Genomic DNA, 56397 nt, shown 5'->3' on the forward strand with positions numbered 1-56397 from the left:
CTCTGCCGCCAATCCCGGCCCGGCCGCAGGTAGCCCCACCGGGCCTGGGGCGACCCCTGGCCCTGCCGCAGACATCACCGACGGCTCTGCTGCTGACACTGCCGGTGGTCACGTCGATGCCGACGGGGCCGCGGAGTCTGGAGGTGGCGCGGGCTCTCANGGCTGGNGNGCCGGTAACGAGCCGTGGGACAACCACGCCGACGATGCCGCCGCCGCTGACCGGGAGCCGCCGGATCCCGGTGACCCAATGGGCGACCGGCCACACGACCCGTGGGCACCCCGCGATCCCAGGGGCACCCCCGACGCCAGGCCGGCCGAGCCTGAGCCAACCTGGGCGGCCGAGCCGGCCGACGCGGCCGACGCGGCCGAGCCGGTGCTGGATGATGCCGTGCGGCTGGAACTGCGCCGCAAGCTGGCCGCGATCCGCCAGGACGCCTACCGCAGCGGCCTCGGGTCCACCGGGCGCCGCCCGGCTCCCACCACGATGTATGTGCACATCACCGACCAGACCCTGCTCGACGGTGAAGGCGTCGCCCGCGTCGAGCGGTTCGGGCCGGTCCTGGCCGCCCGGCTGGAAGAGCTGCTCGGCCACGACCAGATCGTCATCAAGCCGGTGATCGACCTCAACGACAACCGGATCAACGTCAACGCCTACGAGGTGCCGCGGGAACTGCGCGAACGCCTCAAGCTCACCTACCCGGTCGAGCAGTTCCCCTACGGAGCCGCCGAGACCACCGAGAGCACCGACCTCGACCACATCACGCCGTACGACTTCTCCGACACCGGGCCGCCGGGCCAGACCAGCATCGCGAACCTCGCCCCGCTGCGGCGCTACAGCCACCGGGTGAAGACGCTTGGCGGGTGGGCTTCCGAACGCCTCGACGACGGCGCCCTGGAATGGACCACCCCCCACGGCTTCAAATTCCGCGTCGACCACACCGGGACGCACGCACTGGAACCCTAGATGACCGAATCCAAGGGGTGTTGGCCGGCGTGGGGCTGTCCGGTGACGTGGAGGGTGCCCAGGATCGGCGTTGCTTACCCAACGTCGACCTCGTGGAGACCTACGTGGACGCTGATCTGGACACCCTCGCGACAGCACTGTCGTGGGCGCCGATGATCTGCTGAAGGCCCGCCGCTGCGATCTGGACGGCTGGGCCGAATACGGCTACTGCGCCAGTCATTCGCGCTCGCAAGGGCGAGAGCCGGGGTCTGGGTCCGCGTCGTACAACGCATCCTGGCCCTGACCGCCGCGATCTGGCACAACGACCGCACCGGCCAACCCAGCAAGCGATCACCCTTGGCCTACGACCACTGACCCCTTGGAATCGATCATCTAGGGTGGGAGCGTGACTGATGTTGCTGGTGGACGACGTGTGCTGGTGCTGAACGGGCCGAATCTTGGGCGGCTCGGGTCGCGGGAACCTGATGTGTACGGCGCGATGACGTTCGCGGATCTTGTCGCGGAGTGCGAGAAGACTGGCGCCGAGCTCGGGCTCGAGGTCGAGGTCCGGCAGACCGACGACGAGGCGGAGTTGGTCGGCTGGCTGCACGAGGCTGCCGACGCGAAGACCCCGGTGGTGCTCAACCCGGCGGCCTTCACACATTACTCGTACGCCCTCCGCGACGCCTGCGCCCAGCGAACCGCCCCGCTGGTCGAGATCCACATCAGCAACCCGGCGGCGCGTGAAGAGTTCCGCCACACGAGCGTCGTCGCGGCGGTCGCGAACGGCACGATCGCCGGCTTCGGCGTCGACTCCTACCGCCTCGCCCTCCGCGCCATCACCACCCTGACCTGACGGGTCAGTCGGTGACGGCGATGGCGTCTACCTCTATGAGGTAGCCCGGGGCCCAGAGGGACTCGACGCCTAGCAGGACGTCGGCTGGTTTGTGGTTGCCGAAGAGGGTGACTCGGGCCGCCTCGATGTCTGCCAGGTACTCGCGGCGGTGGCCGACTACGTAGATCGTGATCTTGACGACGTCGCTCGGCTTGGCGTCGGCTGCGGCCAGCGCGCGGCCGAGGTTGGCGAAGACCTGCCGGGCTTGGGCCGCCAGGTCGTTGAGGCCGACCAGTTCGCCCGACTCGTCCTCGGCCAGTTGGCCGGCCACGTACACCTGCCGGCTCCCGGTGGCCGTCACGACGTGCGTGTAGGTCTGCGGCGTCGGCAGATCCTCGGGGTTGATCAGTTCGAGCGTCATGGTCGTCAGGATAGGCAGCCGGAAGGGGCGCCGGCGGGGGTCGCGAAGGCGTCGTTTCCTGGCGCCGATCGGACAAGAGATCGGCGTGAGACGCCGGTGAAATGTGGTCAGGTCACCCTTAGCTTGAGTCGGGATACCGCCTGCGGCTGATTCTGAAGGCTGGCTGAAGGTCGGGCATCACGATCGGGATTGACGATATTGGGGGTTCGCTCGTGACTGCGGATTCGATCCGTTCCGTTCCACAACGCTCTGGGGGAGTGACGCACATGACGCAACAACGCATACCTGTCTGGGTGAGGGCTCTCGACCCGCTCTCGCAGTTCGGGTTGGTGCACTCGCTCAGGCAGCGTCCGGAGATCCTGCTCATCGGTGAGGCCGAACTGGCCGAGTCGCAGCAGGCGAAGACCGACCAGCGCACCACCCCGCCAGTGGTGGCTCTGGTAGCGGTCGACTCTCTGGACGCGGGCGCAGTGCAGGTACTGCGCTCGGCGACCCAGCGGGGTTGTCGCCGGACCGTGCTGATCGCCAGCACGATCGACGACGAGGCGCTGATGACCGCGGTCGAGCTCGGGGTGTCGGGCGTGCTTCGGCGTACCGATGCCACGGCCGACCGGATCGTGCACCTGATCCAGGCAGCCGCTGCCGGCGACGGTAGCCTGCCGCCTGATCTGCTGGGCCGGTTGCTCGGGCAGGTGTCGCGCATGCAGCGGCACGTGCTCGCACCTCGGGGCCTGTCGCACACCGGGCTGTCCGACCGGGAGACGCAGGTACTGCGCCTCGTGGCGGACGGCAAGGACACGCAGGAGATCGCTCGCGAGCTGTCCTACTCCGAGCGGACGGTGAAGAACGTCCTGCACGACGTGACGAGCCGCCTGCAGCTGAAGAACCGTTCGCACGCCGTCGCCTACGCACTGCGCGAGGGCCTGATCTAGCAGTTCCACCCACCACCACCGCCGGACCGGGCTCAGCCCGGTCCGGCTTTTCAGTAGCCGACCGTGAACCGCGTGCAGTGGTGCTGCGGGCGCTCTGCTTCGTCGAGGAGGGCGATGGCGAAGTCCTCCATCGAGATGTACGACGTACCGTCGGCGGCGGTGAGCAACTCATCCCGGCCGAGGCGGTAAGTGCCGGTCCGGACGCCTGGTTCGAGAAGGGCAGGCGGGCTCAGGTAGGTCCACTCCAGGTCGGCGCTGCTGCGGATCACCTCCAGTTGCTCGTTGCAAGCCAGCGCGATCGGCCGCAGCGCCGCCGGGAAGCCGGGCCCATCAACGACCGTCGTACTGCGATCGCCGGGCAACGTGAGACTCGCGGCACCGCCGACGATCAACAGCCGAACCCCGGTCCCCGCCAGCCCAGACACCAACCCCTTGGCGGCAATCGCCAGCTCATCCTCCCGCCCAGGAACCGGACGGGTCGCGCTGATCACCAGATCCTGACCACGACTCAACCGAGTGACCTCAGTGGGATCCGACGCATCACCCCGCCGAACCCGCAGCCCGCCGGCCGCGTCGTCCTTGGATGATCGGAGGGCTTGGCGGCTGACCGCTGTGACCTCATGGCCGCGAGAGAGCGCTTCCTGAACTACTCGGCTGCCGACCGCGCCGGTGGCTCCGAAGACTGTGATGCGCATGGGTCAGACCCTTTCGGTGACGGGGACGGGCGTGCTGGACGCCTGAGGAGTGGGCTTCTTCCTGGTCTGTGCGGTGATCAGCGCGGCGAGCACGATCAGTCCGCCGACGAGCTGCAGCGGGCTGAGCCGCTGGTCGAGCACGAGCCAGCCGAGGAGGGTCGCCACAACCGGACTGAGCAGACCGAGGAACGTCACGTTGGTGGGGGAGAGGCCGCGAAGACCACGGAACCACAATGCATAGGCCACCGCGGATCCAAGGATCGTCAGGTAGGTGTACCCAGCGACATTGCCGAGTGTGAAGGACGCAGGGAGCGATCCCTCGACGATCCATGCGACCGGCAACAACAACAACCCGCCTGCGACCAACTGCCAGCCGGTTGTTGCGAGGAGCGGAGCCGGCGAGGTCCAGCGCTTGCTTAGTACGACGCCAGTGGCCATCACCACGGCACCACCCAGAGCGGCGGTGACGCCCCACGCGTCCAGCCGTGCGTCAGCCCGCAGTACAAGCAGACTCACGCCAGTCACGCCGGCGATCGCGGTCAGCATGGTCTTGACCGTCAATCGCTCGCCGAGCAGACCGGTCGACAGTAGAGCGACCAGCAGCGGCTGCAGCGCCCCCACGGTCGCGGCGACGCCGCCCGGCAGCCGGTAGGCGCCGATGAAGAGCAGCGCGTTGAACGCCCCGATGTTGAGTGCGCCCAGCACGAGCGCCCGCCACCACCAGATCCCCTGCGGCAGCCGCCGGGTGAGCGCGACGAGAAGGAGACCGGCCGGGAGGGCACGGATGAAGGCGGCGAGAAGCGGACGCTGCGGTGGCAACAGTTCCGTTGTGACCAAGTAGGTGGTTCCCCACAGCGCCGGCGCGATCGCCGTGGTGAGGATCAGGGAGGCTCGATTGCTTAGCACTAAGACAATGTATCTCAGCGCTAAGCAACTTTCCAGTGTTTTAGCTCACCACTAAGAGATCCAGCGGTACGCTGAACAGATGGCGGATCATGTCGACCAGATACTCGGCCAATGGCGCGAGCAGCGCCCGGACCTGGATGCGTCCCCCATGGCCGTACTGGGCCGGGTGAGCCGGCTTGCCCTGCTGATCGACGCCGAGCTGCGCCGCAACTTCGCCACCCACGATCTCGACCGGGCGTCGTTCGACGTCCTGGCCACCCTCCGGCGCAGCAACGCGGAACACAGCCTGACCCCGGCCGGGCTGATGCGCTCGTCGATGGTCACCTCCGGCGCGATCACCCAGCGGCTCGACCGGCTGGAGGCCCGCGGCCTGGTCAAGCGCAGCCCGAGCGAGACGGACGGCCGCGGCGTCCTGGTGACGCTCACGCCGCCCGGGCTGGAGCTGATCGACAAAGTGCTGCCGACCCACATCGCGACCGAGAACCGGCTGCTCGAGGGTCTGTCCGGCGCCGAACGGGAAGCGCTGGCCGGCACCCTGCGGACCTTGCTCGAATCCCTCGGCGACAAGACGGACTGACGCAATGGATGCCAGCGGCAACGATTCCCGGTACGCCGGAAGGTTGCGCGCGGCATTGACCGACCTGCTCGTCGCCCAGGGAGCGATCCACGACCAGCGGGTCGAGGCGGCCTTCCGCGCCGTACCGCGGCACCTCTTCGTCCCCCAGGTGCCGCTGGAGATCGCGTACACCGACGACGTCGTCCTGATGAAGCGCAACCAGGCCGGCGTCGCCATCAGTTCCGTCTCGCAGCCGACCGTGGTCGCGCTGATGCTCGAGCAGGCCGATCTCCAGCCCGGTCATCGGGTGCTCGAGATCGGCTCGGGTGGTTACAACGCCGCCATGCTGCACGAGCTGGTCGGGCCCACCGGTCACGTCACCACGATCGACATCGACCAGGACGTGGCCGACCGCGCGCGCCGAGGGCTGGACGCCGCCGGCTATCCAGAAGTCCAGGTACTGCGTACCGACGGCGAGTTCGGCTGCCCGGAGAGCGCTCCCTACGACCGCGTCGTCGTCACGGTCACCGCCTGGGACGTCGCGCCCGCGTGGATGACGCAGCTCGCGCCGGGCGGGCGCATCGTCGTACCGCTGAGGTTGCGGTCGCAGACCCGGTCGATCGCCTTCGACTTGCTCGACGGGTTCCTGGAGAGCCGGTCGATGGCGGTCTGCGGATTCGTCTGCATGCAAGGCGTCGGCGCGAGCTACGAGCGGTACGTGCCGTTGCAAGGTGATCTGGTGAGCCTGACCTTCGACGAGGATCAGGTTGACGAGCAGGAGCCGCCCGAGCGGGTGCTGGACCAGCCGAGGGAGTCGGCCTGGTCGGGCGTTCTGATGAACCGCGAGGAAGCGCTCTCCGACCTCGACCTGTGGCTTGCATCGACACTGCCCGGGTACTGCGTACTGAGCGCCGAGCGCCGCGCGCTGAAGAAGGGGCTGGTCACACCGGTCCCGCGATGGGGGGCCTCTGCGATTGCTTCGGGCAATTCGCTCGGCTACCTGACTGCACGCCCGGCGGCGGATCCGGACTTCGTCGAGCTCGGCGCCAATGCCCACGGATCCGCGGCGCAGGACTTTGCTCAGCTACTCGTCGATCAGGTGAGCCAATGGGACAAGAGCTTTCGCGGCGGTCCCGGGCCGACGCTGCAGATCCATCCGGCGGTGTTCCCGCCCGAGCAGCTACCGCCGGGCTTTCACCTCAACACCCGCCACAGCCAGGTGACCATCAGTTGGCCGTGATTCAGGTCTTCGGGCGGCCTGCGTCACGGACGGTTTGCCAGAGCTCGTCCATGTCGGTGCGGTCCTCGGGCTCGGGCTTCTCGACCCAGCCGCTGGCCCAGACGTTCTCTTCGCGGTCGAGATCGAAAGGCGACTCGGCGAACGCGGCCGAACCGACGTACCGGGTCTCTTCCTCGACCGGCGCCGAGTGCGTGCTGTCCGGGTCGGTGGTCGAGCCCGGCTTGGCGGTCGGTGTGATCAGGCCGCGGGCGTACTCCTGGGCGTCGATGATGCCGAGATCCTGTTCGTCGCAGAGCAGCCGGATGGCCGCGACCTCATGTCCCGTCCTCATCAACTCGCGGACGCGCTTCTCGATGTCGCTGTTCTGCGCCGGCATCGTCGGGTGATGGCCTGGGATCCGCTGCGGCGCCTGCACCTGGGGCGGCGTCGGCCACGGGTTCGGCTGCCCGGCGTACTGCTGCGGCGGCTGGTACTGCCCAGGCGGCGCGTACTGACCAGCCTGCACCACCGGACCAGGCTGCCCCGCGTGGTGGCCCGCCTGCTGACCTGTCTGCAGCAGAGCCTGCAGCATCCCGGCGAGCTGGGCGCTGCTCTGCGCGCGTCCTCCCGCCTGCACAGGGTTGCCAGGCTGCGCGGGGAACCCCGACGCGGGCTGGGTGTACTGCCCCTGGGCCTGCGGATGCTGGTTGGCGGTCTGCTGGGCCCGGATGCGCTCGAGCAACTTCTCTATCGTCGGGCTCGGAGTCGCCCGGTCGGTCTGGCGCTTGGCCGCCTTCCGGCCGAACCCGAAGATGATCATCAGGACCACGAAGATGATGAAGCCCGTCATCGGATGCCTCCCGGGCGCGGTCTGGAAGAGCCTGAAGGCCAGCGTAGAGCCCCCGGAGACCACGAATCGGGAGAACCGCCTGGTGACCGCTACAATCTGGCGTACCGCTGATCACTTTCACTATGACTTTTCACTGGGTCACTTTCTTAAGGGGAATTCCCGCGTGGCATCGACGAACGACCTCAAGAACGGCATGGTGCTCAACCTGGATGGGCAGCTGTGGTCTGTCGTCTGGTTCCAGCACCACAAGCCCGGTAAGGGCGGTGCCGTGATGCGGACCAAGCTGAAGAACGTGCTGAGCGGCAAGGTCGTCGACAAGACCTTCAACGCCGACGTCAAGGTCGAGGTGGCCAACGTCGACAAGCGCGACATGACCTACCTGTACAACGACGGCGGCTCCTACGTCTTCATGGACAGCTCGACCTACGAGCAGGTCCACATCACCCCCGAGGTGGTCGGGGAGGCGTCGCACTTCCTGCTGGAGAACCAGGAGGCCATCGTCGCCGTCCACGAGGACCTACCGCTGTACGTCGAGCTCCCGGCCTCGGTCGAGCTCACGGTGGAGTACACCGAGCCCGGCCTGCAGGGCGACCGCTCGACGGGTGGCACCAAGCCCGCCAAGCTGGAGACCGGCTACACCATCAACGTCCCGTTGTTCCTGACCACTGGCGAGAAGGTCAAGGTGGACACCCGGACCGGGGACTACCTCGGCCGCGTCACGTCCTGATCCCGAGAGCTGACAACAGAACATGTCTGCCCGCAGCAAGGCCCGCAAGCGCGCCCTCGACGTGCTGTACGAGTCGGAGGTCCGGGGGCTGTCCGTCGGCGGCACCCTGGCCGACCGGGTGGCTGACAACGACCCGCCGGTGAACGAGTTCACCGTGGCGCTGGTCGAGGGCGTGTCCGAGCACATCGAGTCGATCGACGACCTGCTCAGCACCCACTCGGTGGGCTGGTCGCTGGACCGGATGCCGGCCGTCGACCGCAACATCTTGCGGATCGGCGTCTACGAGCTGCTCTTCGACGAGCAGGTGCCGGACGTGGTGGCGGTCAGCGAGGCCGTCTCGATGGCGCGCGACCTGTCCACCGACGAGTCGCCGGCCTTCGTCAACGGGCTGCTGGCCCGGCTGTTGCAGCTCAAGCCCACGCTCGGAGTCTGAGCTCCGGCAAGACCTGAAAGCTTCGATAGGCCCGGTACCGCCACGGTGCGGTGCCGGGCCCTCTCAGCGTCCCCGTGCGTCGGCGCGGGGGGAACGGCCCCGGCCTGGTACTGCTCAGCTGGCCCGTCTCCGTGCGGAGAGGCGGGCAGGCGGCCGTGGGCAAGCTGCTACGAGCCCCGACCGTCGTGTCATGCCCGGCCGATCAGGCGCCGGCTGCCTCGGACTCCTCGACGTCGCCCTTCGCCTCCGGGTTCAGCACACCCCAGGAGATGAAACGCTCGGTCAGAGTCGTCGGCGACTCGTCGTAGATCACGGCGAGGGTGCGCATGTCGTCCTGACGGATCGACAGCACCTTGCCGTTGTAGTCCCCGCGCTGAGCCTGGATCGTGGCCGCATACCGCGTCAGCGGACCGGCCTCGCTCGCGTCGAGGTGTTGCAGAGCCTCCAGATCCAGAATCAACCGGGGCGGAGCTGCAGCCGCAGCAGCCGCACTGGCGGATCCAGGAAGCAGCTCACGGATCGGCACGCCGTAGAAATCGGCGAGCTCCGCAAGCTTCTGGACGGTGACGGCCCGATCGCCACGCTCGTAAGAGCCGACGACGACCGCCTTCCAGCGACCCTTGGACTTCTCTTCCACACCATGCAGCGACAAACCTTGCTGCTGGCGGATGGCGCGCAACTTGCCGCCTAGTGTCTTCGCGTATTCGCTAGGCACGCTGGTTCTTCCCTCCGACTTTTGGTCGTTACTCCGGTGGCCCGGACGGTGTTACTTGGGTGGGCCGTTTGGTGAAACCCCCCACGGTTACACAGAGTAACAATATTCTGGTCGCGAGGCCAGCGTCAAGACGGCGTGTCACTTCCGATACCATGTCAAGTGGTCCGAACGTCCTTTAAAGACCCGTCCAGAGAGGCGGGAAAGGAGGAACGGTAGCGATGAGCCCTGCCTCGGTGCCAGAGCCGGCGGCCAGAGAAGCAGAAAATTCTGCCTCCGCGGTCAAGGCTGTACCCCGCACAGTGCTGGATGCTTCCGATATTTCCCGGGCACTGACCCGGATCGCGCACGAGATCCTCGAGCGCAACCGGGGTGCCGACCCCGTCGTCCTGCTCGGTATTCCGACCCGTGGCGTGGGTCTGGCGACCCGCATCTCGGAGCGGATCGCGGCCGTCGAGGGGCGGAGCGTGCCGACAGGGTCACTCGACGTGACGATGTACCGCGACGACATCGGCCTCAAACCGGCGCGTGCGCTCGAGCACACCGATATCCCGTCCGGCGGGATCGACGGCAAGGTCGTCGTCCTGATCGACGACGTGCTGTTCTCCGGCCGCACCATCCGCGCCGCGCTGGACGCGATCGGCGACATCGGCCGGCCCAAGGCGGTCCAGCTGGCCGTCCTGGTCGACCGCGGCCACCGCGAGCTGCCAATCCGCGCGGACTACGTCGGCAAGAACCTGCCCACCTCCCTGGTCGAGCGGGTCACCGTCCACCTCACCGAGTACGACGGCGCCGACGCCGTACTGATCGCCGACAAGACGGTCGCCGACAAGACGGGAGCCTCCGCGTGATGCGGCATCTGCTCAGCGCGGGCGACCTGAGCCGCGACGACGCCAACCTGATCCTGGACACCGCCGAGGAGATGCGCTCGCTCGCGGACCGGCCGATCAAGAAGCTGCCCGCGTTGCGCGGGCGCACGGTGGTGAACCTCTTCTTCGAGGACTCCACCCGGACCAGGATCTCGTTCGAGGCGGCCGCCAAGCGGCTGTCCGCCGATGTGATCAACTTCTCGGCCAAGGGCTCGAGTGTCAGCAAGGGGGAGAGCCTCAAGGACACCGCGCTGACGCTGCAGGCGATGGGTGCCGACGGCGTCGTCTGCCGGCACGGCTCGTCGGGCGCGCCGCACCTGCTGGCCACCTCGGGCTGGCTGAACGGCTCGGTCGTCAACGCCGGCGACGGCACCCACGAGCACCCGACCCAGGCTTTGCTCGACGCCTTCACGATGCGCCGCCACCTCGGTTCGCTCGACGGTCGCCGGATCACCATCGTCGGCGACGTGCTGCACAGCCGGGTGGCCCGGTCGAACGTGCTGCTGCTCTCGACCCTCGGCGCCGAGGTCACCGTGGTCGCGCCGCCGACGCTGCTGCCGGTCGACATGACCAACTGGCCGTGCGCCACGTCGTACGACCTGGACGGGTCGCTGGCCAAGAGCGACGCGGTGATGATGCTGCGGGTGCAGCGTGAGCGGATGAACGACGCGTTCTTCCCCAGCGCCCGCGAGTACACCCGGCGCTACGGCCTGGACGTGCACCGGATGGCCCAGCTGCCCGACGAGGCGATCGTGCTGCACCCCGGCCCGATGAACCGCGGCATGGAGATCAGCGCCGACGTCGCCGACTCGAACCGCTCGGTGATCGTCGAACAGGTCACGAACGGCGTGGCGATCCGGATGGCCGTGCTCTACCTGCTGCTCTCAGGCAGTACCGACAGCAGTACTGACACCAACCCGACAGAGGAGCCCACGGCATGACCGCGTACCTGATCACTGGAGCCAAGGTCGTAGGTGTCGGTCAAAAATCAGACAGAGTGGCGGACCTGCTGATCGACAACGGCGAGATCGTCGCCGTGGGCAACGACCTCGCAAAGCCCGAAGGCGCCGAGGTGATCGACGCGACCGGTCAGATCGCGCTCCCCGGCCTGGTCGACCTGCACACCCACCTGCGCGAGCCCGGCCGCGAGGACGCCGAGACCGTGCTCACCGGGACCCGGTCCGCGGCGATGGGCGGGTTCACCGCCGTGTTCGCGATGGCCAACACCGACCCGGTGGCCGACACCGCCGGCGTCGTCGAGCAGGTGTGGCGCCTCGGCCGCGAAGGCGGGTACGCCGATGTCTACCCGATCGGCGCGGTCACCGTCGGCCGGCAGGGCACCCAACTCGCCGAGCTGGGCGCGATGGCGGACTCGGCGGCCCGGGTGCGGGTGTTCTCCGACGACGGCGACTGTGTCTGGGACGCCGCCCTGATGCGCCGCGCTCTCGAATACGTGAAGGCCTTCGGCGGCACGATCGCCCAGCACGCGCAGGAGCCGCGGCTGACGCAAGGCGCCCAGATGAACGAGGGAGCGCTCTCCGGCGTACTCGGCCTGACCGGCTGGCCGAGCGTCGCGGAGGAGTCGATCATCGCGCGCGACATCCTGCTCAACGCCCACGTCGGCTCGAAGCTGCACATCTGCCACCTGTCCACCAAGGGCTCGGTCGAGATCGTCCGGGCCGCCAAGAAGCGCGGCCTCGAGGTCACCGCCGAGGTGACGCCGCATCACCTGCTGCTGACCGAGGACCTCGCGGCGTCGTACAACCCGGTTTACAAGGTGAACCCGCCGCTGCGCACCAAGGCAGACGTCGAGGCGGTCCGCGAGGGCCTGGCCGACGGCACGATCGACATCGTCGCCACCGACCACGCGCCGCACCCGGTGGAGGACAAGGACTGCGAGTGGAGCGCCGCCGCGTTCGGGATGACCGGGCTGGAGACCGCTCTCTCGGTGGTCCAGCACACGATGGTCGACACCAAGCTGCTGACCTGGGCCGACCTGGCCGACCGGATGAGCTTCCGCCCGGCCGCGATCGGCCAGATCAGCGAGCACGGACGCCCGCTGGAGGTCGGCGCCCCCGCCAACCTGGTCCTGGTCGACCCGGCCGCCGAGCGCACCGTCGTACCGGCCGAGACCGCGTCGCTGTCGCGGAACACGCCGTTCGCCGGGATGACGCTGCCCGGTCGGGTGATGGCGACCTTCCTGCGCGGCGAACCGACTGTTCTGGACGGGAAGCTCACCAAGTGAAAGCCGTTCTAGGCGTCCTCGGCACGCTGCTGGTGATCGGCGGCGGCTGGTTCGGCATGTACCGCGGCTGGCGCAACCGCCAGTCGCGCCAGGCCGACCTTGCCCCGCTGCCGGCCGTGCCCGAGGGCAAGGTGAAGGGCGTCGAAGGCGTGTACGTCGCCACGACGACCGCCGGCGACTGGATGGACCGGATCGCCGTGCACGAACTCGGAGTCCGCAGTACAGCGGACCTGGCCGTCAGTGAGGCCGGCCTGATCTTCCACCGGCAAGGAGCGTCGGACGTCTTCATCCCGGCCGCCCACCTGACCGGAGTCCGGACCGACCGCGGCATCGCGGGCAAGGTGACCGCCGAGGCCTCCGGGCTCGTGGTGGTCACCTGGACGCACGACGGCCGCGAGCTCGACACCGGGTTTCGGCCGCGCCGCAAGGCCGACTCCGCCGGTCTGACCGCATCCATCTCGACCCTGATCGGAGCCGAGCAATGAGCCTGGCCGCCCTGCAACCCGCGCTGCTGGTCCTCGAAGACGGCCGCGCGTTCGCCGGTACGTCGTACGGAGCGACCGGCGAGACCTTCGGCGAGGCGGTGTTCACCACCGGCATGACCGGCTACCAGGAGACACTGACCGACCCGTCGTACCACCGCCAGATCGTCACCCAGACCGCGCCGCACATCGGCAACACCGGCGTCAACGACGAGGACGACGAGTCGCAGCGGATCTGGGTCGCCGGGTACGTCGTCCGCGACCCCGCCCGGGTGCCGTCGAACTGGCGCGCCACCCGCACCCTCGACGACCAGCTGAAGGGCCAGGGCATCGTCGGGATCTCCGGCATCGACACCCGCGCGCTAACCCGGCACCTGCGCGAGCGCGGCGCGATGCGGGCCGGTATCTCCACCGAGATCCTGGAGCCGGAGGCGCTGCTCAGGAAGGTGCTCCAGCAGCCGCCGATGGCCGGCGCCGACCTGGCCGACGAGGTCACCACCGCCGCCGCGTACGTCGTACCGGCCGAGGGGGAGAAGCGGTTCACCGTCGTCGCCCTCGACCTGGGGATCAAGACGATGACGCCGAAGCGGATGGCCGAGCGCGGCATCGAGGTGCACGTGCTGCCGGCCACCGCGTCCCTCGAAGAGGTGCTGGCGGTCAACCCCGACGGCATTTTCATGAGCAACGGCCCGGGCGACCCGGAGACTACCGAGCACCCGACCACGCTGCTGAAGGATCTGCTCGGCCGGAACATCCCGTACTTCGGGATCTGCTTCGGCAACCAGGTCTTCGGCCGGGCCCTCGGGCTGGGCACCTTCAAGCTGAAGTACGGGCACCGGGGGATCAACCAGCCGGTGCTCGACCGGGCCACCGGCAAGGTCGAGATCACCGCGCAGAACCATGGCTTCGCTGTGGACGCGCCGCTCGACAAGACCGTGGAGACGCCGTACGGCACCGCCGAGGTGAGCCACGTGTCGCTCAACGACAACGTCGTCGAAGGGCTCAAGCTGACCGGCAAGGACGGCGAACCGCTGGCCTTCTCGGTCCAGTACCACCCAGAGGCAGCAGCCGGGCCGCACGACTCGGCCTACCTGTTCGACCGCTTCGTAGAGCTGATGACCGTTTCTTCTAAGGATGGGAACTGATGCCCCGCCGTACAGACATCGACTCGGTGCTGGTGATCGGCTCCGGCCCGATCGTGATCGGCCAGGCCTGCGAGTTCGACTACTCCGGCACCCAGGCCTGCCGGGTGCTCAAGGAAGAGGGTTTCCGGGTCATCCTGGTGAACTCCAACCCGGCCACGATCATGACGGACCCGGAGTTCGCCGACGCCACCTACGTCGAGCCGATCACCCCGGAGTTCGTCGAGAAGGTGATCGAGAAGGAGCGCCCGAACGTCCTGCTCGCCACCCTGGGCGGCCAGACCGCGCTGAACGCGGCGATCTCGCTGCACGAGAACGGCGTCCTGGAGAAGTACGGCGTCGAGCTGATCGGCGCCTCCGTGGACGCGATCCAGCGGGGCGAGAACCGCGAGTCGTTCAAGGCGATCGTGGAGAAGCTGGGCGCCGAGGTGGCCCGCTCGCTGGTCTGCCACACGATGGACGACGTACTCGCCGCGGCGGCCGAGATGGGCTACCCGCTGGTGGTGCGGCCGTCGTTCACGATGGGCGGCGTCGGTTCCGGGATGGCCTACGACGAGAACGACCTGCGCCGGATCGCCGGCGCCGGCCTGACCGCCAGCCCGACCACCGAGGTGCTGATCGAGGAGTCGATCGTCGGCTGGAAGGAGTACGAGCTGGAGGTGATGCGCGACAAGGCGGACAACGTCGTGATCATCTGCTCGATCGAGAACGTCGACCCGATGGGCGTGCACACCGGCGACTCGGTCACCGTCGCGCCGGCGATGACGCTGACCGACCGTGAGTACCAGACGATGCGGGACCTTGCCATCGGCATCATTCGCGAGGTCGGCGTCGACACCGGCGGCTGCAACATCCAGTTCGCGGTGAACCCGGCCGACGGCCGGCTGATCGTGATCGAGATGAACCCGCGGGTGTCGCGGTCCTCGGCGCTGGCGTCGAAGGCGACCGGCTTCCCGATCGCGAAGATCGCCGCGAAGGTCGCCATCGGCTACACGCTGGACGAGATCCCGAACGACATCACCAAGCAGACCCCGGCCAGCTTCGAGCCGACGCTGGACTATGTGGTCGTCAAGGTGCCACGGTTCGCGTTCGAGAAGTTCCCGGCCGCGGACGCGACGCTGACCACGCACATGAAGAGCGTCGGCGAAGCGATGGCGATCGGCCGCAACTACACCGAGGCCCTGCAGAAGGCGTTGCGGTCGCTGGAGAAGCCGGAGGCCCGGTTCTCCTGGCTCGGCGCTCCGTCGAGCGACCTGGAGTCGTTGCTGGAGGCAATCAAGACGCCGCATGACGGCCGGCTGCGGACGATCATGGACGCGATCCGGGCGGGCGCCACGCCGGAGCAGATCTTCGACGCGACCAAGATCGATCCCTGGTTCGTGGATCAGATGTACCTGATCCACGAGACCGCGGGGCAGGTCGCCGCCGCGCCACGGCTGACCCCGGAGATCCTGCGGCTGGCCAAGCGCCACGGGTTCTCGGACCTGCAGCTGGCGGAGATCCGCGACCTGGCAGAGGACGTCGTCCGGGGTGTCCGGCAGGCGCTGGGGATCCGGCCGGTCTTCAAGACGGTCGACACCTGCGCGGCCGAGTTCGCCGCCACCACGCCGTACCACTACTCGTCGTACGACGAGGAGACCGAGGTGGCGCCGCGCACCGAGCCCGCCGTCCTCATCCTGGGGTCGGGCCCGAACCGGATCGGCCAGGGCATCGAGTTCGACTACTCCTGCGTGCACGCGTCGATGGCGCTGCGCGACGCCGGCTACTGCACGATCATGGTCAACTGCAACCCCGAGACCGTCTCGACCGACTACGACACCTCCGACCGGCTGTACTTCGAGCCGCTCACCTGCGAGGACGTCCTCGAGATCGTGTACGCCGAGATGCAGGCCGGCCCGATCGCCGGAGTCATTGTCCAACTGGGCGGCCAGACCCCGCTCGGCCTGGCCCAGCGGCTCGCGGACGCCGGCGTACCGATCGTCGGGACGTCGCCCGAGGCGATCCACCTGGCGGAGGAGCGTGGCGCCTTCGGCAAGGTGCTGTCCGACGCGAACCTGCCCGCGCCGAAGCACGGTACGGCGATGTCCTTCGACGAGGCGCAGCTGATCGCCACCGAGATCGGCTTCCCGGTCCTCGTCCGGCCGTCGTACGTACTCGGCGGCCGCGGCATGGAGATCGTGTACTCCGATGCCGAACTGACCGCCGCGCTCGAGCGGCTCAGCGGTGGCGCCCTGACCGCGAACTGGGAGCACCCGGTGCTGATCGACCGGTTCCTGGACGACGCGGTGGAGATCGACGTCGACGGGCTGTTCGACGGCGAGGAGCTGTTCCTGGGTGGCGTGATGGAGCACATCGAGGAGGCCGGGGTGCACTCGGGTGACTCGTCCTGCGCGCTGCCGCCGATCACGCTGGGCAACGCGGACATCGAGAAGATCCGCGAGTCCACCGAGGCGATCGCGCGCGGCGTCGGCGTACGCGGTCTGCTGAACGTGCAGTACGCGCTGGCCGGCGACGTGCTCTACGTGCTGGAGGCGAACCCGCGGGCGTCGCGGACGGTTCCGTTCGTGTCGAAGGCGACCGCGACGCCGCTGGCCAAGGCGGCCGCCCGAGTGATGCTCGGGGCAACGATCGCGGAGCTGCGGACCGAGGGCATGCTGCCGGCCGTCGGCGATGGCGGCACGTTGCCCGCGTCGACGCCCATCGCGGTGAAGGAAGCCGTGATGCCGTTCAACCGGTTCCGTACCCTCGACGGCGCGTCGGTGGACACCGTGCTCGGTCCGGAGATGCGCTCGACCGGCGAGGTGATGGGCATCGACGACACCTTCGGGACGGCGTTCGCCAAGTCGCAGGCCGCCGCGTCGCAGCCGTTGCCGGGGGCCGGCAAGGTGTTCGTGTCGGTCGCGAACCGGGACAAGCGGGCGATGATCTTCCCGGTCAAGCGGCTCGCGGACCTCGGCTTCCAGATCTACGCGACCGAAGGCACCGCCGACGTACTGCGGCGCAACGGCGTGCAGGCCGTCACGGTTCGCAAGAGCAGCCAGGGCCCGGGCCCGAACGGTGAGCCGACGATCGTCCAGATGGTCCACGACGGCGAGCTCAACCTGATCGTCAACACCCCGATCGGGATCACCAAGGACGGCTCACCCCGCCTCGACGGCTACGAGATCCGTAGCGCGGCGGTGGCCCGCAACATCCCTTGCATCACGACCGTCCAGGGCCTCGGCGCAGCAGTCCAGGGCATCGAAGCCCAGCAGGCCGGCGACATCGGCGTGCGCTCGCTCCAGGACTGGGCCAGCCGAATCCGCGGCCAAGCCGACGCCCCGGTTGGCACTCCGCCGGTGGCGGGGGACTGATGTACCGACGGCTCGTCCGGCCCGTCCTCTACCGACTCGGTAGAGGCGACGCCGAGGTTGCTCACGAGCAGACGCTTCACGGGTTGCGGCGGCTGAGCCGCATCCCGGGGGCGGTGCCGGCGCTGGCCCGGACCTACGGGTCCTTGCCGGCCGGGCTGGAGCGCACCGTCTTCGGGGTGCGCTTCCCCAGCCCGGTCGGGCTGGCCGCGGGGATGGACAAGAACGGTCTGGCCTTGCCGGCCTGGCGAGCGCTCGGCTTCGGCTTCGTCGAGGTCGGCACGGTGACCGCGCATCCCCAGCCCGGCAACGAGAAACCCCGCCTGTTCCGGCTGGTCGAGAGCGAAGCCGTGATCAACCGGATGGGCTTCAACAACGCAGGGTCCGAGGCGCTCGCGCGGCGACTGGAGGTGTACGGCGATCTCGGCTACCCGCTAGGTATCAGCATCGGGAAGTCCAAGGTGACGCCGCTGGAGGACGCGGTGGGGGACTACGTCACCTCGCTGCGGCGGCTCTATCGCTTCGGTGACTACTTCGCCGTCAACGTGAGCTCGCCGAACACCCCGGGCCTGCGCTCCTTGCAGGACTCTGGCCACCTGCGCGAGCTGCTGACCGCCCTGCACACCGAGGCGACGACCCTCAGTACGGGCGGACGCGGGCCGAAGCCGATCCTGGTGAAGATCGCTCCCGACCTGACCGAGCAGGCGATCGACGAACTGCTCGGCGTCTGCACCGACGTCGGTGTGGCCGGCATCATCGCCACCAACACGACGATCGGCCGCTCCGGTCTCGCTCCGGCCGACGAGCGACTGACCTCCGAGACCGGTGGGTTGTCCGGCCGGCCTCTGACCGAGATCGCGGCCAAGACCGTTGCCCACATCAACGCCGAGACCCAAGGAACGCTGCCGATCATCGGAGTCGGCGGCATCCTCGATCCCGACGACGCGACCCGGCTGTTCGACGCCGGCGCCAGCCTCGTCCAGCTCTACACCGGTTTGATCTACCGCGGACCGTCCCTGGTCCGGCGTACCAACCGCCGCTTGGCCCATCGATGAGAGAGCGAGAACGTCCCATGAGCAGCCAGCCCTTCGGAACCAGGTTGCGCGCGGCCATGAACGAGCGCGGCCCGCTCTGCGTCGGCATCGACCCGCACGCGCACCTGCTCGATGCCTGGGGCCTTCCTGACGACGCAGACGGGCTGGCCAGCTTCACGTACGGCGTGGTGGACGCGCTCGCCGACCGGGTGGCGATCTTCAAGCCGCAGTCGGCCTTCTTCGAGCGCTTCGGTTCGGCCGGGATCGCAGTCCTCGAACAAGCCACGATCAGGCTTCGCGAGGCGGGTGCCCTGGTGATCATCGACGCCAAGCGCGGTGACATCGGCTCGACCATGGCCGGGTACGCGTCGGCGTACCTGGCGGAGAAGGGACCGCTGGCCTGCGACGCGTTGACCGTCAGCCCGTACCTCGGCTTCGGCTCGCTGCAGCCGGCGATCGACGAGGCCCGTGCGGCCGGGGCCGGCCTGTTCGTGCTGGCGCTCACGTCGAACCCGGAAGGGCCGCAGTTCCAGTCCGCCCGGACAGCCGCTGGACCGACCGTGGCGGGCGCGGTGCTGGACGGCCTGCGCGAACTCAACGCCGACGCCGACGACCTCGGGTCCTTCGGTGCCGTGGTCGGCGCGACGATCAAGTCGACCGGCGAGAACCTGGACATCCGCGGACCGCTGCTGGCGCCAGGGCTCGGCGCCCAAGGCGGTACGGCCGAAGGGCTTGCGGAGGTTTTCGGGTCGGCCGTGCGCAACGTCGTACCGTCGAGCTCTCGCGAGATCCTCGGTGCCGGTCCGGACGCAGGCTCGCTGCGGGATGCGGCCGACCGCGCCAACGACGGCTTCCGCGCAGTACTGGGTTACTGACGACGCGGGAGATCACGGGCCGGTTCCAACCGGGCGGTGGGAGGTTCCTCACGGCGTGGTGGGTGGTCCGGTGACCCCGCCGTTCGCCAAGGTTGCCGATGACGGGGAGAGCTGGTCTTCCCGCGGCGACAGTTAGGACTGGGATGCGTAAGGTTGCGGCCCTCGCGGCGGTAGTGACAATGAGCGTCGGTACGTTGACGGCGTGCTCGGGTGGCGACTACTGCGGCGAGCTGAAGAATTATGCCGCGGCGGCCAAGGGCCTCGACATCAAGGACACCAAGGCGGTCGACAAGATGCGCGAGGAGGCCAAGAAGGTGTCCAAGTCGGCGCCGGACGACCTGAAGGACGACTGGAAGATCGTCCTCGAGTACGCCGACAAGGCCAAGGACGCGAACGGCGACACGGGCAAGCTCACTGAGCTGGCCAAGTCCGACGGCGCGAAGATCCAGCCGGCCTTCGAGGCGATCTCCAAGCACGCCAAGGACACCTGCAAGGTGGACAACGTCAACGGCTGACCCCCACCCAACCAACCCGTTCATTCGCCCCGTTTTGTCACTCAACTCAGCTCCGCCGGCAGGCGAGCGGACAAAACGGGGCGAATGAACGGGGATGGTGTGGGGGGCGGTAGCCTGATCCGCTCCAACCGCAAGCCCTCGGAGGATGAGTACCAGATGCGCCGCACCGCTCTGACCGCGACGATCGTGATCGCGGCCGCCGGACTGACCGCCTGCACCGAAGAGCAGGCGTACTGCGTCGATCTGGCCGGCTACGCCGCCGCGGCGACCAACGTCGATCCGCAGAACCCGGCCGACTACGTGAAGATCCTCGAGGACGCGAAGAAGCTGCAGGACACCGCGCCGGCCGACGTCAAGGATGACTGGAAGGTCATCGTCGCGTTCGCCGAAAAGGCCCAGAAGGCCGGGACGAACGAGGTGGAGCTGGCCCGGCTGACCAAGCAGCTCGGCGGCGTCACCACGGCGTACAAGGCGATCGCCACCCAGGCCAAGGACTCCTGCAAGGTGGACATCCCCAAGCTGAGCTGAGCCCATATCCGAAACGGTCTTCCGGTGCTAGCCTCATCTGCGGGGGGACAGTTGCGCTTCAGCCGAGCTGTCCTGGGTTGGATCCGCAGCAGATGCCAGGGGGGCCTCGGTGTCAGTATCAGGTCTGTTCAAATCGCGCGCCGTCCGGATCGGTGCCGCCTTGGCGGTTGTCGTCTCGTTCGGCCAGTTCACGGTGACGACGCAGGCGCAGGCCGCGGGGGAGACTGTTGTTTCCCTGACGTTCAACGACGGGTTGATGTCGCAGTACCTCCATGCGCGGCCGGTACTGCTCGCCCACAACGTGCCGGGCACCTTCTACCTGTCGAGCAAGGTCGTCGAGGTGAACGCGCCCGGCTACATGGCCACCTGGCACGCCGACGCGGTCTATCGCGACGGCAATGAGATCGGTGGCCTGGGCAAGGACCACGTCGACCTCACCGACCCGGCGACAGACCAGGCGTACAAGCAGGACCAGGTCTGTGGCGACAAGCAACGACTCGGCACCTTGGGCTACGACCCGCAGAGCTTCAGCTATCCGTTCGCCGCGGTGAACGCGAATGCCGAGAGCATCGTGCAGGGCTGCGGCTACCTGTCCGGCCGGACTGTCGGCGGCCTGTCCGCGACCACCGGCCCGTACGCCGAGCAGATGCCGCCGGCCAATGCCTTCCGGCTCAGTACTGCGAACCTGCCGGGCGGGCCGATCCAGCTCACCGACCTGCAGACCGCGGTAAATGTTGCCTCTAGCAACGGTGGCGGCTGGGTACCGATCGCCTTCAACCACGTCTGCCAGTCGAGCGCCTCGGACTACGCCAGTTGCATGACCACCTACCAGGCCCTCGACGCCTCCGTACTGTCAGCCTTCCTCGACTGGCTGCAGAGCGGCGACGCCCCGGCCGGTACGTCGATCCAGCGCGTCCGCGACGTGATGGGTGCCGGTCCGCAGCCGCCGCTGCCGCCCCGGCCGACGACGGTCTCGCTGACCTTCGACGACGGTCTGGCCAGTCAGTACGGGCTGCGCTCGATCTTCTCGTCGCGCAACCTGCACGGAACCTTCTACATCAACAGCGGGCCGGTGGACGCGGCCGAGATCGGCACGATGACCTGGGCGCAGATCCACAACCTGCGCGCCGACGGCAACGACATCGGCGGCCACACCCAGGACCACGTCAACCTGACCGCGGCGGACACGAGCTTCGACTACCGCTGGCAGCAGGCCTGCAACGACCGGGCCCGGCTGCAGCAGCAGGGATTCTCACCGCTCAGCTTCGCCTACCCGTTCGCGGCCTTCAACGCGCAGGCGATCAGCATCATCAAGGGCTGTGGCTACCAGTCCGGACGCACCGGCGGCAGCCTTCTGGTGGGTGGCCCGCTCTACAGCGAGGCGGTCCCGCCACCGGAGCCCTGGAGCTTTAAGGCGCTCGGTACGACGTACGACGGCGCGATCACGCTGCAGTCGCTGCAGGACGCTGTCAACGGTCCCGCAGAGCGCGCCGGCGGCTGGGTGCCGATGCTCTTCCATGAGATCTGCTACCAGGGCGCCGCGAACTTCGACGCCTGTATGGCCGGCTACCGTCCCGTCTCCGACACGACGCTCGCCCAGTTCATGGACTGGGTGACGGCCAACGCGAGTCGCGGCATCTCGATCAAGACCGTTGCCGAGGTGATGAGCGGCGGGCAGACCGTCCCGAACCCGGTCATCACCGCGCCGACCGCCCCGATGGTCCCGCCCAACCCGACGGTCGCCGGTACTGGACTGTCGACGGGTGGCGACGTCACGGTCGACGTCTACACCGGCTCGTACAGCACCGGTACGCCGCTGCTGTCGGCCACCGCCACCAACAACAGCGGCGCCTGGACCACCACGTTCCCCGGCCCGCTGGCGAACGGCACCTACACCGTCCAGGTCAAGCAGACCGGCAACGGCCTGACCGGCATCAGTGCGCCACGGACGTTCGTGGTCTCCGACACGATCGACCTGACACCGCCGGCGGTCGTGATCGCAGCGCCGGTGAACAACTCTCGCGTGAACGACACGACGCCGACGATCAGCGGCACCGGTGGGACCGCGACCGGTGATGTCGCCACGGCGACTGTGCGCGTCTACAACGGCGCCACTGCGACCGGTACACCGCGCCAGACGGTGGCTGTGCCGGTCACGGCCGGCGCCTGGGCGATGACCTCTGCAGCCCTTCCGCAGGGCACCTACACGGCACAGGCCACCCAGACCGATGCGGCCGGCAACGTCGGTACCAGTACGTCGACGTTCACAGTCGACACCGCCAAGCCGATCGTCCGGATCACCAGTCCGGTCAACAACACGGCGATAACCTCGACGGCGCCGTTCACGGTGTCCGGCACGACCGGCACGCTGGCCGGTGACACTACTGCGGTCACCTTGAAGGTCCACGCGGGCAGCGGCACCTCTGGAGCAGTGGTGGCTACCTTGCCCAGTACTGCGGTCGCAGGCGCCTGGTCAGCCAGCGTCTCGGGCCTCCCTGCCGGGACCTACACGCTGAGTGCTTCCAGCACGGACACGGCTGGGAACATCGGCGTCAGCAATAACGTCGTCTTCGTACTGCGCAGTGCCATGACGGTCACGTCGTTGTCGCCGAACGCCCATGCCCAGGGCCTGACCGGCCGGACCGTCGCGATCAACGGCACCGGCTTCACGGCCGCGTCGGTTCCGTCCTTCACCGGGGCGGGGGTGACAATGACGTCCTTCACCTTCGTCAGCGCCACCCGGATCAACGCGGTGATCAACACCTCGGCCTCGGCGGCCATCGGCCGGAGCAACATCGTGGTCAGCCGGGCCGGTACCTTCGACGCGGTCTGCACCAACTGCCTGATCGTGAACGCGCCGCCGATCGTGACCGGCGCCTCGCCGAGCACGGTGGCCAGGGGACTGCTCAAGTCGTTCGCGATCACCGGCAGCGGGTTCACCTCGGCCAGCCAGGTGAGCTTCTCCGGAGGGTCCGGGATCAACATCCTGATGATCAGCCGGTCGCCGAACCTGATCAACATCACCACCTCCTCGATCTCCGGCGCGGCGGGTGTCCGCAACATCACGGTGACCAACCCTGACGGCGGCGTGTCGACCTGTGTCGGCTGCCTCACCATCACCTAGCGCCACGGCCCCGGCCGGATCGGCGACGACGGTAGTTCGGCACCGTCGTCGCCGCCTGGTGTGTTGTTTGCTGTCAGAGGGAGTGTTTGGCTAGGTTCACCTGCGAAGACACACAACGGGACAGGTGAGACGGTGCCACTTCCTTCTTTGACCCCGGAGCAACGCGCGGCTGCTCTGGACAAGGCCGCTGCCGCACGGCGTGAGCGTGCGGAGATCAAGAACCGGATCAGGCACTCGGGGGCGTCTCCTACGGAGGTGCTGCACGAGGGACAGACCAACGACGTGATCGGCAAGATGCGGGTCAGCGCGCTGCTGCAGTGCGTCCCGGGCGTCGGCAAGGTCCGGGCCCAGCAGATCATGGAGCGAGCCGGTATCTCCGAAACCCGCCGGGTACGGGGTCTGGGCACCAACCAGATCGCGGCCCTGATGCGCGAGTTCGCCGAGTGACGCCGATGGTGACGTCGCGGCCGACCGATCCGATGTCGAGTGAGCTGGAGACAGGCGTGGTCACGGGGAGCGGTTCGGCCGAGGGCAGCCAGGGCGGTGCCGGCGGAGCCCGGCTGACCGTGCTGGCCGGTCCGACGGCGGTCGGCAAGGGCACGGTCGCAGCCGATATCCGGGAGCGCTTCCCGGAGATCTGGATCTCGGTCTCGGCCACGACCCGCAAGGCCCGGCCGGGCGAGGAGCACGGCGTGCACTATCTGTTCGTCTCCGACGAGGAGTTCGACCGGATGATCGCCGACGACGAGCTGCTCGAATGGGCCGTGGTGCACAAGGCGGCCCGCTACGGGACGCCCCGGCAGCCGGTGCTGGACAAGCTGGCCGAGGGCCGGCCCGCGCTGCTGGAGATCGATCTGCAGGGTGCCCGGCAGGTCCGCGAGACGATGCCGGAGGCGCATTTCGTCTTCCTGGCACCCCCGAGCTGGGACGAACTGGTCCGCCGGCTGGTCGGCCGGGGCACCGAAACCCCCGAGGAGCGGGAGCGCCGGCTGGAGACCGCGACCCTCGAACTGGCCTCCGAGAAGGAGTTCGACGTGACGATCGTGAACGCGTCGGTTCGGGAAGCGGCCGATCAGTTGGTAAAGTTGATTCGATCACCCAATATCTCTGGAAAGAGCTGACACTTGTCTGGCAACCAGCCCGTCGCCATCGGCATCACCTCGCCGCCGATCGACGACCTGCTCACCCACACCGATTCGAAGTACAAGCTGGTCTTGTACTCGGCCAAGCGGGCGCGGCAGATCAACGCCTACTACTCCCAGCTCGGCGAAGGCCTGCTGGAGTACGTCGGACCGCTGGTCGAGACGCACGTCCAGGAAAAGCCCCTGTCGATCGCCATGCGCGAGATCAACGAGGGTGTACTGACCTGCACGGACATCGACCCTGAGGCCGAGGCGGAAGCAGCTGCTGCCGCGGCGGAGAAGTCCTAGTCCCATCCGTCGATGACAGCGACAGGTGGTCGGCCGTCGGTTGTTCTCGGCGTCGGTGGCGGGATCGCGGCGTACAAGGTCTGTGATCTGCTCCGCCGGCTGACCGAGTCCGGGCACAGTGTCCGGGTGGTGCCGACCTCGGCCGCCCTGGAGTTCGTCGGCGCCGCCACCTGGGCGGCGCTGTCGGGTCAGCCGGTCACGGCCGACCCGTTCGACGACGTCCACGAGGTTCCGCACGTCCGGATCGGCAAGGCCGCCGAGCTGGTCGTCGTCGCGCCCGCGACCGCGAATCTGATCGCCAAGGCCGCCCACGGGCTGGCCGACGACCTGCTCACCAACACGCTGCTGACGGCCCGCTGCCCGATCCTGTTCGCGGCCGCGATGCACACCGAGATGTGGGAGCACCCGGCCACCCAGGCCAACGTGGCCACCCTGCGCTCGCGCGGTATCACCGTGCTGGAGCCCGCCGTGGGCCGGTTGACCGGCACGGACACAGGCCGTGGCCGGCTGCCCGAGCCGTCGGAGATCTTCGCGATCAGCCAGTTGATGCTGGCCGACGAGGCTGCGCGCGCCGCCGGCCATTCGGTCGCCGATCTGACCGGCAAGCACGTCCTGATCAGCGCGGGTGGCACCCGCGAGCACCTCGATCCGGTGCGGTACCTGGGCAACTCCTCCTCCGGCAAGCAGGGCTACGCGCTGGCCCGGATCGCGGCCGCCCGCGGCGCCAAGGTCACCCTGGTCGCCGCCAACTCCGAGCTCGCTGACCCGGCCGGCGTCCAGGTCGTCCCGGTCACCAGCACCCGCGACCTGTACGACGAGATCACCGGCCGCGCCTCCGATGCCGACGCCATCGTGATGGCCGCCGCTCCGGCCGACTTCCGCCCGGCCGATGTCGCCGAGCACAAGATCAAGAAGACCGGCGACGGCTCGGTACCGGCCGTGAACCTGGTGGAGAACCCGGACATCCTCGCCACCATCTCGCACGACCGCCAGCGCACCGACCAAGTGATCGTCGGCTTCGCCGCCGAAACTGGCGACGCCCAGCACAGCGTGCTGGAGCTCGGCCGCGCCAAGCTCGAGCGCAAGGGCTGCGACCTCCTGGTGGTCAATGACGTCTCCGGCGGCAAAGTCTTCGGCAGCGACGAAAACGAAGCCGTCATCCTCGACCGAGACGGCGCCGCCCTCCCCGTCCCCTCCGGCAGCAAAGACGCCCTGGCCGGCGTCATCTGGAACCTCGTAGCCACCCACTGGCGCTGACTCACGCCCTCACCCGGCCCACAAGCCACACCTCCACCACCATCCCGCCCTGGTCGGTGAGGCTTCCCGCGCTGACGCTGCGGACCGCCACGCATACCTAGCCTCGTTGGCAATCGATTCCTGTCGGCGTGTCGACTCGCCTGGAGTGACTTAGGTATGCGTGGACGTCCGGTCCGAGCGGACGGAGGCCCTCGCGAGGCGTTCGTCTGGACCCTCGCCCCAGGCGACCATGGGCCTTCGAGCTCCACTTTGTGCATCGGCCAGGCGGCTACTCGCGGGTAGAACGCCTGGCCGGTGCATAAAGTGGTCGGTCGGTTGCCGTGGAGGCGAGGGGGAGATGGTGAGTCAAACGCATCAGGTCGATGTCAGCGGTGAGGTCGTCACCAAGACGTACGTCGGCTGGAGCCGGGACGAGCATCTGCGCGAGTGGACGGCCCTGCGGGTGATCTCCGCCGCGAGGCCCGACTTGGTTCCGGTCCCGATCAGGCTCGCGCGACCGGCACCGCTAACACCGCAACCTTCAATCACCATGGGCCGACTCCAGGGCACCCCGATGACCGGCCTCTTGACCGCAGGCCAGCTCGAAGGCCTCCATACGGCCCTTGCCGAGCTTTGGTCCATCCCTCCGATGGGCCTGGTACCAATCGAGCACGCCGCCTTCGTCGAGCGGATCCGGCAAGCGATCTCATCGTGGAACGGATCGGGAATCATCGCCCAGGCTCACCTAGCAGCCGCCGAGTGGCTGGCTGGCCCGACAGCAGATGAGCTGGAGAGGCCGCTGAACGCCGGCTTCCCGGTGGACCCCGAGCGGCTCCGGACCGCACGTTGTCTCTGGGCGATGTTCTGGCTGACCCTGATCCGTCCCGGTGGTGTTGCGGCGCATCGCAATCCGGCTGGTAGCGCTGAGTTGCAGGCCGAGCGTGTTCTCGGCCTACTCGAGACCCCAGCGGACAGAATCTGACCGCTTCTCCTTCTAGGGTCTTTCCTATGGGCGTTCTGGAGTTGAGCTGGGAGTCGGTTGTCGCGCGGCGGATGGCGCGGCATCACCTGAGCGTGCCCTCGGCGGGTGGCGCGGCGGACGTAGTACGGGCGATGGCTGGGGCGCATGCGCAGGTGTTGTCGGCGGGGGAGATCTCTGTGGCGCTCCGGCTGGAGGGGGCAACGCGGGAGGATGTTCAGCGGGCTCTGTGGGTTGACCGGAGTCTGGTGAAGACGTTCGGGCCGCGGGGGACCGTCCATCTGCTGCCGACCGATGAGCTGGCCAGTTGGGTGAGTGGGCTGTCTGCGCTGCCTCGCCCGCGTTCCTCGGTGTCGCAGGAGATGCGGATGACTCCGGAGCAGATCGACCAGGTGATCGCCGCGATCGGCGAGGCGCTGGCCGATGACGACCTCACCGTCGACGAGCTCGGCGACGAGGTGGTCGGGCGTACCGGTTCGTGGGCGGGGGATCTGGTGATGCCGGCCTTCCAGACCTACTGGCCCCGGTGGCGGCAGACGATCTCGGACGCGGCGAACGCCGGCGTGCTCTGCTACGGCCCGAACCGTGGCCGCAACACCACCTACACCAACCCGCATCGATTCGCGCCGTTCAAGCCTGAGAGCACCGAGAGAGCGCTCACTGCGATCGTGCGCCGATTCCTGTGGTCCTACGGCCCGGCGACCCCGCAGCACTTCGCGAGATGGCTGAGCATCTCGCCGGCCTCCGCCACCAAGCTGTTCTCCTCACTGGCCGGCGAACTCGAAGAAGTCGTCCTCAACGGCCAGTCCGCCTTCCTGGTCCGTGGCGACACCGACTTCACCGCCGAGCCGGCCCGCGGCATCCGCCTGCTCCCGTACTTCGATGCGTACGGCGTCGGCAGTCATCCACGCGAACTACTCTTCCCCGGCAAGGCCTGGGATCGCGCTCTCGCGAGAGGACAGGCCGGCAACTATCCGCTCCTGCTCATCGACGGCATCGTCGGCGGCGTGTGGCACCAGCGCCGAAGCGGCAGCAAGCTCCACCTCACCGTCGAGCCGCTCCGCACCCTCAAGGCTGCTCAGTGCCGCCAGCTCGACGCCGAGGCCGGCCGTCTCGGCGCGATCGTCGGCGCGACCCCGGTCCTGACGATCGGAGAAGTGACGGTAGGCGCCCACGCCTAGGCCGCCGGGAATCGACGGGCCCAAGGCTCCAGAGGGAGCTCGGTGGCGTTGATGAGCGTCGACAGCGTGCGGTACCAGCCGTTCAGCAGGACGAGTTCGATCAGCTGAGCATCGTCGTACCGGTCCTGGAGAGCGCTCCACGATGACCCTGAGACGGTCGCGGTGTCGTGGAGCTCGTCGACCACTGTCACCAGCAACCGGTCGGCGGCGGTGAAGACGTCCGCCTCCGCGACGGCGAGCGCGTCCAGCGTCGCCTCATCGAGGCCGACCTGCGGCCCGAAGAAGACCGCATGCACACCCCACTCGTACTCCGCGCCGGCGCGGGCCGTGGTCCGGCAGATCACGATCTCCCGATCCCGGGCCGGCAACGACCCCTTGACCAGCAGCCCGGACGCCATCGGGTGCGCACGGCTCGCCAGCTCCGGATTGAGCGCCAGCACCCGGAACAGCGCCAGCGGCTCGAGACCAGTGCCGGCTGGCATCAACTTGCCGAGCAACCGCTCGACGTCGTCCGAGTACGGCGGTTCCACGGGATGCAGCCTCGATGTCATGACAATCCTCCAGCCCAGATGCTACGGTTTTGATAGCAAGTGTCCTGCTACTTAATCCGTAGCACAAGGGAGAAGGTGGATCATGCCGGAGGTGCCGTTGCCGGGTCGCCCGGTCCGGGGGTCGACGACCGGGCGGCCGATCATGGCCGCCTTCGACCTGCTCGGCCGGCGCTGGACCCTGCGGATCCTGTGGGAGCTGCGGGAGGGACCGATCGGGTTCCGGGCGTTGCAGCAGCAGTGCGACGACATCTCGCCGACCGTGCTGAACACCCGGCTGGGAGAGCTGCGCGCCGCCGGTCTGGTGACTCAGGATGACGCCAAGGCGCATCAGTTGACGCCGCTCGGCCGCGAGTTGCACGCCGCGCTGAAGCCGCTGCAGAAGTGGGCGGATGGTTGGGTTAGGGAAGGCTAGCCTTCCTTGGTGTGTCGAGAATTACCTCGGCCGATTCACGCCTGAGTGTCCAGGATGTGATGGGACATCTCATCAATTGGGCGAATCGGCCCGTCTTCCGGGCCGCTGAGCGGATCTGCTGGCATACTTCCCATCAACATCGCGTGAGGCGATGCGCGGACGGGGGACGACCTTCCCTGTCGGGTGGCAGACGAGGAATTCCAGGGAGAATCCGTGGCACGGCGCCTTTTCACGTCCGAGTCGGTGACCGAGGGTCATCCGGACAAGATCGCTGACCAGATCAGCGACTCGATCCTCGACGCACTGCTGGCCGAGGACCCGAAGAGCCGCGTCGCGGTGGAGACCCTGGTGACCACCGGGCTCGTTGTGGTGGCCGGCGAGGTCACCACGACGGCGTACGTGGACATCCCGGGGATCGTCCGGGACCGGATTCTCGAGATCGGTTACGACTCGTCGCTGAAGGGTTTCGACGGCGCCTCCTGTGGCGTCACGGTCGCGATCGGCAGCCAGTCACCCGACATCGCGCAGGGCGTCGACACGGCGTACGAGACCCGCTCGGACGCTTCGCACGACGAGCTCGACCTGCAGGGTGCCGGCGACCAGGGGCTGATGTTCGGCTACGCGTCGAACGAGACGCCCGAGCTGATGCCGCTCCCGATCACCATCGCGCACCGGTTGTCCGCGCGGCTGTCGGAGGTCCGCAAGGACGGCACGATGGCCTACCTGCGCCCGGACGGCAAGACCCAGGTCACGGTCGAGTACGACGGTGACAAGGCGGTCCGGATCCACACCGTCGTGGTGTCGAGCCAGCACGCCGCCGACATCAGCCTCGACTCGATGCTGACGCCGGACGTGAAGAAGCACGTCGTCGATCCGGTGCTGGAGCAGTTCGACATCGACTCGACCGACTACCGGCTGCTGGTGAACCCGACCGGCCGGTTCGAGATCGGCGGCCCGATGGGCGACGCCGGCCTGACCGGCCGCAAGATCATCATCGACACGTACGGCGGGATGGCGCGCCACGGTGGCGGCGCCTTCTCCGGCAAGGACCCGTCGAAGGTCGACCGCTCGGCGGCGTATGCGATGCGCTGGGTGGCCAAGAACATCGTCGCCGCCGGCCTGGCCGCGCGGGCCGAGTGCCAGGTCGCCTACGCGATCGGCAAGGCGGCGCCGGTCGGCTTCTACGTCGACACCTTCGGCACCGAGACCGTGCCGGTGGACAAGATCAGCGACGCGGTGCTCGAGGTGTTCGATCTGCGCCCGGCCGCGATCATCCGCGATCTCGACCTGCTCCGGCCGATCTACGCCCAGACCGCGCGCAACGGCCACTTCGGCCGCACCGGCGCGGACTTCACCTGGGAGCGCACCGACCGCGTCGAGGAGCTCAAGGCCGCCGTCAACAAGTAGTTCTCCACAAACCGCCCGCGACCTGTGGATGGCCGCGGGCGGTTTCTCGTTCCACCGGACTAGAGTTCCGGGGTGGCACAGAACGGGGACTCACCTGAGCAGTTGACGCTGCTTCGCGAGACCGTTCGGCGTTCCCGGACCAAGGAGCCGGCCGGGATCACGTCGTCGTTGCCGGTTGCCCGGGTCGCGGTCGACGTTTCGTTGCCGCATCTGGACCGGCCCTTCGACTATCTGGTGCCCGACGACCTCGCCGACGCGGCCCAGCCGGGTGCGCGGATCAAGGTGCGGTTCGCCGGCAAGGACCTGGACGGTTACGTCCTGGAGCGGCTGGAGTCCTCCGAGCACGAGGGCAAGCTCGCCCGGATCCGCAAGGTCGTCTCGCCCGAGCGAGTGCTTACGCCGGAGGTCGCCGACCTCTGCCGCGCCGTCGCCGACCGGTACGCCGGAGTTCTCACCGACGTGACCCGCCTGGCCGTGCCACCCCGTCACGCGAAGGTCGAGGCCGAGGACCTCAAGTGCTCCCAACCCGTCCGCCCGGTGACGTCCACCTCGCGCTCGGAGTGGGCGCCGTACCCGAGGGCTGGTGGCTTCCTCGACGCGTTGACCCGTTCCGAGGCGCCGCGCGCGATCTGGACCGCAGTACCGGGGGCTGATTGGGCGCTCGCCTTCGCCCAGGCGGCGGCTGTCTGCGCGTCATCAGGTCGCGGCGCTTTGCTGCTGGCTCCGGATGCGCGCGACCTCGAGCGACTGGCCGCGGCCTGTACTGCGGTGCTCGGACCGGACGGGTTCGTCACGCTCTCCGCCGATCTCGGTCCGACCGCGCGGTACAGGGCGTTCCTTGCCGCCCTGCGCGGCTGCGCGCGAGTAGTCATCGGGACCCGGGCAGCGGCCTTCGCTCCGGTGGCCGACCTCGGTCTGGTGGCTTTGTGGGACGACGGCGATGACTCGTACGCCGAACCGCGCGCGCCCTATCCGCATGCCCGCGAGGTGTTGCTGCTGCGCGCCCATCGGCAGAAGTGCGCCGCTCTCCTGGGCGGGTTCGCGCGCTCCGCGGAGACTGCCGCGCTGATCGAGTCCGGCTGGGCCGTCGAGTTGATCGCGGACCGCACGGTGATCCGGGCGGCCGCGCCGTCCGTGCACATCACGGGGGAGTCCGACACCGATCTCGCGCGGGATCCGGCGGCCCGGGCGGCGCGGCTGCCCCACCGGGCCTTCGAGATCGCGCGCCAGGGGCTGAAGACGGGACCGGTACTGGTCCAGGTTCCGCGGGCCGGGTATCTGCCGAGCCTTGTCTGCCAAACCTGCCGGGAACCTTCGCGTTGCTCGACTTGTGGCGGATCGCTCCGGCGTACGGGTGGATCGGGACCGCCAAGCTGCAGCGTGTGCGGGCGGCCGGCGGCGGATCACCGCTGCCCGGAGTGCGGCGACACGCGCATGCGCGCCGCGGTCGTCGGAGCCCGCCGTACCGCGGAGGAGCTGGGCCGCGCCTTCCCGGGGGTGCTCGTCCGTAGTTCGGGCGGCGACAACATGCTGGACTCCGTCTCGGACCAGCCGGCCTTGATCGTGACGACGCCGGGCGCGGAGCCGGTCGCAGCCGGTGGCTACAGCGCGGCATTGTTGCTCGACACCTGGTTGTTGCTGGCGCGACCAGATCTGCGAGCGCCCGAGGAGGCGGTGCGGCGATGGTTCAACGCGGCCGCTCTGGTCCGGTCTGCTCGTGATGGGGGCGCGGTGATCATGGTGGGGGAGCCGTCAGCCACACCGTTGCAGGTGGTGGTCAGGTGGAGCCCTGAGGGGTTCGCGGCACGAGAGCTGGAGGAGCGCCGTACTGCGCGGCTGGCGCCGGCCGCGAAGCTGGCCGAACTGACTGGACCGACCGACGCGGTGTCGGATCTCGTCACACGAGTGCGGCAGTTGATGGATCCCCAAGCAGGGTTGGACGTTCTCGGTCCGGTGGCGATCGACGATGAGACTTCCCGGGCTGTCCTGCGGACTCCACGGGCGGCTGGGTTGAGCCTTGCCCGGGCGCTCAAGGAGGGGCAGGCGGCTCGGAGTACGAAGAAGCTTTTGGGATCTGTGCGGGTGCAGGTGGACCCGGCGTCCTTCGGCTAGGCAGAGGCGGCCGGTCGTGAAGCGGCGAGCAACTGGTTGCCGAGGGAGGTGCGTGAGTAGAGCACCGCGCGGCCGTCCCGGCGGGAGCCGACGATGCCGGCGGCGCGGAGGATGCTCAGATGCACGCTCAAGGTCGGTGCCGAGACGCTGAGCTGGTGGGCCAGGTGGGTGGTCGACATCGGCAGGTCGAGGTGGCTGACGATCGCGGCTCGCGTCCTGCCGACCAGCTCGGCCAGCGGTGACTCGCTGACGTCCTCCTGGTTCTGCCAGAGCCGGCCGAGTCCGCGCGGCGGGTACGTGATCGTCGGGACGTGCGGTGCCCCGGTCACCGGAAGTGCGGCCGGCCAGGTGAAGACGCACGGCACTAGGAGCAGGCCCTGGCCGGGCAGCGGTTCGCCGTAGTAGGTGTACGGGCGTTCGATCTCGATGCGGTCGCCACGGAAGCGGACGGACGGGTGGAGATTGCGGAAGACCCGCTCCACGCCGCCGCTGGCCAGTTCTTCCAGCCGGAACGCGAGGTCCTCCTGCAGCAGTGACCGCATCCGGCGCCAGTCGGGCTCGATGGCCAGGCGCCAGTAGGCGTCGAGTGCTGAGGTGATGCGGTCGAGCGCCTTGGCCGGCTTGGCGATCAGTTCCGGCAGCAACGGGTGCGGTGCCGGCTCGTGCAGTCGGGTCAGCTCGGTGACGACGAGGTCCAGGGGAGTGGCGGCGATCGCGGCGAGGCCCGACTCGAAGCTGGTCGAGCGGCGCGGCGGGGCTGGAGTGATGAAGTCGGGGATGTAGTTGATCGGCGGGATGAGGGCCTTCAGCAACGACAGGTCCTCGCTCTCCAGCAGTGGCCGGACCTTGCGCAGCCACGGTCCGTGCACGCTGCTCGACGTACTGTTGCTGAGCGCCCGGATACTCGTCACCGTCTCCCAGACCGGCGAGAACGCGAACCGGATCCGGCTCACGTCGTCGCTGCGCAGCCTGAGAGTGATCACGCTGACAACCCTAGGCCCGGCGAAGGATTAGTTCCAGGCCTAATGTTCGACAGCTCCGCCGGATGGCTCGACAGTTGAGGCATGAACGACGCTCCCCGCCTGCCAAGGGCTTTCTGGGCCTTGTGGGTCTGTCAGTTGGTCAACCGGCTCGGCAGTTTCGTCCAACCGTTCCTCGTCCTGTACCTGACCCAGGACCGCCACCTGTCGGCCGGTACTGCGGGTGCCGTGGCGGCTGCGGTCGGTGCCGGCTCGGTGGTCTCGCAGCTCGTCGGCGGCTGGTTGTCCGACCGGTTCGGCCGTCGCCGGACCATGCTGATCGGCTTCTTCGGTACTGCGGTCGCGCTGATCATGCTCGGATCGGCGCGCTCGATGGTGATGATCTGGGCCGCGGCGTTCATCGTCGGCCTGATGGGCGACCTGTTCCGGCCCGCGGTGTCGGCGACCGTCGCCGATCTGCTCCAGCCGAGAGAGCGCGTTCGCGCGTACGGGTTGCTGTTCTGGGCGATCAACCTCGGTTTCTCGATCTCCACGGTCAGCGCCGGCGTGCTCGCGAGCATCGGCTACAACTGGCTCTTCTGGATCAACGCCGGTACGTCGGTCGTCGCGGCCCTGGTGATCTGGCGGATGGTGCCCGAGACCCGGCCGGTGCTCGACGAAGGACCGCGGCGGGCGCTGTTGCCGGTCGCGTTGCGGGACACCACCTTCCTGCTGATGATCCTGCTGAATGTCGGCTACGCGACGATTTACTTCCAGGGCTACTCGACGTTGCCGCTGGCAATGGCCGCCGACGGATTGGCGAATTCGACCTACGGGCTGGTGATCGCGCTGAACGGGGTGGTGATCGTCCTGGTGCAGCCCTTGGTCAACCGGCGGCTGTCAGCGCTCGACCGGCCGAAACTGCTGGCCGGCTCGATGCTGATCGTCGGACTGGGCTTCGGGCTCGGTGCGATCGTGCACAGCTGGTGGGGATACGGGCTGTCTGTTGTGGTCTGGACGATCGGAGAGATCGGTTTCGCGGCCGTGATCGGCGCGGTCCTCGCCGACCTCGCGCCGGTCGACCTGCGCGGCGGCTACATGGGCCTGGCCGGCAGCATGTCGTTCGGCCTGGGCAGCGTGATCGGCCCCCTCCTCGGCACCAACACCCTCGAACACGCCGGCGGTACTACGGTTTGGATCGGCTGCGCAGTACTGGGCGCCGTCCTCTTCGTCGGCCAGCTAGCCCTGGCCCCGGCCCTACATGCCCGAGCCAACGCGAATCACTTCGTCCAGGATGCCGTCCCCAGCGCTTAGCCGACCTGCGGTGCTGACCAGGAGTTTCGTAGGGTTGCCGGTATGACCGAGCGCAGTGTTGATGACGTGGTGTTCGATATCGGTGGGGTGTTGCTGGACTGGAGCCCCGACTACCTGTACCGCGAGTTGATCCCGGACGCCGGGCAGCGCGAGCACTTCCTGACCAAGATCGCGACGCCCGAGTGGAACATGCAGCAGGACGCCGGCCGGACGTGGGTCGAAGCGGTCGCGGAGCTGAGCTCGCTGCACCCGGAGCACGCGGAGTGGATCGAGGCGTACGACACCGGCTGGCTCCAGATGGTCGGTGGGCTGATCGAGGGCACCGCCGAGCTCATCACCGAACTGCGCGACCAGGGCATCCCGACGTACGCGCTGACGAACTTCTCGGCGGAGAAGTGGGAGGTCGCGAAGGAGGCGTTCCCTATCCTGACCGGCTTCACCGGTGAGGTCGTGTCGGGCACCGAGCAGACTGTCAAGCCCGGCGAGAAGATCTACCGGATCCTGCTCGAGCGCTACAACCTCGATCCGGCCCGGAGCTTCTACACCGACGACAAGGACTACAACGTCATCGCCGCCCGCGCAGTGGGCATCGACGCCGAAACCTTCGTCAATGCCCCGACCCTCCGCACGCACCTCCGCTCCCGCGGTCTGCCGGTCTAGCTACGCGGTGGTCACCTGCAGGGCTTCGGTGTACTTCGAGCCGGCGCCCAGGTGGGCCACCTCGAAGATGAGGTTGCCGTCCTGGCAGGTGGGTGGGGTGATGGCGGCGTCCGGGGGAGTGGCGTAGATGCGCTGAGGGCGGGCGACGCCGGGTTGCCAGCGTTGGAGCTGGAAGCGCTCTACGCCTTCGGTGACGGTGCGCACCTCCCAGTGAATCCAGTTGCCGCAGGCAACGATGGTGTCGGTGACGATCGATCCGATCGATCGCGCCGCTCCACCGGTCGTCTCGCGGACATAGCCGGTGCTCTGGTACTGGTCCGGGTCCGAGGCGCCGACCTCTGACCAGACGGTTGCCCCGCGCAACGAGGCCCCGCTCCACTGGATGCAGTTCTTCGCTGCGGCGATGGGCTGTGCCACGCCGCCGGTCAGCGGCGCGGTGAGCAGCCGCTTGCAGCGGCGCGTCGTCTCCGGTGAGGTGATCTCGCTGAAGGTCACCGAGTCGGCCGAGACGACCGGATCGGCGACATACCCCGGTTCGGCCACGCAACTGACCGTGCGCGACTTCAGTGTCGCGAGCTCGGCGATCACCAGGCAGGACCTGCGCTTGGCGTCGGTGCTGCTGTAGGCGAAGGTCCCGCCGGCTGCGCCGATCTCGGGCTCGGAGATGCGGGGGAGCGCTTTCTGCGTGGCCAGGTCGACGCCCCTGCCGGTGGTCAGGTCGTAGCGGGACGCGCGGATCTGCGGGTTCGGTCCGCCGTCCCGGATGTCCTCGATCAGCGCCCACCGGTCGTCGATCACCACCGGCGACTGCGCGACGAACCCAGCCGGCGGCACGTGCTTGACGACGACCCGCTTGGTCGTCCGATCCGTCACAGTCGTCGTGCCCGCCTCATCGCTGCTGCGGGTGACCAGGTACTTCTCCTGCTGGGTCACGACGTGCTGACCGTCGACCGGTTGCTTCAGGATCTTGGTGAAGGTCGGTGGACCGGCCGGGGTCGGCGGGATGCTGGGGGTCGACGTGCTGTCCGGTGCCGCCGGGCTCTGGGTAGCACCCGGCGTACCAGTGGTCGGAGTGCCTGGGGGAGCGCTCTCCGGCTTGTCTGATGAGCATGCGCTCGCGAGCAGGCCCAGGCCCGCGACCAGGACAACCGGGGCTAGTAGCCGTGAACGACGCATTCGCCTACAGACCGATGTTCTTGAACGAGTTGGCCAGGGTCGCGTTGAACAACGCCGAGGCGGGGATGTTCTTCGGCCCGTCGGTGACATTGCCGCGACTGTTGAAGCGGCGCTCGTTGAACACCTCGAAGATGCCGATGGTGCCCTTCTTCGTGTCGTACCCGCGACCGACCTGGTAGTGCCCGCTGTGGTTGAACGCGAGGTACGGGAAGTACCGCTTCAGCAGTTGCACGTGCTCGATCACCGGTGCCGGCTTGCCGTCGCCGAGATGCTTCTGGTGCACGGCCATGAACTTCTGCGTGTTCCAATGGCCGACGCTCTGGACGATGTAGTTGCCCGCCGCAAGGTCCCAGTTCGTCTTCAGGTTGGTCTGCTTGACCATCGCCGAGATCGCCGTACCGGAGCTGGTCGCGCCGAGGTCCTTGGCCCAGGACGCCTGGGTGTCCTTCTGCTTGTCGTCGGCCCAGTCGATCGCCTGGAAGGTGGCCGGACCACACCAGTACCCCTTCTCCTGCGAGGTCTGGAAGCCCTTCATGATGTACGACGAGGACGGCAGCTTCACCACCGGCGCGGACGGCTTCGGCTTCGGCGTACCGGGTGAGGCCGGCGTGGTCACCGTCGGCGCGGACGGGGTCGGTACAGGTGTCGGTGCCGGGGTCGGCGCTGGAGTCGGCGCAGGTGTGGTCGGGGTCTGATCGTTGGTCGACGAGTCGAGCTCACGCAGCGCGCGGGCCTTGTCGCGGCCGTCCCAGGCGGCCTGCATCTCCTCGAGCTCCGCGTTGAGCCGTACGCCGTCCGACAGCGAGGACCGCTCGGTCACGAACTCCGCAGGCGTCAGCGCCCCGGTCGCGATGTCCTGCTCGGCGACGCTCTGAGCGTCGGCGGCCGCCGCGGGTGCGCTCGTCAGCTCACTGAGCTGCGCTCCGCTGGGCAGTTGATCGACGAAGCCCAGCCCGAGGCAGTAGTTCTCGGTCTCGAGCTTGAAGCAGCGCATCACCTGCTGCGTCTGATCCGCCAGAGCCGTTGCCCGCAGCATCGACGAGTCCGGCGCGGTGCGAATCACCTCCTGCGCCAGCTCGCTCCAAGATTTCGCGTACGAGGGTTCCCGCGGCTCGTAGGCGGCGGCCAGTGGGGCTTGGGCGAGCAGGGCACCGAGCAGGATCAGGCCGGCTGCCCCTCGTGTCGCTGTGGGCATTGTGGTCTCCCGTTGGGCGTGTGACGGTAGTGACTGTTGGTACGCCTGAGACCACAGTACGTGCTTGTGGCAACAATGTGGAGGGGGGTGCTCGCTGTCCGCGACCACGGGCGGCCTGCGGAGACCCGGCGCACCGACCACTAGACTTGCCCGGTCCCCCCTTCGGTGAGTGCTGTGGAGTTTGCGTGTCGGTCCAACCCATCCGTCTGTTCGGCGATCCCGTCCTGATCACCAAGGCCGACCCCGTCGTCGACTTCGACGCCGAGCTGCGCCGGCTGGTCGCGGACCTGACCGACACCATGCAAGCCGCTCCCGGTACCGGCCTGGCCGCGCCACAGATCGGCGTCGGCCTCCGCGTTTTCACGTACTTCGTGGAGGGCGAACTCGGCCACCTGGTGAACCCCGAGCTGAGCCTGTCGCTGGAGGAGCAGTTCGGTCCCGAGGGCTGCCTGTCGATCCCCGGCCTGACCTTCGACTGCCGCCGGGCGATGAGCGTCATCGCCAGCGGCTTCACCATGTACGGCGAGCCGGTGGTGATCGAGGGGTCGGATCTGCTGGCCCGCTGCATCCAGCACGAGACCGACCACCTCGACGGCGTGCTGTTCGTCGACCGGCTGGACACCGCCACCCGCAAGGCCGCGATGAAGGCGATCCGCGAGGCCGAGTGGTCCGGCCTGTCCGGCCCGCCGCAGGTCAAGGTCTCACCGCACCCGATGAACGGATTTGGCCTGTGAGAGTCGTCTTCGCCGGCACCCCCGAGGTGTCCGTCACCGCGCTCCGCGCGATCGTTGCCAGCGGCCACGAACTGGTTGCCGTCGTCACCCGGCCGGACGCCCCGGCCGGTCGCGGCCGCAAGCTGGTCGCCTCCCCGGTCGCGCAGTACGCCGAAGAGCTCGGCGTCGAGGTGCTCAAGCCGGTCAAGCCGAGCGATCCCGAGTTCCTCGCCCGGCTGACCCAGATCGCGCCGGACTGCTGCCCGGTCGTCGCGTACGGCGGGCTGCTGCCGCAGGCCGCGCTGGACATCCCGCCGCACGGCTGGATCAACCTGCACTTCTCCGTACTGCCGGCCTGGCGTGGTGCCGCGCCCGTGCAGCACTCGATCATCTCCGGCGACGACGTGACCGGCGCGAGCACGTTCCGGATCGTCAAGGCACTCGACGCAGGTCCCGTGTACGGCGTACTGACGGAGCGGATCGGCCCGAAGGACACGGCCGGTGACCTGCTCACCAGGCTGTCCGAGTCGGGCGCCAAGCTGCTCGTCGACACCCTCAACGGCATCGAGGCTGGTGCACTGGTGGCAGTCGAGCAGCCGGCTGACGGCGTGACGCTCGCCCCGAAGATCAACGTCGAGGACGCCGAGCTGGACCTCGCCGCCCCGGCGCAGCACGTCGACCGGTTGGTCCGGGGTTGCAACCCGGCGCCAGGAGCATGGACGACGTTCCGCGGCGAGCGGCTGAAGGTGCTCGACGTCGACCTGACCGAGGACGAGGATCTGAAGCCTGGCGAGCTGCGCACCACCAAGTCGAGCGTCGCGGTCGGCACCGGCAGCAAGGCGCTGAAGCTCGTCACGGTCCAGCCGCAAGGCAAGAAGCCGATGGCGGCAGCCGACTGGGCCCGCGGCGTACGGATCAGCTCCGATGACCGCCTCGGTCCGGAATCGAAGGCAGAGTGAGCGACCGCAGTCCACGGAACCGGGCGCCGCAGCGCCGTCCCGACAAGGTCCGCCAGGTCGCCTACAAGGTGATCCGGCAGGTCTCGTCCGAGGACGGCTACGCGAACCTGGCCCTCAACAAGGCGCTACGCGACCAACGCCTGAGCGGTCGCGACGCCGCGTTCTGCACGGAGCTCGTGCACGGCACGCTGCGCTGGCAGGGGACGTACGACGCGATTCTCGCGCGCAGCGTGTCCCGTCCGCTGGCCGAGCTGGACCCGGAGCTGCTCGACCTGCTCCGCCTCGGCGCGCACCAGCTGCTCCGGATGCGCGTCGACTCCTACGCCGCCGTGAACGAGATGGTCACGCTGACCCGCGCGGAGGTCGGCCAGAGCCGCAGCGGCCTGATCAACGCAGTACTGCGTAAGGTCAGCCAGCGCACGCTCGAGCAGTGGATCGCCGACGTCGCGCCGCACTCCGACGACGATCTCTTCGGCTTCCTGTCGATCGCGAAGGCGCATCCGCGCTGGATCGTCGAAGCCTTCGCCGACGCGCTCCACACCGATGGCTACGAGCTGGACGACCTCCTCGACGCCGACAACGAGCCGCCTCGCGTGACGCTGGTGGCGCGGCCCGGTCTGGCCGAGGTGGACGACCTCGTCGAGGCCGGAGCGACTAGGGCCCGCTACTCGCCGTACGCCGCTGTCCTGCAGGGCGGAGGCGATCCTGGTCGGATCTCGGCTGTCTCGTCCGGGCGGGCCGGAGTACAGGACGAGGGGTCGCAGCTGGTCGCCACTGCGCTCGCGATGGCGCCCCTAGAGGGCACAGACGCGAAGTGGCTCGACCTGTGCGCCGGGCCAGGCGGGAAGTCCGCCCTGCTCGCAGCGATCGGTAGTCAGCGGGACGCGCTGCTGACGGCGGTAGAGCCGCTGCCGCACCGGGCCGAGCTCGTGCGGTCCAACCTGCGGGCCGTGCCGGGCGATCACCAGGTGCTAGTCGGCGACGGCACCAAGCCGACTTGGCCAGAGGGCTCCTACGACCGCGTGTTGGCTGACGTGCCCTGTAGCGGGCTCGGTGCTCTACGGCGGCGCCCGGAAGCACGCTGGCGTCGTACTGCGGAGGACGTGGCCGAGCTGCGCCCGTTGCAGGAGCGACTGCTCGACTCGGCGATCACCTCTGTCCGCAAGGGCGGCGTGGTCGCGTATGTGACCTGTACTCCGCACCCGATGGAGACACGCGCGGTAGTGGACGCAGTACTGGCGCAGCGGAGCGACGCGGTGCTTGAGGACGCCCGGGCGTTGCTCCCTGGCGTGCCGTCGCTGGGAGAGGGGCCGGACGTCCAGCTCTGGCCGCACCTGCACGGGACCGACGCGATGTATCTGGCGCTGGTGCGGCGTATTTGACGCTCACTGGGTGGACCGGGTGTCAGGTGTGTCAGGTCCGACGGTCATGATAGAGGGGTGACAGCAACCGATATCCGCCCGGCCCGGACCGCTCAGCAACACCAGCTCATCGGGTTATCGGCGGCCTTCGGGATCGGCATGCTGTTCGCGATCCAGTCCCGCCTCAACGGGGAACTCGGGCACCGCCTCGGCAGCGGAGTCCCGGCGGCACTGATCTCTTTCGGCACGGGGCTGGTCATCCTGCTGGCCGGCTGCGCAGTAGTGCCTTCGATCCGTCGGTCGGTCGCACGGGTGTGGCAGACGATCCGGAGCCCTTCGGGAGGGCTCAGGTGGTACCAGTGCATCGGTGGGCTCGCCGGTGCGTTCCTTGTTGCCACACAGTCGATCACTGTCGCGGTGATTGGCGTGGCTGTGTTCACTGTCGCCGTAGTGGCTGGGCAGGCCGTCAGCAGCCTGGTAGTGGACCGTATTGGCCTCGGACCGGCCGGCCCGCAGCCCTACACACCTCTGCGAGTCGTAGGCGCTCTGGTGGCGCTTGCGGCCGTAGTACTGGCCGTGTCTGACCGGTTGAATCACCCGTCAGGGCTGCTGCTTGCAGTGCTGCCTGCACTGGGTGGCGTCTTCACTGCTGTGCAGCAAGCCGTCAATGGACGAGTCGCCCGTACTGCGGGGCTCGACGCGTCTGCAGCTCTAGCGGCCGGAGTCATCAACTTCCTGGTCGGCTTCATTGCTCTCCTGGTCGTCTTTCTCGCCGAGCTTGTTTTCCGGGGAGCACCCAACAGCTTGCCGTCCGACCCCTGGCTGTACTTCGGGGGCGCGTGCGGCGTGATCTTCATCAGCGCGGCGGCCGCGGTGGTCCGGGTCGTCGGCGTGTTCGTCCTGGGCCTCGGGACCATCGCGGGCCAGTTGATCGCCAGCCTCTTCATCGACCTGTTCCTCCCGGCCTCCGACCAGGCGGTCAGCCTCCCGGTGGTCGCCGGCACCCTGCTCGCCCTCGTCGCGGTCGTGGTCGCTTCAATCCCCAACCTCCGGAGGAGCTAGCCCTTCCGGATCACCCGGACGTAGCCGTCGTACGAGCGGCGGCCGACCAGCTTCCAGAGCGCCCGCACCGGCGCCGGCAGCTTCGCCAGAAAGCTCTGCCGCTCCTGCTCCGAGGCGTCCTCCAGGATCATCCCGAGGAACAGCAGCCGCTTGCGCTTGGTCTCGATCGAACTGGCGCCGCGGTTGCCGATCTCGGCCCACTCCTCGAGGCTCAGATGCTCCCGCGCGAGCGGCAGGACCTCTTGCTCCTCCTCGCCGAGGTGCAGCTCGAGCAGTGACGACACATCACGCAGTGCTGCCGCCAACTCCGCGCCATCAGCCTTCCCGGCCGTCGCCGCCCAGGTCGGCAGCACCTGCTCGATTCGATCGAGTACTGCGGACAGCGCCTCGTGCTGAGACTTCATCCGGTGCACCAGCTCGGTGTGCAGCGTCGCCCGCTGCAGCAGCGGCGGCCAAAGCAGCTCATCCTCGTTGAGGTGGTGGTGATGCAGTGCCGCGACGAGATCGGTCAGATGCTCGGCCAGCACCGCCGATCGAGCGGTGTTGCCCTCGGCAACCTGGCCGACCAGGTCCGGCAGCAGCCGGAACTCCCGCCGGAACACTCGGTGGACGACCACCATGTCGTGGGTGTCGGGTTGTGCGCTCATGGTTCCCCCCAAAGAACGGTCCGATCTACGGTACTCCGGCCGCCCGCGCCTGGACCGGGGTTTTCGCCGCCGTACCCGATCGGATCGAACTGATGACCCCTTGGGATACCGCGACCCCGAGCAGCACGATCAGCGCGCCGACCGGCTGGTACCAGGTGAGGCGTTCCTGCAGCACGATCACGCCGGCCAGGATCGCGAAGATCGGCATGATGTAGGTGACCATCGCCGACATGCTCGCGCCGATCAGCCGGATCACCCGCAGGTTCAGCACGAACGCCATCCCGCTGCCGAGCGCGCCCAGCGCGATCACGCTGCCGATCACCTCGATCGACAGCGACCAGGGCGCCGGCGGAGCCTGACCTGAAACGATCGGAGCGAAGATCGCGAGCTGCACCGTCGAGCAGATCAGCAGGGTCGCCGACAGCGCGGTACCGGACAGCTTGCTGCCGGCGATGAACTTCTTCTGGTAGGGGATGGCGATGCCGTAGGCAACCGCGGCGGCCACGCAGAACAGCTGGCCGACCAGGTCCGCGCCGCCGTGCAGCTGCCAGGCTCCGAGCACGACCATCATGCCGAGGAACCCGATCAGCAGTCCGAGAACGCGCTGCAGGGTGAACTTCTCGGTCCGGAACACCAGAACGGCCAGCGGGAGCACGACCAGCGGGGTGATCCCGTTCCAGATCCCCGCCAGCAACGACGGGATGCGCTGTTCGCCGTACCCGAACAAGGTCCAGGGGATGGCCGAGCCGACCGCGCCGGCGACGAAGTTGTGCGCCCAGATCCGCGGCGAGCGCGGCAGCGACTCGCGCTTGATCACCAGGATCGTGAGCAGCACGAGGCTTCCGGCGATCACCCGGCCGAGCGCGAGGTAGGTCGGGTGCAGTTCGCGCACGCCGACGGAGATGAAGAGGAAGCTGCAGCCCCAGATGGCGCCGAGGGTCAGCATGGTGGGCAGCCACGCCCGGACCGGTGGCTTGTCAGGAGTCGTCAGGGTGCTCACTCCTGGCATCCTGCAGCATGCCGCGGACAATTTCCGCTTTCTGCCCGGAATTGGGCACTCGGCCCCCAGGGGGCAGGATGTCGGCATGGGCTTTGACGTAGATGCTGTCCGCAAGCAATTCCCTGCGTTGAGTGAGGGAGCCGCGCACTTCGACGGGCCGGGTGGCTCGCAGACACCGCAGGTGGTGGCCGATGCGGTCGCGGCGACGATGGTGTCGGCACTCGCGAACCGTGGCCGGTTGACCGTCGCTGAACGGCGGGCGGACGAGATCGTTCTCGGCGCCCGGCAGGCGATGGCCGACCTGCTGGGCACCGATCCGGGCTGCATCGTCTTCGGGCGGAGCATGACGCAGTTGACCTACGACTTCGCTCGAACGCTCGCCAAGGACTGGGGTCCGGGCGACGAGGTGATCGTGACCCGGCTGGATCACGACGCGAACATCCGGCCGTGGGTGCAGGCCGCGGAGGCGGTCGGCGCGACGGTTCGGTGGTTGGCCTTCGATCCTGCGACGTCCGAACTGGATGATCTCGGGTCGTTGCTCTCGGCCAAGACCCGCCTGGTCGCGGTGACCGGCGCCTCGAACCTGCTCGGCACCCGGCCTGATCTGCTGCCAATCGCGTCGCTTGCGCATGACGCCGGTGCACTCGTGTACGTCGACGGCGTCCACCTGACCGCACACGCGCCGGTGGATGCGGGGTTCGCGGACTTCTACGCCTGCTCGCCGTACAAGTTCTTCGGTCCGCATTGCGGCGTGCTCTCGGCGGCTCCCGCGCTGCTGGAACGGTTGCGGCCGGACAAGTTGCTCCCGGCAACTGATGTGGTGCCGGAGCGGTTCGAGTTCGGCACGCTGCCCTACGAGTTGCTCGCCGGGACGACCGCCGCGGTGAACTTCCTCGCGGGACTGGGTGGCCTCGCGGGGCTCGGGGGAGCGGGTTCTGGGAATCGGAGAGAGCGATTGCTGAGTTCTCTGGCGTTGCTGGAGAACTACGAGGATGAGTTGAGAACCGATCTGGAGACACGGCTGGCGGCGATCGACGGCGTGACGCTCTACGGCCGGGCGGAGCGTCGTACGGCGACTCTGCTCTTCTCCGTCGCGGGGTGGGAGTCGGGTGACGTTGCCGCCAAGCTGGCCGAATCCGGGGTGAACGCACCGGCCGGCTCCTTCTATGCGCTGGAGGCGTCCCGCCACCTCGGCCTGGGTGACGCCGGCGCGGTCCGCGCCGGCGTGGCGCCGTACACGAATCAGTCCGACGTCGACCGGCTGGTCGAGGCAGTCGAGAATCTGAGGGTCTGACGGACTAAATCAACACCGTGGGGTAAGTCGGGTAAGCTCTTCCCGTGCGAGAGCCGAACCAGGTCTTCATCCAGCCCACTCCCGCCGGCGAGCTACTTGCGGCCGCCGCAGCAGACGGTCGCTGGACGGCCGGCGGGGTCCAGGTCCGCTGGTCGGCCGCTGGCGAGGTTCTCGTCATGGCTTCCGGCGGCGTCTCGCGAGTCGCTCTGCGGTGGGACGAGCCTGTCCCCTCCGAGGCGCTCGTTCTCGGCGACGCCTGGGAGCGTTCTTACGGTGATCTCCAATGGCGCCATCTCCAGCATGAGCGGCTGCTGCCGTGGTACTGGCTGGCGCACGAGGCGAAGACCGGCAAGACCTTCGGCGCGGGCGTCGACGTACACCCCGGCGCCTTCTGCTCCTGGACCGTCGATCAGGCCGGCTTCACCCTCTGGCTCGACCTCCGCAACGGCGGCAGCCCGACCCAACTCGGTGACCGCCAGTTGACTGCGGCCGTCGTGCGACGCTTCGAAGACGCCGGTACGCCGTGGCTGACCCTCCACGCGGCCATCGCGGCGATGAGTTCCGCCGTGACGCTCCGGGACATCGGCCCAGTTGTCGGCGCCAACAACTGGTACTACGCCTATGGCGAAGGCTTCGACGAGAAGGCTGTTCTGCAGGATGCCGCGACGGTCGTGGAGCTTGCGGATGGCCATCCCGTGAAGCCGTTCAGCGTCGTCGACGATGGCTGGAATCCCGGCGGCAACGGATCCGGCGGTCCCTGGGAGAGCGGTATCTCCGGGCTCTTCGACGACATGGCAAGAACCGCGGCGGCGATCAAGGAGCTCGGCGCCCGCCCCGGCCTCTGGTTCCGCCCGTTGCTGTCCCGCGAATCCGGACCCTGGGGTCGCCCCGGCCAGTCCGACGGATTCGGCCGCGCCCTCGACCCGACGTACCCGGAAGTCATCGACCTCGTGCGAGGTGACCTGCAACGCTTCAGGGACTGGGGTTTCGAGCTGGTCAAACACGACTTCAGCACGTACGACCTCTTCGGTCGGTTCGGCCCGGCGATGGGCGCCCAGCTGACCGATGACGGCTGGCAGTTCCACGATCCCACCCGGACGACTGCCGAGATCGTCCTGAACCTGTACCGCGAGATTCGCGCCGCGGCGCAGGACGTCGTACTGATCGGGTGCAACACCGTTGGCCACCTGGCAGCCGGCCTGGTCGACGTTCAGCGCACCGGCGACGACACGTCCGGCCGCGACTGGGAGCGGACCCGGAAGATGGGCGTCAACTCGCTTGCCATCCGGTTGCCGCAGCACCAGCGGTTCTTCACCGTCGACGCCGACTGCGTGCCTTGTACTCCGCAGACGCCGTGGGAACTCAACCGGCAGTTCCTCGACCTGGTGGCCCGGTCAGGGAGCGCTCTCTTCGTGTCCGTCGACCCTGCCGCCCGGACCGCGCGGACCGACCGCGATCTTGGCGACGGTATACGGTTGGCGCTCAGTGGTGGCAACGCCGCGGACGGTGGGATCGAGCCGCTCGACTGGCTGGTGAACACGACGCCCACCGTCTGGCGTGCAGGCACTGAGATTGTTCGCTACGCCTGGTCGCGGCCGTGGGGCGCCGACCCAGCCGCAGGCTAGCAAGGATGGGGGAGCGGTGAGCACCGAGCAGCCGCCGGCCGTAGCACGCCGGGGTACGAATCTCGATCGTGTGGGTGGATTCAACGACGCGGTGGTGCTGGACGCGATCCGGCGGGCCGAGCAACGGCTGAGCCGGGTCGAGATCGCAGCATCGACCGGCCTGTCCGGACAGGCAATCTCCAACATCACCCGCCGGCTGCTCGACGCCGGCCTGGTCCGTGAGGCCGGCCGGCAGAAGAGCAGCGGCCTGGGCAAACCACGCACGCTGCTCGAGTTGGAGCCCACCGGCCAGTACGCCGTGGGCGTGCACCTCGACCCTGCGGTGGTCACGACGGTCGTGCTCGATCTGACCGGGCAGGTGGTGGTCCGCAGGCGAGCCGAAACGCCGGCTTCGGACGACCCCGACGTCCTCATCGCGGGAATCGCTGCCACAGTCGAGCAGGTCATCGCGGAAGCAGGTGCGCCGCGCGAACGCGTGGTCGGCGTCGGCATCGCGGCACCGGGCCCGATCGACGTGGAGCGCGGTGTCGTCGTCGACCCGCCGAATCTTTCCGCCTGGCACCTGGTCCCGCTGCGGGACGCCTTGCGCGAGCGGACCGGCCTGCCGGTCCTGCTGGACAAGGACGTCACCGCTGCCGCCTCGGCCGAGAAGTGGGCCGGCGGCCCGAACGGTCGCGGCAGCTTCCTCTTCTTCTACCTCGGTACGGGCGTTGGGGCCGGCCTGGTGATCGGCGACGAAGTGGTCCGCGGTTCGAGCAGCAACGTCGGCGAGATCGGCCACGTGATCGTCGATCCGGACGGCCCGGTCTGCTACTGCGGGCGCCGCGGCTGCGTCGGCGAGACGAGCCAGCCGCGCTATCTGGTCCAGCAGGCCGTCCAGGCCGGAGTACTTGCCAAGGGCATCGATCTGGACGACCGGCACGCCGTCGACCTCGGCTTCGCGGAACTGTGCGAGCAGGCCGGCGCGGGTGCCGGGGTGGCCCGCGAGTTGATCGCCGCGCTGGCGGACCGGATCGCCAAGGTGGTCGAGGACATCGCGAACCTGCTCGACCTGGAGCGGGTGGTGTTCGGCGGTCCGCACTGGGACCAGCTCGCGCCGTTCTTCGACGGGCAGGTCCGGGCAGCGCTGGAAGAGCGCTTCCTGGTCCGCTCCGTGCACCCTTTCGCCGTCACCGGCACTGCGCTCGGCGCGGACGTCGGCGCGGTCGGTGCGGCCAGCCTGGTGCTGGACCACACCTTCTCTCCCAATCCCTCAGTGCTCCTGCTCGGACCCGCAGAGAGCGCTCCAGCCGCTGTTGCCGGGTCCGCTGAAAGGTGATGTCTTGATGACCGGTATCGATCCCGAGGTCCTGGCCCGTGCCACCGAACAAGTCCGCCGGGCCACCGGCGACCAGGTGATCGCGGACATGTTCCACCGGTCGATGACGCAGAACCTGCCCGCCGTCGCGGAACAGTTGCCGGACGGTACGACGTTCGTGCTGACCGGCGACATCCCGGCGATGTGGCTGCGCGACTCCGCCGCCCAGTTGCGGCCCTACCTGGTGCTGTGTGCCGAGGACCCGGCCCTGCAGGACGTGCTGATCGGCGTCCTGCATCGTCAGCTGGAGTACATCGCGATCGACCCGTATGCCAATGCCTTCAACCGGGAGGCGAACGGCGCCGGTCACACCACCGACGAGACCGAGATGTCGCCGTGGGTGTGGGAACGCAAGTACGAGATCGACTCGCTGTGCTACCCGATCGAGCTCGCCTTCCGGTTGTGGCGGATCACCGGCCGGGCGGACGTGATCGACGATCGCTTCCGGGGCGCGGCGGTCGCGATCCTGGATCTGTGGACGACCGAGCTGGATCACGAGGCCAATTCGCAGTACCGGTTCCAGCGGCACGACGAGGCAGCGAGCGACACGCTGGTGCGCGAGGGGCGTGGGCAGCTGACCGCACCGACGGGCATGTCGTGGAGCGCTTTCCGGCCGAGTGACGACGCCACCGAGCACGGCTTCAACGTGCCCGGCAACATGTTCGCCTCGGTCGTGCTCGGCTACCTGCAGGCGATCGCGACCGAGGCGCTCGGCGACGGCGCTCTCGGTGATCGGGCCAAGGAGCTGAAGGCGGGCATCGACGACGGGATCGCCCAGTTCGGCATCGTCGATCACCCGTCGCTCGGCCGCGTCTACGCCTACGAGGTGGACGGCACGGGGGAGCGGTTGCTGATGGACGACGCGAACATGCCGAGCCTGCTGTCGATGCCGATGACCGGCTTCGTAGCGGCCGACGACCCGACGTACCTGGCGACTCGTTCGCTGCTGCTCAGCGCCGAGAACCCGTACTACTACAGCGGTTCTCACGCTGCCGGGATCGGGAGTCCGCACACTCCGCCGACGCACGTTTGGCCGATCGCCCTGGCTGTCCAGGGCCTGACCAGTACGGCGGCGGAGGAGCGTCAGCGGCTGCTCGAACTCCTGCGCGACACCACGGGTGGTACCGGGCAGATGCACGAGTCGTTCCACTGCGACGACCCGACCGTGTTCACCCGCGAGTGGTTCTCCTGGGCCAACGCCATGTTCTGCGAGCTGTGCCTCAGCCACGCCGGCCGCACTCTCAGCTGACGTCGCGGCGCCGGTTGGTGACCATCGCGAGCACGACGAAGACCGCGCTGTAGACGAGCATCGTCGAGAGAGCGCGACCTCCGGACACGGCATCCCGGACGCCGGGCGGCGCGTCGGCCGCGGTCATCCCGGTCACGCTGAACACGAGCGCGCCGGCGTTGGCGCCCGGCATCGCGTCGGACAGGAACCTCAGATCGGGGAGCAGGCTGCTGACCACGCCGGCCAGCAGTGCCTCGATCCCGAGGATCCAGACCACGCCGAGACCGATCGGCAGCGCAACGTTGCGGAAGGCAACGGCCAGCGCCGCGCCGGCCAGACACCACAGGGTGAGGACGAACCAGCCGCCGGCCAAGCCTTTCAGCAAGGTGAGCGGACCAGGCCAGTCCATCGGCGCGCCCTCTGCCGCGGCGATCCCGATGCTGCACAGACTGCAGGCGACGAAGATGCCGAGTACCCAGACGGCCAGCATGGTGAGCAGCCCGAGCAATTGGCCGCCGAGCAGCGTGGTCCGGCCGGGGCGCTGGGTGAGGATCGTCTTCAGCGTTCCCCAGGTGTACTCGCTGCCGACCACGATCGCGCCGAGCACCAGAGCGAGTGCTCCCGCGAAGACCGGGAAGCCGCCGATCGTGTTGTCCATCACGCGTTCCGGCAGGACACCACGCAGTACCTCGGAGCGTGGGATGCCGTCGGTCTGCTGATTGCCGTCGCCCGTCGCGTAGCCCAGGTAGGGCAGCAGGTAGCCGAAGATCAGGCTCAGGACGAGCCCGGCCCCGAACAGCACCCAGACGGCGGATCGTTTGCGGAGCTTGAGCAGCTCGGCGCGGTAACTACCCAGCATTGGTCTTCTCCGGTCCGTTGTCGGTGGTGGTGAGTTCGAAGAACACGTCCTCGAGGGCGCGCTCGGTGCTGTGCAGCTCGGAGACCGCGATCCCGGCCTCGACCAGCAGGCGGTTCACCTCGGCGGCCCGGTCGGGCGCGACCTTGACCCGCAGCGTGTCGTCGTACTGGTGGACGGCGGCGGCGCCGAGGGCTTCGGTGAGGATCGAGCGAGCGCTCTCTCGAGGCGTCGCGCGGATCACCAGCTCCTGCTCGGTGCGCAGGTCGTCGACGAGGTGCTCGGCGACCATCCGGCCTTCGCTGATGATGCCGACGCGATCGCAGATCTGCTGCACCTCACCGAGCAGGTGGCTCGACAGCAACACCGTGCGGCCGTCGGCACCGAGCTCGCGGATGAGTCGCCGCATGTCCCGCATGCCGGCCGGGTCGAGTCCGTTGGTGGGCTCGTCGAGGATGACCAGCTCGGGGTCCTTCAGCAGGGCCGCCGCGACCCCGAGCCGTTGCTTCATCCCCAGCGAGTACGTCGAGAAGCGGTCCTTCGCGCGCCCGGCGAGATCCACCAGCGCGAGCACTTCGTGGATCCGCGTGCGTGGTACCTCGGCGTACTCGGCCAGTAGGCGCAGGTTGTCGAGGCCGGAAAGGTACGGGTAGAAGGCGGGCGACTCGATCATCGAACCGGTACGGGCGAGCACCTGCGCCTGGCCCGGCGCACCGCCGAGGACGCGGACCGTGCCGCTGGTCGGGGCGATCAGCCCGGTCAGGATTCGCAGCGTCGTGGTCTTGCCGGCGCCGTTCGGCCCGAGGAAGCCGTAGACCTCGCCAGGCAGAACCGTCAGATCGACACCGTCGACAGCCAGGGTGTCGCCGTAGCGTTTGGTCAGGCCCGAAACCTCGACCAGCGGGGCAGTGGTTGCGTTCATACCTCGACAGTGCCGGTCACCGCCCGCTCACCGCGTCGCCCACCGGGAGTGACCGCACCTACTGCACGAGGAGTAGCCCGCCGGGCGCCCGCCTACCTCCCAGCGACTGGCCGGACTCGGCGCAAGCTCAAGGTGATCAGGAATCCGGCCACCATGACGGCAGCGCTCAGCAGGACGACCGAGAATCCTCCGTCCGCGATCGCGCCCCCGAGAGCGTCGCCGGTCAGGCCCTCGATGCCGAGATCGGCGATGACGGTGAAGACCGCCAGCCCGATCGCGTTGCCGAGGTTGAGGGTCGTCGAGGCGATGCCGTTGGCGATGCCCTGCTCCTCGGCCGCGGTACCGGTGGACGACGCGATCCACATCGCCGTCCAGACGATGCCCTGCCCGACACCACTCACGATCAGGCCGGGCACCAGTACTGAGTAACTCGCGTCGGCGTCGAAGCCGAAGGCGAGGCCGGCAGTGCCCACGATCCCGATGCCGAAGCCGATCAGGAGAGTCGTGCGAGTACCGCTCCGGGAGGTGAGCCGCTCGCCGAGCTGGGTGCCGGCGGCGATGGCGAGGGACGGCACCAGGAACGCGAGCCCGGTCTGCAGAGCGCTGAAGCCGTGCACCGTCTGGAGCAGCACCGTCAGGAAGTACGGCAGGACCCCGAACGTGCCCATGAAGAGGAAGGTGATGGTCATCCCGACGGTCAGGCTGCGATTGCGGAACAACCTGAACGGCATCAACGGATCCGCCGTTCGCGACTCCACCACGGCGAACAGGGCCAGCAAGGCGATCGCCAGCAGCAAGGAGACCACGATGACGGGATCACCCCAGCCGAGCTCGGGTCCCTCGACCAGACCGAAGACGAGCAGTGTCGCTCCGGCGGTGACGCTGAAGGCTCCCGGCAGATCGAACTTGCGGCCGACCGTGCGGGCGGCGTCGCGAGGGATGATGAAGAAGGCGGCCAGCGCCACGATCCCGGCCAGCGGGACGTTCACGAAGAAGACGGCCGGCCAGCCGAAGTTCTGGGTGAGCAGGCCGCCGAGCAGAGCGCCGAGCGTGAGTCCGCTGGCGCCGGCGCCACCCCAGACCGCAAGAGCGCGGTTGCGCCGTGGGCCTTCGTCGAACAGCGTGTTCACCAACGCGAGAGTGGACGGCAGCAGCAGTGCGCCGCCCAGCCCTTGTGCCACGCGCGCGACGATGATCGTCGCGGCCGAGTCGGCCAGACCGCCTGCCAGCGATGACACGGCATAGATGGACAGGGCGAGGATGAAGATCCTGCGCTTGCCGAGGAGGTCGGCGGCGCGGCCACCGAAGAGCAGGAAGCCGCCCGCCACCACGACGTAGGCACTCACCACCAGTTGCTGGGTCTGGCCGGGGAAGCCGAGCTCACCGCCGATCTCCGGCAGTGCCACGAAGACGATGTTGAGGTCCAGCGCGAAGATCAGCTGCGCCAGCGCGAGCAGCACCAGGATCCACCGCAGCCGGCGGGGTGCCGGTGGGGAGTCGGGCTTGGGCAGAACGGACAGCGTCGACATCTGAGTGCGCTCCTTCAAGGTTCGAATGTACGACTACTCTCGTACAATCGAACCGAAAAGTGCAAACGGCGACCAATGGTTGGACTGTTTCGGTACAGTCGGACTATGAGCTTTCGCCACCCCGACCGCGACCAGATCCGGATCGACGGCGTGCTGTCAGCGCTCGGCAGCCCGATCCGGCTGGACGTGATCCGGATCCTGAACAGCGGCGGCGACCACAACTGCACGATGGTGCTGACCGAACTGGGCCTGTCGTCGAAGTCGACGATGACCCATCACTGGCGGGTACTTCGGGAGAGCGGGGTGATCTGGCAGCGGCAATCCGGGCGGGAGACCGTGCTGACCCTTCGCCGCGATGATCTCGACGCTCGCTACCCGGGCCTGATCGACAGCATCCTGGCCGGCACGGATCAGGACGCTTCCGCCGAGGCCGCCAGACCTTCCCAGCCGGCCGGGTAGGTCAGCCGAGCCAGCCGGGACGGACCAGGCCGGTTTGGTAGGCGACGACCACGAGTTGCGCGCGGTCGCGGACGGCCAGCTTGACCATGGCGCGGCTGACGTGGGTCTTGGCGGTGGCTGGGCTCAGGACGAGGCGTTCAGCGATCTCGTCGTTGGAGAGACCTTCGCCGACCAGCGCGACGATCTCGCGCTCGCGTTCGGTCAGTACGTCGAGTTCCTTGCTCGCGTGCGGTTGCCGGCTCCTGGTGGCGAACTCGGCGACCAGCCGGCGAGTGACACCGGGGGAGAGGAGTGCGTCGCCACGGGCCACCACGCGGACGGCCTGCAGCAGCTCGACCGGCTCGGTGTCCTTGACCAGGAATCCGCTCGCGCCGACGCGAAGGGCCTCGAAGACGTACTCGTCCAGGTCGAAGGTCGTCAGGATCACCACGTGGACATCAGAGAGCGCTTCCTCAGCGCCGATCAGCTTGGTCGCCTCGAGCCCGTCCATCCCCGGCATCCGGATGTCCATCAGCACCACGTCGGGCTTCTCCGCCCGCGCCACCTCCACCGCGGCGGCACCGTCGGCGACCTCGCCGATGACGGTGATGTCATCCTCGGCGTTCAGCAAGGAGCGGAATCCAGCACGCACCAGCGCCTGGTCATCGGCCAGCAGCACCCGGATCATGCGCCCACGCTAGAGCATGCCCCGGTCAGGCGAGGCCGGCGATGTCCGCGTTCGCCTTGCCCCGGGCGACCGCGAGCATCACGTCGTACTCGCGGGGCGAGAGTCGAGAGAGCGCTTCCTGGGCTTGCGTGTGGGCGTCGGCCTGAGTCGCCGCCCGGTCCATCAGCCGCCGGGTGATCGCGGGCGACAGGATCGGGTCACCCGCCGCGACCCGGCGTACTGCCTCGACGATCTGCACCGGAGGCGTGTCCTTCAACAGGAATCCGCTCGCACCGGCCCGCAACGCGTGCAGCACGTTCTCATCGGTATCGAAGGTGGTCAGCACGATCACCTCCGGCGGATCGCTCATGCCGGCCACGGTAGCGAGGCGTGCAGCCGGAACCTGCCATCGGCTGCCCGCCCGTGGTCCAGCGCGCCGCCGGCCAGGTGCACGCGCTCGGTCAATCCGATCAGCCCGGTCCCGCTGCCCATCGTCAGCGGTACGCCGTTCCCGCTCGGGTTGGTAACTCGATCCGCAGTGCCTCGCCCGGCCGGCCGTGCACGACCAGCGTGACAGGCTGCCCGGCCGCGTGCTTGCGCGCATTCGTCAGCCCTTCCTGCACGACCCGGTACGCCGTCCTGCCGGTTGCCGGCGGCAACGATTCGGGCGTGCTGACGGCGCCGCCTGGGCAAGCTTCTCCGGCGACGAGTCCGGCCGGTACTCCAACGCACCGGCGTACGTCGCGAGCAAGGACAGTCGATGCGCCAGTACGTCATGCATCTCGCGCGCCATCTTGGTCCGCTCCAGCGTTCGTGCTTCGGCAACCCGGCGGCCTTGCTCGTTCTCGGCCCGGAGAGCGCGCTCTCGGAGCGAATCGAGCAGCGCTTGGCGAGCTTGGGTCCACTGCCCCCAACCCAGCAACGCGGCATGCACGGCGACGTCCAGTACGGCGTACCAGGGCAGGTCGAGTCCTTGCATCGGTCGCCAGATGCCTTGGACGAAGTGGCCGGCGACGCCCGCGAAGGCGATGAGAGCGGCCGTTTTGAGTGGACGGCGCTGAGCGACGGGTCAGGGTGCCGACCGTCGACGATGGAGTGGCAGCGGGGGAGAGCGCTGCCAGGGCTGCCATCGCCAGTGCGCCGGTGATCGGGCGGCGGGGCAGCACGAGAATGAGGCCGCAGGCAACGATCGCGAAAACCAGCCGGCTGACCTGGAGATCGCCCGCCTGCCGCCCGACGATGGTCATCGCCGACAGTGCTCCCACGGCGCCCACCGCGATCACATCTGCCCGGCGACTGCGCTTCGGCCGGACACAACTCTCTTCCATGCCGCCGAGACTAGGCGGCCCCCCACCTCCCCACCACCGACCAAAGTCGGTGCTGTGCCGACGAATGCCTACCGCAGCTGCGCCGCCCGATAGAAACCCTCGATGTGCGCCGTGATGAGCGCCGCGGCCTCATCTCCCTGACCCGCCCGGATCGCCGCGACGATCGACCGATGCTCTGCGCGAAGGCCCACCGCTGTCGCGTCCCAATCCGCCAGGTTCGGTACTGCGGCCAGCACGTAGCTGTGGATGGCGGTCCGCAACGACGACATCACCGCCGCGATCAGCACATTGCCGGCCAGTGCCGACAACGCGACGTGGAACTCCGCATCCAGCAGATGGAACTCCTCCGGCGTCAGCCCGGGCTCGTCCATCCGATCCAGCAACCCCTCGGCGACCACCAACTGCTCACCGCCGGCCTGGTTCTGAGCCGCCTCTCGCGCCGTCCACGACTCCAGCAGGACACGCGTCTGGACGATGTCGCCCATCGGCAGGTGATTGGTGGCGAGGTGCAGTCGCAGCAGCGCGGTCAGCGGCGATGCCGGCTCAGCGACGATCACCGCTCCGGCATCCGGCCCAGAACCGGTCGCGGTCCGTACGACGCCCATTGCCTCCAGCACCCGGACCGCCTCCCGCACCGACGGCCTGCTGATCCCCAGCTGCTCGGCCAGTGAGCGCTCTCCCGGGAGCCGCCCGCCCAGTCGCAGCCGGCCCGCGGCGAGATCGGCCTCGACCCGGTTCAGGACCAGCTCGTAGTTCTTCACGGGTCCTCGCGCTTCGTCACAGAGGTGAGTGTAGCGGTGTGGTCGGACCACAGACTATGCTGTGGTCCGACCACACAGTCCGCCGGCCCGAGGGAAGACCGATGACCGATCGCCAGATGCCCCGCTGGTCCGAGCTCAAGCCGCTGCTGCGGCCCAAGCCGGTCACGCTGAACGCGACCGACCGCCGGCTGGCGAAGGCGCTCACGATCGCGGATCTGCGCGCCGTCGCCAAGCGCCGTACGCCGCGGTCGGTCTTCGACTACACCGACGGCGCCGCCGAGTCCGAGATCAGCCTGGCCCGCGCCCGCCGGCTGTTCGCGGAGATGGAGTTGCAGCCGTCGATCCTGCGCGACGTCTCCCAGATCGACCTCGGTACGTCGATCCTGGGCCGCCGCTCGGAGTTGCCGTTCGCCTTCGCGCCGACGGGCTTCACCCGGATGATGAACCACGAAGGCGAGAGCGCGGTGGTCAAGGTCGCGCAGGAGATCGGGATCCCGTACGCCCTGTCCACGATGGGCACCACCTCGATCGAGGATGTCGCCGCGGCCGGGCCGGATGCGCGCAAGTGGTTCCAGCTCTACGTCTGGAACGACCGGGCCGCGGGCGAGGATCTGGTGAAGCGGTCGGCGGCCTCGGGGTACGAGG

At 68.5% G+C, this 56397-nt stretch carries 56 protein-coding genes and 1 pseudogene (1 of these 57 only partly in view); 39 read left to right on the forward strand and 18 right to left on the reverse strand.

The window, feature by feature from the left end; translation table 11 throughout:
* Nucleotides 1–1204 precede the first annotated feature (1204 nt).
* Together A3ES_RS57240 and aroQ are read left to right on the forward strand one after the other, a co-directional pair.
* A pseudogene (locus A3ES_RS57240) lies at nucleotides 1205–1318 on the forward strand (IS982 family transposase); the annotation flags it as partial.
* A 31-nt stretch (nucleotides 1319–1349) separates the two neighbouring features.
* Nucleotides 1350–1799 carry a type II 3-dehydroquinate dehydratase gene (gene aroQ, locus A3ES_RS0130615; RefSeq protein ID WP_157630835.1) on the forward strand — a complete coding sequence of 150 codons (450 nt, stop codon included), beginning with the start codon at nucleotides 1350–1352 and terminating at the stop codon, nucleotides 1797–1799.
* A gap of 4 nt (nucleotides 1800–1803) precedes the next feature.
* Here the strand turns inward: aroQ and A3ES_RS0130620 are convergent, their stop codons facing one another.
* Nucleotides 1804–2199, reverse strand: a complete 396-nt coding sequence (locus A3ES_RS0130620) for a RidA family protein (RefSeq protein WP_020390664.1) — start codon at nucleotides 2197–2199, stop codon at nucleotides 1804–1806.
* Between the two features lie 266 nt (nucleotides 2200–2465).
* Between A3ES_RS0130620 and A3ES_RS0130625 the strand changes: the two genes are divergently transcribed.
* Nucleotides 2466–3131 carry a response regulator transcription factor gene (locus A3ES_RS0130625; protein WP_040455945.1) on the forward strand — a complete coding sequence of 222 codons (666 nt, stop codon included), beginning with the start codon at nucleotides 2466–2468 and terminating at the stop codon, nucleotides 3129–3131.
* 50 nt (nucleotides 3132–3181) lie between these two features.
* On the opposite strand, the gene A3ES_RS0130630 is transcribed toward A3ES_RS0130625, so the two are convergent.
* Entirely contained in the window at nucleotides 3182–3826 is a 645-nt protein-coding gene (locus tag A3ES_RS0130630) for an NAD(P)-dependent oxidoreductase (protein ID WP_020390666.1), read from the reverse strand.
* Nucleotides 3827–3829: 3 nt separating this feature from the next.
* Nucleotides 3830–4732, reverse strand: coding sequence for an EamA family transporter (locus tag A3ES_RS48970; RefSeq protein WP_020390667.1), 903 nt, complete (start codon nucleotides 4730–4732; stop codon nucleotides 3830–3832).
* Between the two features lie 79 nt (nucleotides 4733–4811).
* On the opposite strand from A3ES_RS48970, the gene A3ES_RS0130640 reads away from it, so the two are divergent.
* Both A3ES_RS0130640 and fxlM read left to right on the forward strand, forming a co-directional pair.
* Nucleotides 4812–5309, forward strand: a complete 498-nt coding sequence (locus A3ES_RS0130640; RefSeq protein WP_020390668.1) for a MarR family winged helix-turn-helix transcriptional regulator — start codon at nucleotides 4812–4814, stop codon at nucleotides 5307–5309.
* A 4-nt stretch (nucleotides 5310–5313) separates the two neighbouring features.
* Nucleotides 5314–6528 (forward strand): methyltransferase, FxLD system, encoded by a 1215-nt coding sequence (fxlM, locus tag A3ES_RS0130645; RefSeq protein WP_020390669.1) that lies wholly within the window; start codon nucleotides 5314–5316, stop codon nucleotides 6526–6528.
* A 1-nt stretch (nucleotide 6529) separates the two neighbouring features.
* Here the strand turns inward: fxlM and A3ES_RS0130650 are convergent, their stop codons facing one another.
* Complete coding sequence (locus A3ES_RS0130650; protein WP_026163358.1) at nucleotides 6530–7357, reverse strand: hypothetical protein; 828 nt, start codon at nucleotides 7355–7357, stop codon at nucleotides 6530–6532.
* A gap of 163 nt (nucleotides 7358–7520) precedes the next feature.
* Here A3ES_RS0130650 and efp point away from each other — a divergent pair, with 163 nt between their 5' ends.
* Both efp and nusB read left to right on the forward strand, forming a co-directional pair.
* Nucleotides 7521–8084: an elongation factor P gene (gene efp, locus A3ES_RS0130655; protein ID WP_020390670.1), complete on the forward strand. Its 564-nt coding sequence runs from the start codon at nucleotides 7521–7523 to the stop codon at nucleotides 8082–8084.
* Between the two features lie 22 nt (nucleotides 8085–8106).
* On the forward strand, nucleotides 8107–8517 hold the full coding sequence (nusB, locus tag A3ES_RS0130660) for a transcription antitermination factor NusB (RefSeq protein WP_020390671.1): 411 nt from the start codon (nucleotides 8107–8109) through the stop codon (nucleotides 8515–8517).
* A 202-nt stretch (nucleotides 8518–8719) separates the two neighbouring features.
* Here nusB and bldD read toward each other — a convergent pair whose 3' ends face one another.
* Nucleotides 8720–9232: a transcriptional regulator BldD gene (gene bldD, locus A3ES_RS0130665; RefSeq protein ID WP_026163359.1), complete on the reverse strand. Its 513-nt coding sequence runs from the start codon at nucleotides 9230–9232 to the stop codon at nucleotides 8720–8722.
* Nucleotides 9233–9450: 218 nt separating this feature from the next.
* On the opposite strand from bldD, the gene pyrR reads away from it, so the two are divergent.
* The 17 genes from pyrR (at nucleotide 9451) to A3ES_RS0130755 (ending at nucleotide 28219) form a co-directional block, all read left to right on the forward strand.
* Nucleotides 9451–10080, forward strand: a complete 630-nt coding sequence (gene pyrR, locus A3ES_RS0130670) for a bifunctional pyr operon transcriptional regulator/uracil phosphoribosyltransferase PyrR (RefSeq protein ID WP_020390673.1) — start codon at nucleotides 9451–9453, stop codon at nucleotides 10078–10080.
* Complete coding sequence (locus A3ES_RS0130675; RefSeq protein ID WP_020390674.1) at nucleotides 10080–11039, forward strand: aspartate carbamoyltransferase catalytic subunit; 960 nt, start codon at nucleotides 10080–10082, stop codon at nucleotides 11037–11039. The genes pyrR and A3ES_RS0130675 overlap by 1 nt, the downstream gene beginning before the upstream one ends.
* Nucleotides 11036–12343, forward strand: coding sequence for a dihydroorotase (locus A3ES_RS0130680; RefSeq protein ID WP_020390675.1), 1308 nt, complete (start codon nucleotides 11036–11038; stop codon nucleotides 12341–12343). Before A3ES_RS0130675 ends, A3ES_RS0130680 begins: the two co-directional genes overlap by 4 nt.
* Complete coding sequence (locus A3ES_RS0130685; RefSeq protein ID WP_020390676.1) at nucleotides 12340–12828, forward strand: PH-like domain-containing protein; 489 nt, start codon at nucleotides 12340–12342, stop codon at nucleotides 12826–12828. Before A3ES_RS0130680 ends, A3ES_RS0130685 begins: the two co-directional genes overlap by 4 nt.
* Nucleotides 12825–13970: a glutamine-hydrolyzing carbamoyl-phosphate synthase small subunit gene (gene carA, locus A3ES_RS0130690; protein WP_020390677.1), complete on the forward strand. Its 1146-nt coding sequence runs from the start codon at nucleotides 12825–12827 to the stop codon at nucleotides 13968–13970. Before A3ES_RS0130685 ends, carA begins: the two co-directional genes overlap by 4 nt.
* A complete protein-coding gene (gene carB / locus A3ES_RS0130695; RefSeq protein WP_020390678.1) occupies nucleotides 13970–17320 on the forward strand; it encodes a carbamoyl-phosphate synthase large subunit in 3351 nt (1116 codons plus the stop codon). The genes carA and carB overlap by 1 nt, the downstream gene beginning before the upstream one ends.
* Complete coding sequence (locus tag A3ES_RS0130700; protein ID WP_020390679.1) at nucleotides 17320–18372, forward strand: quinone-dependent dihydroorotate dehydrogenase; 1053 nt, start codon at nucleotides 17320–17322, stop codon at nucleotides 18370–18372. The genes carB and A3ES_RS0130700 overlap by 1 nt, the downstream gene beginning before the upstream one ends.
* Nucleotides 18373–18389: 17 nt before the next feature.
* On the forward strand, nucleotides 18390–19226 hold the full coding sequence (pyrF, locus tag A3ES_RS0130705; protein ID WP_020390680.1) for an orotidine-5'-phosphate decarboxylase: 837 nt from the start codon (nucleotides 18390–18392) through the stop codon (nucleotides 19224–19226).
* 143 nt (nucleotides 19227–19369) lie between these two features.
* Nucleotides 19370–19741 carry a hypothetical protein gene (locus tag A3ES_RS0130710; RefSeq protein WP_040455946.1) on the forward strand — a complete coding sequence of 124 codons (372 nt, stop codon included), beginning with the start codon at nucleotides 19370–19372 and terminating at the stop codon, nucleotides 19739–19741.
* Between the two features lie 156 nt (nucleotides 19742–19897).
* Nucleotides 19898–20269, forward strand: a complete 372-nt coding sequence (locus A3ES_RS0130715; RefSeq protein ID WP_040455959.1) for a hypothetical protein — start codon at nucleotides 19898–19900, stop codon at nucleotides 20267–20269.
* A 109-nt stretch (nucleotides 20270–20378) separates the two neighbouring features.
* On the forward strand, nucleotides 20379–23393 hold the full coding sequence (locus A3ES_RS51710; RefSeq protein ID WP_020390683.1) for a polysaccharide deacetylase family protein: 3015 nt from the start codon (nucleotides 20379–20381) through the stop codon (nucleotides 23391–23393).
* Nucleotides 23394–23525: 132 nt separating this feature from the next.
* Entirely contained in the window at nucleotides 23526–23840 is a 315-nt protein-coding gene (mihF, locus tag A3ES_RS0130725) for an integration host factor, actinobacterial type (protein WP_026163363.1), read from the forward strand.
* Nucleotides 23837–24514 carry a guanylate kinase gene (gene gmk / locus A3ES_RS0130730; protein WP_020390685.1) on the forward strand — a complete coding sequence of 226 codons (678 nt, stop codon included), beginning with the start codon at nucleotides 23837–23839 and terminating at the stop codon, nucleotides 24512–24514. The genes mihF and gmk overlap by 4 nt, the downstream gene beginning before the upstream one ends.
* 3 nt (nucleotides 24515–24517) lie before the next feature.
* Entirely contained in the window at nucleotides 24518–24823 is a 306-nt protein-coding gene (gene rpoZ / locus A3ES_RS0130735) for a DNA-directed RNA polymerase subunit omega (protein WP_020390686.1), read from the forward strand.
* Between the two features lie 12 nt (nucleotides 24824–24835).
* On the forward strand, nucleotides 24836–26080 hold the full coding sequence (gene coaBC, locus A3ES_RS0130740; protein WP_020390687.1) for a bifunctional phosphopantothenoylcysteine decarboxylase/phosphopantothenate--cysteine ligase CoaBC: 1245 nt from the start codon (nucleotides 24836–24838) through the stop codon (nucleotides 26078–26080).
* Nucleotides 26081–26420: 340 nt separating this feature from the next.
* On the forward strand, nucleotides 26421–27041 hold the full coding sequence (locus tag A3ES_RS0130750) for a hypothetical protein (RefSeq protein ID WP_169501816.1): 621 nt from the start codon (nucleotides 26421–26423) through the stop codon (nucleotides 27039–27041).
* A 26-nt stretch (nucleotides 27042–27067) separates the two neighbouring features.
* The gene (locus A3ES_RS0130755) at nucleotides 27068–28219 is read left to right on the forward strand and encodes a winged helix DNA-binding domain-containing protein (protein WP_020390690.1); all 1152 of its coding nucleotides are present in this window, start codon (nucleotides 27068–27070) and stop codon (nucleotides 28217–28219) included.
* Here the strand turns inward: A3ES_RS0130755 and A3ES_RS0130760 are convergent.
* Nucleotides 28216–28770, reverse strand: coding sequence for a carboxymuconolactone decarboxylase family protein (locus tag A3ES_RS0130760; protein ID WP_040455948.1), 555 nt, complete (start codon nucleotides 28768–28770; stop codon nucleotides 28216–28218). The genes A3ES_RS0130755 and A3ES_RS0130760 overlap by 4 nt on opposite strands.
* Before the next feature lie 82 nt (nucleotides 28771–28852).
* Between A3ES_RS0130760 and A3ES_RS0130765 the strand changes: the two genes are divergently transcribed.
* The 3 genes from A3ES_RS0130765 to A3ES_RS0130775 all read left to right on the forward strand — a co-directional run bounded on the left by A3ES_RS0130765 (nucleotide 28853) and on the right by A3ES_RS0130775 (nucleotide 32701).
* A complete protein-coding gene (locus A3ES_RS0130765; RefSeq protein WP_020390692.1) occupies nucleotides 28853–29182 on the forward strand; it encodes a winged helix-turn-helix transcriptional regulator in 330 nt (109 codons plus the stop codon).
* Between the two features lie 213 nt (nucleotides 29183–29395).
* The gene (gene metK, locus A3ES_RS0130770) at nucleotides 29396–30589 is read left to right on the forward strand and encodes a methionine adenosyltransferase (RefSeq protein WP_020390693.1); all 1194 of its coding nucleotides are present in this window, start codon (nucleotides 29396–29398) and stop codon (nucleotides 30587–30589) included.
* A 72-nt stretch (nucleotides 30590–30661) separates the two neighbouring features.
* Nucleotides 30662–32701, forward strand: coding sequence for a primosomal protein N' (locus A3ES_RS0130775; protein WP_020390694.1), 2040 nt, complete (start codon nucleotides 30662–30664; stop codon nucleotides 32699–32701).
* Here the strand turns inward: A3ES_RS0130775 and A3ES_RS0130780 are convergent.
* Entirely contained in the window at nucleotides 32698–33684 is a 987-nt protein-coding gene (locus tag A3ES_RS0130780; RefSeq protein WP_020390695.1) for an ArsR/SmtB family transcription factor, read from the reverse strand. The two genes, A3ES_RS0130775 and A3ES_RS0130780, sit on opposite strands and share 4 nt — an antisense overlap.
* Before the next feature lie 81 nt (nucleotides 33685–33765).
* Here A3ES_RS0130780 and A3ES_RS0130785 point away from each other — a divergent pair, with 81 nt between their 5' ends.
* Entirely contained in the window at nucleotides 33766–34974 is a 1209-nt protein-coding gene (locus A3ES_RS0130785) for an MDR family MFS transporter (RefSeq protein ID WP_026163364.1), read from the forward strand.
* Nucleotides 34975–35016: 42 nt separating this feature from the next.
* Nucleotides 35017–35634 carry an HAD family hydrolase gene (locus tag A3ES_RS0130790; protein ID WP_020390697.1) on the forward strand — a complete coding sequence of 206 codons (618 nt, stop codon included), beginning with the start codon at nucleotides 35017–35019 and terminating at the stop codon, nucleotides 35632–35634.
* Here A3ES_RS0130790 and A3ES_RS0130795 read toward each other — a convergent pair whose 3' ends face one another.
* Both A3ES_RS0130795 and A3ES_RS0130800 read right to left on the reverse strand, forming a co-directional pair.
* Complete coding sequence (locus A3ES_RS0130795) at nucleotides 35635–36810, reverse strand: hypothetical protein (protein ID WP_020390698.1); 1176 nt, start codon at nucleotides 36808–36810, stop codon at nucleotides 35635–35637.
* Nucleotides 36811–36814: 4 nt separating this feature from the next.
* On the reverse strand, nucleotides 36815–38005 hold the full coding sequence (locus tag A3ES_RS0130800; protein WP_020390699.1) for a C39 family peptidase: 1191 nt from the start codon (nucleotides 38003–38005) through the stop codon (nucleotides 36815–36817).
* 185 nt (nucleotides 38006–38190) lie between these two features.
* Here A3ES_RS0130800 and def point away from each other — a divergent pair, with 185 nt between their 5' ends.
* The 4 genes from def to A3ES_RS0130820 are packed head-to-tail and all read left to right on the forward strand — an operon-like array spanning nucleotide 38191 to nucleotide 42100.
* Nucleotides 38191–38739 (forward strand): peptide deformylase, encoded by a 549-nt coding sequence (def, locus tag A3ES_RS0130805; protein ID WP_020390700.1) that lies wholly within the window; start codon nucleotides 38191–38193, stop codon nucleotides 38737–38739.
* Nucleotides 38736–39677 (forward strand): methionyl-tRNA formyltransferase, encoded by a 942-nt coding sequence (gene fmt, locus A3ES_RS0130810; protein WP_020390701.1) that lies wholly within the window; start codon nucleotides 38736–38738, stop codon nucleotides 39675–39677. Before def ends, fmt begins: the two co-directional genes overlap by 4 nt.
* Nucleotides 39674–41059 carry an RsmB/NOP family class I SAM-dependent RNA methyltransferase gene (locus A3ES_RS0130815; RefSeq protein WP_020390702.1) on the forward strand — a complete coding sequence of 462 codons (1386 nt, stop codon included), beginning with the start codon at nucleotides 39674–39676 and terminating at the stop codon, nucleotides 41057–41059. Before fmt ends, A3ES_RS0130815 begins: the two co-directional genes overlap by 4 nt.
* A gap of 57 nt (nucleotides 41060–41116) precedes the next feature.
* Nucleotides 41117–42100, forward strand: a complete 984-nt coding sequence (locus A3ES_RS0130820; RefSeq protein WP_020390703.1) for a DMT family transporter — start codon at nucleotides 41117–41119, stop codon at nucleotides 42098–42100.
* Here the strand turns inward: A3ES_RS0130820 and A3ES_RS0130825 are convergent.
* Nucleotides 42097–42747 (reverse strand): hemerythrin domain-containing protein, encoded by a 651-nt coding sequence (locus A3ES_RS0130825; RefSeq protein ID WP_020390704.1) that lies wholly within the window; start codon nucleotides 42745–42747, stop codon nucleotides 42097–42099. The genes A3ES_RS0130820 and A3ES_RS0130825 overlap by 4 nt on opposite strands.
* 25 nt (nucleotides 42748–42772) lie before the next feature.
* Nucleotides 42773–43747 (reverse strand): DMT family transporter, encoded by a 975-nt coding sequence (locus A3ES_RS0130830; protein WP_020390705.1) that lies wholly within the window; start codon nucleotides 43745–43747, stop codon nucleotides 42773–42775.
* Nucleotides 43748–43832: 85 nt separating this feature from the next.
* Here A3ES_RS0130830 and A3ES_RS0130835 point away from each other — a divergent pair, with 85 nt between their 5' ends.
* Genes A3ES_RS0130835 through A3ES_RS0130850 form a run of 4 tightly spaced genes read left to right on the forward strand, consistent with a single transcriptional unit; the run spans nucleotide 43833 to nucleotide 49272 of the window.
* On the forward strand, nucleotides 43833–45041 hold the full coding sequence (locus tag A3ES_RS0130835; protein WP_020390706.1) for a cysteine desulfurase-like protein: 1209 nt from the start codon (nucleotides 43833–43835) through the stop codon (nucleotides 45039–45041).
* Nucleotides 45042–45085: 44 nt separating this feature from the next.
* Complete coding sequence (locus tag A3ES_RS0130840; RefSeq protein ID WP_020390707.1) at nucleotides 45086–46666, forward strand: alpha-amylase family protein; 1581 nt, start codon at nucleotides 45086–45088, stop codon at nucleotides 46664–46666.
* A gap of 16 nt (nucleotides 46667–46682) precedes the next feature.
* Nucleotides 46683–47984 carry an ROK family transcriptional regulator gene (locus A3ES_RS0130845; protein ID WP_020390708.1) on the forward strand — a complete coding sequence of 434 codons (1302 nt, stop codon included), beginning with the start codon at nucleotides 46683–46685 and terminating at the stop codon, nucleotides 47982–47984.
* Between the two features lie 7 nt (nucleotides 47985–47991).
* Nucleotides 47992–49272, forward strand: a complete 1281-nt coding sequence (locus tag A3ES_RS0130850; protein ID WP_020390709.1) for a glycoside hydrolase family 125 protein — start codon at nucleotides 47992–47994, stop codon at nucleotides 49270–49272.
* Here A3ES_RS0130850 and A3ES_RS0130855 read toward each other — a convergent pair.
* From A3ES_RS0130855 to A3ES_RS0130865, 3 genes are all read right to left on the reverse strand, one after another.
* Nucleotides 49265–50110 (reverse strand): ABC transporter permease, encoded by an 846-nt coding sequence (locus tag A3ES_RS0130855; protein ID WP_020390710.1) that lies wholly within the window; start codon nucleotides 50108–50110, stop codon nucleotides 49265–49267. The two genes, A3ES_RS0130850 and A3ES_RS0130855, sit on opposite strands and share 8 nt — an antisense overlap.
* Nucleotides 50100–51029, reverse strand: coding sequence for an ABC transporter ATP-binding protein (locus A3ES_RS0130860; protein WP_020390711.1), 930 nt, complete (start codon nucleotides 51027–51029; stop codon nucleotides 50100–50102). The genes A3ES_RS0130855 and A3ES_RS0130860 overlap by 11 nt, the downstream gene beginning before the upstream one ends.
* A 92-nt stretch (nucleotides 51030–51121) precedes the next feature.
* Nucleotides 51122–52576, reverse strand: a complete 1455-nt coding sequence (locus tag A3ES_RS0130865; RefSeq protein ID WP_202806626.1) for an MFS transporter — start codon at nucleotides 52574–52576, stop codon at nucleotides 51122–51124.
* Between the two features lie 87 nt (nucleotides 52577–52663).
* Between A3ES_RS0130865 and A3ES_RS0130870 the strand changes: the two genes are divergently transcribed.
* Nucleotides 52664–53017, forward strand: coding sequence for an ArsR/SmtB family transcription factor (locus tag A3ES_RS0130870; RefSeq protein ID WP_020390713.1), 354 nt, complete (start codon nucleotides 52664–52666; stop codon nucleotides 53015–53017).
* Between the two features lies 1 nt (nucleotide 53018).
* Here the strand turns inward: A3ES_RS0130870 and A3ES_RS0130875 are convergent, their stop codons facing one another.
* From A3ES_RS0130875 to A3ES_RS0130895, 4 genes are all read right to left on the reverse strand, one after another.
* Nucleotides 53019–53684, reverse strand: a complete 666-nt coding sequence (locus A3ES_RS0130875; protein ID WP_020390714.1) for a response regulator — start codon at nucleotides 53682–53684, stop codon at nucleotides 53019–53021.
* A gap of 25 nt (nucleotides 53685–53709) precedes the next feature.
* Entirely contained in the window at nucleotides 53710–54033 is a 324-nt protein-coding gene (locus A3ES_RS48980) for a transcriptional regulator (protein WP_202806627.1), read from the reverse strand.
* 237 nt (nucleotides 54034–54270) lie between these two features.
* Complete coding sequence (locus tag A3ES_RS55650) at nucleotides 54271–54642, reverse strand: histidine kinase (protein ID WP_026163367.1); 372 nt, start codon at nucleotides 54640–54642, stop codon at nucleotides 54271–54273.
* Between the two features lie 417 nt (nucleotides 54643–55059).
* A complete protein-coding gene (locus tag A3ES_RS0130895; RefSeq protein ID WP_020390716.1) occupies nucleotides 55060–55752 on the reverse strand; it encodes a FadR/GntR family transcriptional regulator in 693 nt (230 codons plus the stop codon).
* Between the two features lie 101 nt (nucleotides 55753–55853).
* Here A3ES_RS0130895 and A3ES_RS0130900 point away from each other — a divergent pair, with 101 nt between their 5' ends.
* On the forward strand, nucleotides 55854–56397 hold the beginning of the coding sequence (locus A3ES_RS0130900; protein WP_020390717.1) for an alpha-hydroxy acid oxidase. 668 nt of this gene lie beyond the right edge of the window; the window shows 544 of its 1212 coding nt (coding positions 1–544); it begins with the start codon at nucleotides 55854–55856; its stop codon lies beyond the right edge, outside the window.

This window comes from Kribbella catacumbae DSM 19601 (genome assembly GCF_000372465.1).
In the GTDB taxonomy this organism is placed as follows: Bacteria; Actinomycetota; Actinomycetes; order Propionibacteriales; family Kribbellaceae; genus Kribbella; species Kribbella catacumbae.

Excerpts from the sequence above, each read along its gene's own strand:
- A3ES_RS0130620 (WP_020390664.1), bottom strand. The coding sequence starts at position 2,199 with ATGACGCTCGAACTGATCAACCCCGAGGATCTGCCGACGCCGCAGACC.
- A3ES_RS0130625 (WP_040455945.1), top strand. The coding sequence starts at position 2,466 with ATGACGCAACAACGCATACCTGTCTGGGTGAGGGCTCTCGACCCGCTC.
- A3ES_RS0130630 (WP_020390666.1), bottom strand. The coding sequence starts at position 3,826 with ATGCGCATCACAGTCTTCGGAGCCACCGGCGCGGTCGGCAGCCGAGTA.
- A3ES_RS0130640 (WP_020390668.1), top strand. The coding sequence starts at position 4,812 with ATGGCGGATCATGTCGACCAGATACTCGGCCAATGGCGCGAGCAGCGC.
- fxlM (WP_020390669.1), top strand. The coding sequence starts at position 5,314 with ATGGATGCCAGCGGCAACGATTCCCGGTACGCCGGAAGGTTGCGCGCG.
- A3ES_RS0130650 (WP_026163358.1), bottom strand. The coding sequence starts at position 7,357 with ATGACGGGCTTCATCATCTTCGTGGTCCTGATGATCATCTTCGGGTTC.
- nusB (WP_020390671.1), top strand. The coding sequence starts at position 8,107 with ATGTCTGCCCGCAGCAAGGCCCGCAAGCGCGCCCTCGACGTGCTGTAC.
- pyrR (WP_020390673.1), top strand. The coding sequence starts at position 9,451 with ATGAGCCCTGCCTCGGTGCCAGAGCCGGCGGCCAGAGAAGCAGAAAAT.
- A3ES_RS0130675 (WP_020390674.1), top strand. The coding sequence starts at position 10,080 with ATGCGGCATCTGCTCAGCGCGGGCGACCTGAGCCGCGACGACGCCAAC.
- A3ES_RS0130680 (WP_020390675.1), top strand. The coding sequence starts at position 11,036 with ATGACCGCGTACCTGATCACTGGAGCCAAGGTCGTAGGTGTCGGTCAA.
- carA (WP_020390677.1), top strand. The coding sequence starts at position 12,825 with ATGAGCCTGGCCGCCCTGCAACCCGCGCTGCTGGTCCTCGAAGACGGC.
- carB (WP_020390678.1), top strand. The coding sequence starts at position 13,970 with ATGCCCCGCCGTACAGACATCGACTCGGTGCTGGTGATCGGCTCCGGC.
- A3ES_RS0130700 (WP_020390679.1), top strand. The coding sequence starts at position 17,320 with ATGTACCGACGGCTCGTCCGGCCCGTCCTCTACCGACTCGGTAGAGGC.
- pyrF (WP_020390680.1), top strand. The coding sequence starts at position 18,390 with ATGAGCAGCCAGCCCTTCGGAACCAGGTTGCGCGCGGCCATGAACGAG.
- A3ES_RS0130710 (WP_040455946.1), top strand. The coding sequence starts at position 19,370 with ATGCGTAAGGTTGCGGCCCTCGCGGCGGTAGTGACAATGAGCGTCGGT.
- A3ES_RS0130715 (WP_040455959.1), top strand. The coding sequence starts at position 19,898 with ATGCGCCGCACCGCTCTGACCGCGACGATCGTGATCGCGGCCGCCGGA.
- coaBC (WP_020390687.1), top strand. The coding sequence starts at position 24,836 with ATGACAGCGACAGGTGGTCGGCCGTCGGTTGTTCTCGGCGTCGGTGGC.
- A3ES_RS0130755 (WP_020390690.1), top strand. The coding sequence starts at position 27,068 with ATGGGCGTTCTGGAGTTGAGCTGGGAGTCGGTTGTCGCGCGGCGGATG.
- A3ES_RS0130760 (WP_040455948.1), bottom strand. The coding sequence starts at position 28,770 with ATGACATCGAGGCTGCATCCCGTGGAACCGCCGTACTCGGACGACGTC.
- A3ES_RS0130765 (WP_020390692.1), top strand. The coding sequence starts at position 28,853 with ATGCCGGAGGTGCCGTTGCCGGGTCGCCCGGTCCGGGGGTCGACGACC.
- A3ES_RS0130785 (WP_026163364.1), top strand. The coding sequence starts at position 33,766 with ATGAACGACGCTCCCCGCCTGCCAAGGGCTTTCTGGGCCTTGTGGGTC.
- A3ES_RS0130790 (WP_020390697.1), top strand. The coding sequence starts at position 35,017 with ATGACCGAGCGCAGTGTTGATGACGTGGTGTTCGATATCGGTGGGGTG.
- A3ES_RS0130795 (WP_020390698.1), bottom strand. The coding sequence starts at position 36,810 with ATGCGTCGTTCACGGCTACTAGCCCCGGTTGTCCTGGTCGCGGGCCTG.
- A3ES_RS0130800 (WP_020390699.1), bottom strand. The coding sequence starts at position 38,005 with ATGCCCACAGCGACACGAGGGGCAGCCGGCCTGATCCTGCTCGGTGCC.
- A3ES_RS0130825 (WP_020390704.1), bottom strand. The coding sequence starts at position 42,747 with ATGAGCGCACAACCCGACACCCACGACATGGTGGTCGTCCACCGAGTG.
- A3ES_RS0130835 (WP_020390706.1), top strand. The coding sequence starts at position 43,833 with ATGGGCTTTGACGTAGATGCTGTCCGCAAGCAATTCCCTGCGTTGAGT.
- A3ES_RS0130850 (WP_020390709.1), top strand. The coding sequence starts at position 47,992 with ATGACCGGTATCGATCCCGAGGTCCTGGCCCGTGCCACCGAACAAGTC.
- A3ES_RS0130855 (WP_020390710.1), bottom strand. The coding sequence starts at position 50,110 with ATGCTGGGTAGTTACCGCGCCGAGCTGCTCAAGCTCCGCAAACGATCC.
- A3ES_RS0130860 (WP_020390711.1), bottom strand. The coding sequence starts at position 51,029 with ATGAACGCAACCACTGCCCCGCTGGTCGAGGTTTCGGGCCTGACCAAA.
- A3ES_RS0130870 (WP_020390713.1), top strand. The coding sequence starts at position 52,664 with ATGAGCTTTCGCCACCCCGACCGCGACCAGATCCGGATCGACGGCGTG.
- A3ES_RS0130875 (WP_020390714.1), bottom strand. The coding sequence starts at position 53,684 with ATGATCCGGGTGCTGCTGGCCGATGACCAGGCGCTGGTGCGTGCTGGA.
- A3ES_RS48980 (WP_202806627.1), bottom strand. The coding sequence starts at position 54,033 with ATGAGCGATCCGCCGGAGGTGATCGTGCTGACCACCTTCGATACCGAT.
- A3ES_RS55650 (WP_026163367.1), bottom strand. The coding sequence starts at position 54,642 with ATGCAAGGACTCGACCTGCCCTGGTACGCCGTACTGGACGTCGCCGTG.